At 32.8% G+C, this 57671-nt stretch carries 60 protein-coding genes, 1 tRNA gene and 1 pseudogene (1 of these 62 running past the window's edge); 32 read left to right on the plus strand and 30 right to left on the minus strand.

Going from position 1 to position 57671, the window contains the following annotated elements; translation table 11 throughout:
- The first annotated feature begins 828 nt into the window (after positions 1-828).
- Both OS188_RS11345 and mddA read left to right on the plus strand, forming a co-directional pair.
- A complete protein-coding gene (locus tag OS188_RS11345; RefSeq protein WP_267148962.1) occupies positions 829-2016 on the plus strand; it encodes an alpha/beta fold hydrolase in 1188 nt (395 codons plus the stop codon).
- Positions 2017-2114: 98 nt separating this feature from the next.
- Positions 2115-2852 (plus strand): methanethiol S-methyltransferase, encoded by a 738-nt coding sequence (mddA, locus tag OS188_RS11350; protein ID WP_267148963.1) that lies wholly within the window; start codon positions 2115-2117, stop codon positions 2850-2852.
- Positions 2853-3189: 337 nt separating this feature from the next.
- Here the strand turns inward: mddA and OS188_RS11355 are convergent, their stop codons facing one another.
- Positions 3190-4728, minus strand: coding sequence for a Fic family protein (locus OS188_RS11355; protein ID WP_267148964.1), 1539 nt, complete (start codon positions 4726-4728; stop codon positions 3190-3192).
- A 220-nt stretch (positions 4729-4948) separates the two neighbouring features.
- Between OS188_RS11355 and OS188_RS11360 the strand changes: the two genes are divergently transcribed.
- Together OS188_RS11360 and OS188_RS11365 are read left to right on the plus strand one after the other, a co-directional pair.
- Entirely contained in the window at positions 4949-5269 is a 321-nt protein-coding gene (locus OS188_RS11360; protein WP_267148965.1) for a hypothetical protein, read from the plus strand.
- A gap of 478 nt (positions 5270-5747) precedes the next feature.
- A complete protein-coding gene (locus tag OS188_RS11365) occupies positions 5748-6170 on the plus strand; it encodes a hypothetical protein (RefSeq protein WP_267148966.1) in 423 nt (140 codons plus the stop codon).
- Positions 6171-6732: 562 nt separating this feature from the next.
- Here OS188_RS11365 and OS188_RS11370 read toward each other — a convergent pair.
- The 10 genes and pseudogenes from OS188_RS11370 to OS188_RS11415 form a co-directional block, all read right to left on the minus strand.
- The gene (locus OS188_RS11370) at positions 6733-6894 is read right to left on the minus strand and encodes a hypothetical protein (RefSeq protein WP_267148967.1); all 162 of its coding nucleotides are present in this window, start codon (positions 6892-6894) and stop codon (positions 6733-6735) included.
- 154 nt (positions 6895-7048) lie between these two features.
- Complete coding sequence (locus tag OS188_RS11375) at positions 7049-8188, minus strand: erythromycin esterase family protein (RefSeq protein ID WP_267148968.1); 1140 nt, start codon at positions 8186-8188, stop codon at positions 7049-7051.
- A gap of 99 nt (positions 8189-8287) precedes the next feature.
- Complete coding sequence (locus OS188_RS11380) at positions 8288-8740, minus strand: hypothetical protein (protein WP_267148969.1); 453 nt, start codon at positions 8738-8740, stop codon at positions 8288-8290.
- Between the two features lie 121 nt (positions 8741-8861).
- Positions 8862-8996, minus strand: a pseudogene (locus OS188_RS11385) (ATPase); the annotation flags it as partial.
- Between the two features lie 484 nt (positions 8997-9480).
- Positions 9481-10431 (minus strand): HipA domain-containing protein, encoded by a 951-nt coding sequence (locus OS188_RS11390; protein ID WP_267148970.1) that lies wholly within the window; start codon positions 10429-10431, stop codon positions 9481-9483.
- The gene (locus tag OS188_RS11395; protein ID WP_267148971.1) at positions 10428-10745 is read right to left on the minus strand and encodes a HipA N-terminal domain-containing protein; all 318 of its coding nucleotides are present in this window, start codon (positions 10743-10745) and stop codon (positions 10428-10430) included. Before OS188_RS11395 ends, OS188_RS11390 begins: the two co-directional genes overlap by 4 nt.
- Complete coding sequence (locus OS188_RS11400; RefSeq protein WP_267148972.1) at positions 10717-10956, minus strand: helix-turn-helix transcriptional regulator; 240 nt, start codon at positions 10954-10956, stop codon at positions 10717-10719. Before OS188_RS11400 ends, OS188_RS11395 begins: the two co-directional genes overlap by 29 nt.
- A gap of 187 nt (positions 10957-11143) precedes the next feature.
- A complete protein-coding gene (locus tag OS188_RS11405) occupies positions 11144-11365 on the minus strand; it encodes a hypothetical protein (RefSeq protein WP_267148973.1) in 222 nt (73 codons plus the stop codon).
- A 17-nt stretch (positions 11366-11382) separates the two neighbouring features.
- Positions 11383-11589: a hypothetical protein gene (locus tag OS188_RS11410; protein WP_267148974.1), complete on the minus strand. Its 207-nt coding sequence runs from the start codon at positions 11587-11589 to the stop codon at positions 11383-11385.
- Positions 11590-11821: 232 nt separating this feature from the next.
- A tRNA-Met gene (locus OS188_RS11415) sits at positions 11822-11895 on the minus strand.
- 493 nt (positions 11896-12388) lie between these two features.
- Between OS188_RS11415 and OS188_RS11420 the strand changes: the two genes are divergently transcribed.
- A complete protein-coding gene (locus OS188_RS11420) occupies positions 12389-12775 on the plus strand; it encodes an START-like domain-containing protein (RefSeq protein ID WP_267148975.1) in 387 nt (128 codons plus the stop codon).
- Between the two features lie 69 nt (positions 12776-12844).
- A complete protein-coding gene (locus OS188_RS11425; RefSeq protein ID WP_267149078.1) occupies positions 12845-13690 on the plus strand; it encodes an aminotransferase class IV in 846 nt (281 codons plus the stop codon).
- 4 nt (positions 13691-13694) lie between these two features.
- Here OS188_RS11425 and OS188_RS11430 read toward each other — a convergent pair whose 3' ends face one another.
- The 5 genes from OS188_RS11430 to OS188_RS11450 form a co-directional block, all read right to left on the minus strand.
- On the minus strand, positions 13695-14255 hold the full coding sequence (locus OS188_RS11430; RefSeq protein ID WP_267148976.1) for a YqgE/AlgH family protein: 561 nt from the start codon (positions 14253-14255) through the stop codon (positions 13695-13697).
- 114 nt (positions 14256-14369) lie between these two features.
- Positions 14370-14642: an HU family DNA-binding protein gene (locus OS188_RS11435; RefSeq protein WP_267148977.1), complete on the minus strand. Its 273-nt coding sequence runs from the start codon at positions 14640-14642 to the stop codon at positions 14370-14372.
- A gap of 197 nt (positions 14643-14839) precedes the next feature.
- On the minus strand, positions 14840-15787 hold the full coding sequence (gene fmt / locus OS188_RS11440; RefSeq protein ID WP_267148978.1) for a methionyl-tRNA formyltransferase: 948 nt from the start codon (positions 15785-15787) through the stop codon (positions 14840-14842).
- Between the two features lie 2 nt (positions 15788-15789).
- Entirely contained in the window at positions 15790-17685 is a 1896-nt protein-coding gene (locus OS188_RS11445; protein ID WP_267148979.1) for a RecQ family ATP-dependent DNA helicase, read from the minus strand.
- A gap of 16 nt (positions 17686-17701) precedes the next feature.
- A complete protein-coding gene (locus OS188_RS11450) occupies positions 17702-18244 on the minus strand; it encodes an AAA family ATPase (protein ID WP_267148980.1) in 543 nt (180 codons plus the stop codon).
- A gap of 158 nt (positions 18245-18402) precedes the next feature.
- On the opposite strand from OS188_RS11450, the gene OS188_RS11455 reads away from it, so the two are divergent.
- The 3 genes from OS188_RS11455 to murA all read left to right on the plus strand — a co-directional run bounded on the left by OS188_RS11455 (position 18403) and on the right by murA (position 20730).
- Positions 18403-18696, plus strand: a complete 294-nt coding sequence (locus OS188_RS11455) for a DUF493 family protein (protein ID WP_267149079.1) — start codon at positions 18403-18405, stop codon at positions 18694-18696.
- A 66-nt stretch (positions 18697-18762) separates the two neighbouring features.
- Entirely contained in the window at positions 18763-19410 is a 648-nt protein-coding gene (locus OS188_RS11460) for a DUF4290 domain-containing protein (protein WP_267148981.1), read from the plus strand.
- A gap of 9 nt (positions 19411-19419) precedes the next feature.
- Complete coding sequence (gene murA, locus OS188_RS11465) at positions 19420-20730, plus strand: UDP-N-acetylglucosamine 1-carboxyvinyltransferase (protein ID WP_267148982.1); 1311 nt, start codon at positions 19420-19422, stop codon at positions 20728-20730.
- A 157-nt stretch (positions 20731-20887) separates the two neighbouring features.
- Here murA and OS188_RS11470 read toward each other — a convergent pair whose 3' ends face one another.
- The 3 genes from OS188_RS11470 to OS188_RS11480 form a co-directional block, all read right to left on the minus strand.
- Positions 20888-21112: a hypothetical protein gene (locus OS188_RS11470; RefSeq protein ID WP_267149080.1), complete on the minus strand. Its 225-nt coding sequence runs from the start codon at positions 21110-21112 to the stop codon at positions 20888-20890.
- 254 nt (positions 21113-21366) lie between these two features.
- Positions 21367-22680 carry an ABC1 kinase family protein gene (locus OS188_RS11475; protein ID WP_267148983.1) on the minus strand — a complete coding sequence of 438 codons (1314 nt, stop codon included), beginning with the start codon at positions 22678-22680 and terminating at the stop codon, positions 21367-21369.
- Positions 22677-23336 (minus strand): TetR family transcriptional regulator C-terminal domain-containing protein, encoded by a 660-nt coding sequence (locus OS188_RS11480; protein WP_267148984.1) that lies wholly within the window; start codon positions 23334-23336, stop codon positions 22677-22679. Before OS188_RS11480 ends, OS188_RS11475 begins: the two co-directional genes overlap by 4 nt.
- Before the next feature lie 151 nt (positions 23337-23487).
- Between OS188_RS11480 and OS188_RS11485 the strand changes: the two genes are divergently transcribed.
- The 3 genes from OS188_RS11485 (at position 23488) to OS188_RS11495 (ending at position 25341) form a co-directional block, all read left to right on the plus strand.
- Positions 23488-23916 (plus strand): hypothetical protein, encoded by a 429-nt coding sequence (locus OS188_RS11485; protein WP_267148985.1) that lies wholly within the window; start codon positions 23488-23490, stop codon positions 23914-23916.
- Between the two features lie 73 nt (positions 23917-23989).
- Positions 23990-24418 carry a hypothetical protein gene (locus tag OS188_RS11490; protein ID WP_267148986.1) on the plus strand — a complete coding sequence of 143 codons (429 nt, stop codon included), beginning with the start codon at positions 23990-23992 and terminating at the stop codon, positions 24416-24418.
- Between the two features lie 77 nt (positions 24419-24495).
- A complete protein-coding gene (locus OS188_RS11495; protein WP_267148987.1) occupies positions 24496-25341 on the plus strand; it encodes a DUF2911 domain-containing protein in 846 nt (281 codons plus the stop codon).
- 378 nt (positions 25342-25719) lie between these two features.
- On the opposite strand, the gene OS188_RS11500 is transcribed toward OS188_RS11495, so the two are convergent.
- The 9 genes from OS188_RS11500 to OS188_RS11540 form a co-directional block, all read right to left on the minus strand.
- On the minus strand, positions 25720-27399 hold the full coding sequence (locus OS188_RS11500; RefSeq protein WP_267148988.1) for a sodium:solute symporter family protein: 1680 nt from the start codon (positions 27397-27399) through the stop codon (positions 25720-25722).
- A gap of 145 nt (positions 27400-27544) precedes the next feature.
- Entirely contained in the window at positions 27545-30061 is a 2517-nt protein-coding gene (locus OS188_RS11505) for a PIG-L family deacetylase (RefSeq protein WP_267148989.1), read from the minus strand.
- Between the two features lie 190 nt (positions 30062-30251).
- A complete protein-coding gene (gene corA / locus OS188_RS11510) occupies positions 30252-31319 on the minus strand; it encodes a magnesium/cobalt transporter CorA (RefSeq protein ID WP_267148990.1) in 1068 nt (355 codons plus the stop codon).
- Between the two features lie 32 nt (positions 31320-31351).
- Entirely contained in the window at positions 31352-31885 is a 534-nt protein-coding gene (locus OS188_RS11515) for a mechanosensitive ion channel domain-containing protein (protein ID WP_267148991.1), read from the minus strand.
- Positions 31886-31954: 69 nt separating this feature from the next.
- On the minus strand, positions 31955-32545 hold the full coding sequence (locus OS188_RS11520) for a Maf-like protein (protein ID WP_267148992.1): 591 nt from the start codon (positions 32543-32545) through the stop codon (positions 31955-31957).
- A complete protein-coding gene (locus tag OS188_RS11525) occupies positions 32545-33471 on the minus strand; it encodes a geranylgeranylglycerol-phosphate geranylgeranyltransferase (protein WP_267148993.1) in 927 nt (308 codons plus the stop codon). Before OS188_RS11525 ends, OS188_RS11520 begins: the two co-directional genes overlap by 1 nt.
- Before the next feature lie 81 nt (positions 33472-33552).
- Positions 33553-34083: a KdsC family phosphatase gene (locus OS188_RS11530; RefSeq protein WP_267148994.1), complete on the minus strand. Its 531-nt coding sequence runs from the start codon at positions 34081-34083 to the stop codon at positions 33553-33555.
- Complete coding sequence (locus tag OS188_RS11535) at positions 34084-34875, minus strand: Rossmann-like and DUF2520 domain-containing protein (RefSeq protein WP_267148995.1); 792 nt, start codon at positions 34873-34875, stop codon at positions 34084-34086. It lies immediately after the preceding gene.
- 18 nt (positions 34876-34893) lie between these two features.
- Positions 34894-35481, minus strand: coding sequence for a Crp/Fnr family transcriptional regulator (locus tag OS188_RS11540; RefSeq protein ID WP_267148996.1), 588 nt, complete (start codon positions 35479-35481; stop codon positions 34894-34896).
- A 77-nt stretch (positions 35482-35558) separates the two neighbouring features.
- Here OS188_RS11540 and OS188_RS11545 point away from each other — a divergent pair, with 77 nt between their 5' ends.
- From OS188_RS11545 to OS188_RS11555, 3 genes are all read left to right on the plus strand, one after another.
- A complete protein-coding gene (locus OS188_RS11545) occupies positions 35559-35852 on the plus strand; it encodes a hypothetical protein (RefSeq protein ID WP_267148997.1) in 294 nt (97 codons plus the stop codon).
- A gap of 32 nt (positions 35853-35884) precedes the next feature.
- Positions 35885-36286: a group III truncated hemoglobin gene (locus tag OS188_RS11550; RefSeq protein WP_267149081.1), complete on the plus strand. Its 402-nt coding sequence runs from the start codon at positions 35885-35887 to the stop codon at positions 36284-36286.
- Positions 36287-36436: 150 nt separating this feature from the next.
- Positions 36437-39637, plus strand: coding sequence for a cytochrome c biogenesis protein CcsA (locus OS188_RS11555; RefSeq protein ID WP_267148998.1), 3201 nt, complete (start codon positions 36437-36439; stop codon positions 39635-39637).
- 65 nt (positions 39638-39702) lie between these two features.
- On the opposite strand, the gene OS188_RS11560 is transcribed toward OS188_RS11555, so the two are convergent.
- Positions 39703-40074 (minus strand): hypothetical protein, encoded by a 372-nt coding sequence (locus OS188_RS11560; protein WP_267148999.1) that lies wholly within the window; start codon positions 40072-40074, stop codon positions 39703-39705.
- A gap of 179 nt (positions 40075-40253) precedes the next feature.
- Between OS188_RS11560 and OS188_RS11565 the strand changes: the two genes are divergently transcribed.
- The 8 genes from OS188_RS11565 (at position 40254) to OS188_RS11600 (ending at position 45378) form a co-directional block, all read left to right on the plus strand.
- Positions 40254-40886, plus strand: coding sequence for a Crp/Fnr family transcriptional regulator (locus tag OS188_RS11565; RefSeq protein WP_267149000.1), 633 nt, complete (start codon positions 40254-40256; stop codon positions 40884-40886).
- Positions 40887-40914: 28 nt separating this feature from the next.
- A complete protein-coding gene (locus OS188_RS11570) occupies positions 40915-41715 on the plus strand; it encodes a sulfite exporter TauE/SafE family protein (protein ID WP_267149001.1) in 801 nt (266 codons plus the stop codon).
- Positions 41716-41792: 77 nt separating this feature from the next.
- Positions 41793-43208, plus strand: a complete 1416-nt coding sequence (locus tag OS188_RS11575; protein WP_267149002.1) for an MBL fold metallo-hydrolase — start codon at positions 41793-41795, stop codon at positions 43206-43208.
- 121 nt (positions 43209-43329) lie between these two features.
- A complete protein-coding gene (locus tag OS188_RS11580; protein ID WP_267149003.1) occupies positions 43330-43704 on the plus strand; it encodes a rhodanese-like domain-containing protein in 375 nt (124 codons plus the stop codon).
- 52 nt (positions 43705-43756) lie between these two features.
- Positions 43757-44020, plus strand: coding sequence for a heavy-metal-associated domain-containing protein (locus OS188_RS11585; protein WP_267149004.1), 264 nt, complete (start codon positions 43757-43759; stop codon positions 44018-44020).
- A gap of 92 nt (positions 44021-44112) precedes the next feature.
- Positions 44113-44712, plus strand: a complete 600-nt coding sequence (locus OS188_RS11590) for a Tll0287-like domain-containing protein (protein ID WP_267149005.1) — start codon at positions 44113-44115, stop codon at positions 44710-44712.
- A gap of 1 nt (position 44713) precedes the next feature.
- Positions 44714-45010, plus strand: a complete 297-nt coding sequence (trxA, locus tag OS188_RS11595) for a thioredoxin (RefSeq protein WP_267149006.1) — start codon at positions 44714-44716, stop codon at positions 45008-45010.
- Between the two features lie 215 nt (positions 45011-45225).
- The gene (locus tag OS188_RS11600) at positions 45226-45378 is read left to right on the plus strand and encodes a hypothetical protein (protein WP_267149007.1); all 153 of its coding nucleotides are present in this window, start codon (positions 45226-45228) and stop codon (positions 45376-45378) included.
- A gap of 61 nt (positions 45379-45439) precedes the next feature.
- On the opposite strand, the gene OS188_RS11605 is transcribed toward OS188_RS11600, so the two are convergent.
- On the minus strand, positions 45440-46438 hold the full coding sequence (locus OS188_RS11605; RefSeq protein ID WP_267149008.1) for a metal-dependent hydrolase: 999 nt from the start codon (positions 46436-46438) through the stop codon (positions 45440-45442).
- Between the two features lie 239 nt (positions 46439-46677).
- Between OS188_RS11605 and OS188_RS11610 the strand changes: the two genes are divergently transcribed.
- From OS188_RS11610 to OS188_RS11650, 9 genes are all read left to right on the plus strand, one after another.
- The gene (locus tag OS188_RS11610; RefSeq protein ID WP_267149009.1) at positions 46678-47406 is read left to right on the plus strand and encodes a peroxiredoxin; all 729 of its coding nucleotides are present in this window, start codon (positions 46678-46680) and stop codon (positions 47404-47406) included.
- Positions 47407-47516: 110 nt separating this feature from the next.
- Entirely contained in the window at positions 47517-48104 is a 588-nt protein-coding gene (locus OS188_RS11615) for a class I SAM-dependent methyltransferase (RefSeq protein WP_267149010.1), read from the plus strand.
- 126 nt (positions 48105-48230) lie between these two features.
- Positions 48231-49565, plus strand: coding sequence for a cytochrome ubiquinol oxidase subunit I (locus OS188_RS11620; RefSeq protein WP_267149011.1), 1335 nt, complete (start codon positions 48231-48233; stop codon positions 49563-49565).
- 2 nt (positions 49566-49567) lie between these two features.
- Positions 49568-50644 carry a cytochrome d ubiquinol oxidase subunit II gene (gene cydB / locus OS188_RS11625; RefSeq protein WP_267149012.1) on the plus strand — a complete coding sequence of 359 codons (1077 nt, stop codon included), beginning with the start codon at positions 49568-49570 and terminating at the stop codon, positions 50642-50644.
- A 21-nt stretch (positions 50645-50665) separates the two neighbouring features.
- Entirely contained in the window at positions 50666-50968 is a 303-nt protein-coding gene (locus OS188_RS11630; RefSeq protein WP_267149013.1) for a hypothetical protein, read from the plus strand.
- Positions 50969-51049: 81 nt separating this feature from the next.
- On the plus strand, positions 51050-52507 hold the full coding sequence (locus OS188_RS11635) for an NAD(P)/FAD-dependent oxidoreductase (RefSeq protein WP_267149014.1): 1458 nt from the start codon (positions 51050-51052) through the stop codon (positions 52505-52507).
- Positions 52508-52836: 329 nt separating this feature from the next.
- The gene (locus tag OS188_RS11640; RefSeq protein WP_267149015.1) at positions 52837-54147 is read left to right on the plus strand and encodes a TolC family protein; all 1311 of its coding nucleotides are present in this window, start codon (positions 52837-52839) and stop codon (positions 54145-54147) included.
- Positions 54148-54265: 118 nt separating this feature from the next.
- Complete coding sequence (locus OS188_RS11645) at positions 54266-55345, plus strand: efflux RND transporter periplasmic adaptor subunit (RefSeq protein ID WP_267149016.1); 1080 nt, start codon at positions 54266-54268, stop codon at positions 55343-55345.
- Positions 55346-55451: 106 nt separating this feature from the next.
- Positions 55452-57671: the 5' portion of an efflux RND transporter permease subunit gene (locus OS188_RS11650; protein WP_267149017.1), read on the plus strand. It continues 975 nt past the right edge of the window; 2220 of the gene's 3195 nt are visible here — the first part of the coding sequence; it begins with the start codon at positions 55452-55454; its stop codon lies beyond the right edge, outside the window.

The raw sequence follows: 57671 nt of genomic DNA on the forward strand, positions 1-57671 counted from the left end.
AATAGATTTCAGCGAAAATGCTAATGTAAGAAAATTAGACCTATCCAATAATAAAACCTATTCAGGTGAAACTTCTGGAGAGTTTAAAACATCCGAACCATTCAATTTTATTGGATTTTGAATGATAGCCCTGCAAAAAAAAACATGAAGAGATCGTTTTCTATATTTTTTGGCAATTGTAGGTATGTCCATTGTTGTTTAGCTAGTAGAACCCGTCTGTCAATTTGGTAAAGTGTTATGAATAACACCACAACTCACTAACTGCCTTCGCGAGAATAGACAGTACTGGTTTAACGTGTTCATAGCAGTAGAGTTGATTGATACTGCCCAGTCCTGAATAAAGGCTACATAATTATAAACAGGATGTGTAAAAACGACAAAGTAATTAGATGTTACAGCTAACCTTTCAAATTAAAATTCTTATCAAAACTTAGTATTGAAAAGCACATGAAGCGTAGACTTTGTACCCTCTATTCTATTGCACCAATAACAGTGACTGCATGGATTAGAAAGTAGAATGACATAGACTTAATGAACAGCAGAGTACAATTGGAAACAAAAGAGGAATATTATATCGACCAAACCTTTGACAGCGTAATCCGCACAAAATGAGACGTATAAAACGCAATTAATTTACATAATATAGGGAAATTACTTTTATCTTTAGATTATAAAACACCTAATATGGTATTCCTGCCTTACCGGCAGACGGATAAATTAACAGCTTGATCCCGATAGCTATCGGGACATTTTTAACCTGTAGCCATATTTTAGGGCTAAACATTCTGAAAGCCCTTATAAATTTTAAAATTGTATTAGTAAATTTATATGAAACCTAAAACTAATTACACGAAAAGCGGAGATTTTAATATTGCCTATCAAGTAGTAGGAGAAGGATCAATCGACATTTTATATATTCCAGGTTGGGTTTCAAATATTGATATGATGTGGGCAGAACCAAGACTCGCTGCCTTTCTAACCAGGCTTTCCTTATTTGCTAGATTAATTATTTTCGATAAAAGAGGTACAGGACTATCAGATCGTTCTGATGCATATTCTACTATGGAAGAGCGCATGGATGATATTAATGCGGTATTGGATGCTGCAAATTCCAAAAAGGCATTTTTATTTAGTCATTCTGAAGGAGGATCTGTTAGTCTTTTGTACTCTTTAAAGTATCCTCAAATAACTTTAGGAGTTATCGGCTTTGGGATATTTGCAAAACGCAGGTATTCCAAAGATTACCCTTGGGCTCCTACAGATGAAGCACGTGAAATTTCTAATAAAGCCATTGAAGAAAATTGGGCACACGGAAATCTGGATGAGCTAAAGTCATTAGTTCCTTCATTAGCACATGACCATGTGTTTTTAGACTGGCTGGCTAGCTATTTACGTGCAGGAGGGAGCCCAAAGGCTGCATTATTATTACACAAGCAATGTGTAAAAATTGATGTAACCGGAATCTTAGGTTCAATTAAAGTTCCAACACTTCTTTTATTCAGGAAAGGGGATTTAGAGATCCTGGTGGAAGAAGGGAGATATCTGGCAGAACGCATAACTAATTCCAAACTTGTTGAATTTAATGGTCGAGACCATCTTTTTTGGACAGGTGACACCTATCCAATTCTTGCAGAAATAGAAGAATTTGTTACCGGGATTCGTCCAAATAAATCAGACTTTAAAAAATATAAAAAAACAGGAATAGATCTAGAAACTGTCATGTTAGAAAGTTTTTTATATAATTTGAAGGTTGAAGAGTTTGCTAAATTATGTGGTCGAAGTTTATCTTCGTTCAAAAGAGATTTTAAAAATACATTTAATACAACGCCTTCAAGGTGGATAAAATCGAAACGCCTTAATCATGCTAAAGCACTACTTAAGGAAAGTAATTTAAACATTAACCAAATTAGTTATGACTGTGGATATATAAATTCATCGCACTTTATAAAATCTTTTAAAGAAAAATACAATATCCCACCTAACAAGTACAGATTAAATAATAGTAATAGAGCATAATTTGGTTTTTGGACGTTTTAGAATGTTTTTTGAACGTATTGGAAAGCTTCATAACTTTTGTTTTTATGAATTTTGTAACATAATCAAAAACAAAAGTCATGAAAAAATCAATTATTTTTATTTACGGTATAGTAGCCTATTGTATTTTTCTAGTTGCTTTTTTATACGCCATAGGCTTTGTTGGTAATCTTTTTGTTCCAAAAACAATTGATTCTGGCGTCGAACCAACTTTATTAAAAGCTATTCTAACCAATACAATTTTATTAAGTGTATTTGCTTTACAACATAGCATTATGGCGAGACCAAAATTTAAAGAATGGTTTACGTCTATCTTTAGTCCAGCTATGGAAAGAAGCACTTATGTTCTACTTTCTAGTTTGGCATTATTATTAGTTTATTGGCAATGGCAACCTATAACAACTATTGTATGGGAAGCAGAGAATAAAATAGTTGTATATTTTCTATATGGTATGTTCTTTTTAGGTTGGTTGATTGTTTTTCTTTCTACATTTATGATTAGTCATTTTGAACTTTTTGGCTTAGCACAGATTTTTAATAATTTAAAAAACAGACAAACACCAAACCCAAAGTTTCAGACTAATTATTTTTATAAAATTGTAAGACACCCCATCATGTTAGGTTTCTTAATCGCTTTTTGGGCAACACCTACTATGACTGTTGGTCATTTATTGTTTACTCTAGTAACTACAATATATATATTTGTAGCTGTTAAGTATTTAGAAGAAAAAGACTTAAAAAATTTCATTGGGGAAAAATATGAAAATTACCAAGAAGAGGTGCCTATGATAATTCCGTTTACAAAAGTTAAAAAATAAAACTATGCCTAATAAAGTACTGTACTAAAAAAACATGTAAATCTTCGTTACTTTTTTACCAATGTCCTCTTGTATTTATTATCACATATTCGTCCTGATTTTGCAATAGCAAAAGCTGTTTTAATAGTTTTGGCCCTTCCTGAATAAAGGATATATAGTTTTAAACAGGATGTATAACATGATGAGATTGCCACGACTTTTTATCAAAAGTCTCGCAATGACATTCTTGAGCTCTTGCACAGATGTTTTATGGAACAACATGGAACGACTGACGAACACCTTATTATCTGCCTTCCTGAATTTTATAGTTGGACGTAAGGAGTTATAAACTGGCAGGTTAGAATACTTCAGTAAACTTTTCTTCAATTTTTATTATAACATCTTCTGGAAGCTCAACAAAGAATTTGTCTTTTTTGGCTTGCGATAATTTGCCGTTATTTTGCATTAGAAATTTAATTAATAAATCGATGTCTGTATCTGGAAGTGTTATTAAGGCATTGATGGCCATAACCATTTTGTCATGTTGCTCAAGAAATTTTATTTCATTAGGTATTATTTCCTCTATGGTTTCTTCAACACATTCATATAAAAATTCGGCTTGAAGTGTGAGGTCTGCATAGCGATATAAATCGATGGTTTTGTTTAAAACTTCAACATTGTAATCTGTTGTTGGTACCCAATCAATCCATTCTAGTCTTGGTTCTGAAAAGGCTTCTAAAACGTCCTGATATTTGCTGATATTATTTAGAATAGCAGCAGAAATTGGAAAAATCATGTCTCTGCTGGTGTAGTTTTTTCTTATTAAAATATGATGTATGAGGTACCTATGTAAACGACCATTTCCATCGGAAAAAGGATGAATGAATACAAAGCCGAAGGCGATACTTGTAGCCATTAGAACCGGGTCCAATTGACTGTTGTTTAATAATTTATTGGTTTCAATAAGTCCATTAATGAGTAGGGGCAAGTCTTCTGCCTTGGCAGAAATATGATCTGGGATAGGTGCAAAGTTTTCTCGGTCATGTAAACCAATAAAACCTTCTTCCGTTCTTAGCCCCATTTGTTTGAGCTTGTTTTTACCAATTACAATGTGTTGTAAGCGTTCTAACTCTTCAAGTGTTAGTTCTTTTTTTCCTGCTTGGCCAATGGCTTTTCCCCAATTTCTTGCTCTTAAGTTTTCAGGTTTCTCTCCTTCAATGGCAAAAGAAGCTTTGGAGTCTTTTAATAATAAAAATGCTGCTGTTCTTCTAATTAAATCTTTGTCTTTATCCTTTAAATCAAACAACATTTTATTCGAAAAATCTTTTTCTTGATAGGCTTCAATTTTACGTGTTCTATTAATCATGGGGCAAAAGTCTTTTGTCCCTGGTAAGTTGTTTTTTATGCGATGTCTGGTTGAATTTACTGTTGGCCCTGGGTATTGTAGTTTTGCATTTACCACCTCCACATAAGACCCTGTTTTTAGATCTGGGATATCTATTGTTTTTTCTAACAACCATTCATATAAAAACCATATGCGTCTTGCATACTGGCCTGTTGGTTCTGTTAGTATGTATTCTTTTATATTTTTTTCGCTTAAATTGAGGAATACTTGTTTTAAAATAAATAGGTTTAAGCCTTCGTACTTAAGAGCAAAAATAATATGACTTATAATATCATTATTTGGTTTATGGCGTTTTGTAAAGACTTGCCATTGATCTGTATCATATCTTTGATGTTTGTCTGTTACTATGGCTAATTTACTAGGCATAGGGGCTGTTTTGTTTGTTTCTTGGATTAGAAATTCTATCAGCAAAGCATATCCAACTAAGGCTCCTGGTTCTGGTGTCTTTCTATTGTGAAAAACAGTTATTTGTTGTGAAAAATAGTTACTCATGCTATTTGTGTATGAATTTTATTTACAAATATACCATGAAATACACTTATATGGTGTGAAAAGTGATTATAATTTTCTTGTTAGCGTGAAAAGCGGTTATAATTTACCGTGTTTTTATTTTGAAACAGTCTCTATTATTTGGCTATGCGAAGATTTTTAGAGGGTAGGCGGGTAGCATTTTTTTATAAGATTAGCTACGCTGAATCTTAGATTTCCTGTCTTGGCAAGGATTGTTTCTTCCCAAACAGTTACAGAGTCGGATTATAAAATACCCAATCGTTTTTACACAGATAATGATTTAGATTTTGTATTTGATTATTTGGAAGATACCATTTCAGAAGTAAATCTTGGAGATACTGATAACGATGGTAACGCAAACTACTTAGATGTTGACGACGACGGAGATACTTGGTTAACTGTGGACGAAGGTACAGGTGATGATGATAAGGATGGGGTGCCAAATTACCTGGACATTCCACTGTTTATACCTAACCCTAGTGTAGTCTTCCTCTTTTTACCAAAAGCAAATAAGATATTATGAAAGGAATTGAATTAAGTATTAATGATTTGGAATTTTATTTTTCTAAAAACTCTTAAGTTTATGCAACCATAATTGGTTGCCTTGTTGATCAAGAATTTGAATTATCTGGAAAACAACAAAAAACATTAAGAAAAATTTAGAGAAAAAGATTAATAATTGTTAATTTGAAAAAGATTATTTTTTTATTAAAAAAAGAAGTTTAAGTAAAGATAAAGTTTAAAGAAATAATTTATAATTTGAACATAAGCATTTGTATTTTTACAATCTAGTTTTTATTTACAATGCATTTTACGAGTCAGCGATTGATAATAAATCGAAATTAATTTTTAAATAATGGACAGCTTCGCTGTTCAATTGTACAACTACCTTTAAAAAGTTGTAGTTGTTTAACGAATAGGATATTAAATAGAAATCTATTACAATAATATATAACTTTCACACAAAAAATAACCCCAAAAACCAATTATAACATTAAAAAATGAGAAGATTAAAATATTTAAGCCTACTATTAAGTATAGTATTATTAACAAGTTGTAGTAGTAGTGATGATGATAGTGCAGAAGAACCAATAGCAACAGAAGGTAATGCGTTAATTTTAAATAAGTGGTGGTACGATAGCAATGGCTTTACAGCAGATTTATACTTTGATAGTGATGGGAGTTACGAGCAACGACTAGATTTTTCAGGAAGTATTCTTACAACCACTGGCACATGGTTATGGTTAGATGTGGAAAATAGTATAGTAAAAATAGAAAACTTATCTCAAATACCAGGACAATTAAATACGGAGTTATGGTTAAAGCTAACTAACATAGAGCAAACGACTATGACTGTACAACAATCAAGCTCAGGTGAGAGCTATTCAGCCGAAGTTTCTTATCAAGACGTAGACCCAGAATAAGAAAAGATGAGGATACAGAGGATTTATTTTAAAACAGAACAACTATATATTTAGATTACGAACAGTTCTAAATGGAGAAGCCTACAATCTAATGCCCATTTAACTGAAAGCATTCTTTCGTTAAGCGAGGTTGTTTCAAATGTTAATGGACCAAAAGATTGTATTAACTATGATAATAATTTATATATAGCTGAATATAATGGGAATAAAATTTCTGTTATAGACAATTTTAATCTGAGTGTAGAAACATTTGACATTAATAGTCAAATTAAAATTTCTCCAAATCCAGCTAATGATTACATACAACTCTCCAACAATACAAATACCTACGAATACAAAATTGTAAATTCATTTGGTAGTCCATTTGTTAATGACATCTGATGACGTATGTACTTCTGAATGGTTTTCAATAATTGCATTTATGTCTTGGATTACTGGAAGATTTTCAAAAAGTATTAAAAACTGATTACCTTTTCGTGGTGAGAACAATTTTGTTCAACTATTTTTTCTATAATGAGATAATATTCAGTTTCACCGTAGTGATACTTTAATGTTTTTGTAATTATTCAATATTTATGTCAATTTGTGAGTTTAAATCTTGAGCAAGTTCTTTTAAGTTACTGGTATTTAGATTGTGATTTCCAATTAGTGAAATATCGTGTTCCATCTGTTTTTTTAATTTATGTATGGTAGTTGTTTCTGAAACCTTGCGTGGTTTAGGCATGTAATTTAGCAAACCCGAGTGCCGGACGGGCAGGTAAAAACCGAATAGAAAATCCCTGTCTGCCGATAGGAAGGCGCGAGTACTGGTAGTTATCGGGATTGGTAAGTAGGCGAGAAGTGGCCATTAATTACACACCTTGTTTGCAACAGGATTTTTATTCAGGATATTTTACTTTTTCTCCTTTTGATATAAAAACTAAAGCATCAAAATGTTTAAACCAATTAGTGTTTTTTTCCTCAAGATTAAACATTCCCTCATATTTCATTTCAGAATATTCTGGGTTCTCATTGATTATTTTTTTCGAGTCAACAAAGTAATTTTTTTCTGTCGAGGGTAAAAAATGAAGTAAATTTTCTTTGTCATTTCTAAGTTTTTCAATCCATTTCGGTTTTCTGTAAGGCATATTTATTGGCGAAATTGCAATATGGTATGAAATATTGGGATTTAATTTTACAAATTGACCTCCCATTGTTTCCCCACGCATAAAATCATATTCATATTTTGCCATATGTGCATTTGCTAACCAAACAATAAACTTTTTTTCAGGCATAGTTTTTACTAAAAAGTCAAGATTTCTTGCCATTTGGCTATCTCTAATCGGAATACCTTTTTTTCGGTCTTTATCAGTTGTGCATATAAGGATATCACTTTTATAGTTTTCAAGAATTTGAAACCATAGTTTATTTTTAATGATATGCTCGTTCGCTAAAAGTTCATCTACTTTGTTGATCAAATATTCAACTTCTACATTTTTTAAAACTTTCGTTGCTTTTCTTCTATTTTTTATAAAAGCTTCTGTTAAACGTGTAAAATCCTCATCATATTTAATTGCATTCTTATTAAGAAAGTCAGTTAATTTAATTGTGAAATTAGTATAAGTAAAACCTGAACCCATTTGATTGTCAAAACCCCAAATCGTTATATTGTGTTGTTCTAAAAATTCAAATAATTCTTTGCATTGAACTGAATGAGACCAGAACGAATATAAATTTGTTTTATCGTGGTCAAAATAAAGTGCGAAAAAATCCGCCTCAAATGCAATATCTTTATATCCTTTTTCTAAAACTAAATATTTTATAAATTCAGTTTTCGCTAAAAAATCAGAACCTATATGATGTTCAGATTCTCCCAAAAACACAACTTTTTTGTCCGATAAATTTGCATCTAAAATTCCTTTAACTTCATTGGTCAAAAGATTTTCGATTGAATTCAATTCGTAAATATTCTTTTCGACTTGAGCCAAAATAGTATTTAAACCGAAAATTATAAATAGTAGTACTGTCGTTTTTTTCATATTGTTGCCAACGTGATTGTGTATGAAAGCAAACACGCACTTTCCTTTGGTTAAGCACTAAGCTACGCATTTTTTATATACGGTGTTGTGTGGCGTTATTTATCTTTTTTCAGCATATTTAAACTTGTCAAATTTTTTCGGAAACTCATTGGTTAATTCTAATTTATTTGACGTAATAGTGGGTTTGATTTTAATAACTTTAGTTTCATTATCAATTTCAACTTCGTGTTCACTTCTTATATTTACAATGTCAATATGCAATAATTTAAAATGATGTTTTCCATTTTTAAGGTTTATAATGACATATTCGCCTGGTCTAATTTGTCCAAGAGGTTTATTGTCAAGCCAAATATTCAATCCAGCTGTATTGTCCATTTTGTGCAAAATATTAGCACCATTATAAATCAGAACATTTCCATTTCCCAAATCATTCAGTTCAAAATTTTCAATGTCAGTTTTTACAAATTTATATTCAGATGTAATTGGTTTTAATGCGCAAGAGGTCAACAATATAAAACTTAATGATACGATGATTATTCTGTTGTTTTTCATTTTAATTTGTTTGGCTTTAATGACACACAGCGTGATTTATGTGCACTAATATAATCGTTTTTGGATAAAATTAAAGGGATATCGAAAAGATTGGATACTACCAAACACAGGTTGTTCGTGGTTATAGACGTTTATCTTGAGAAGATTTGTCGAATGCCATGAGATTAAACATGGAGCGCATTCGAGAACGCACACGATTGCCATAGCGTTCTTCTATTTCTATGGCGTTGAGGTTTGTGGTGGCGTAGGTAAGGATGAGGTTTTATAAATTACTTTCCTGTTGTAATATTTTTACGCACTTTGAGGTGATTGGTTTAAAGTTGATATTTTTAATTGTGTAACTAAATTGTATTTTTACGTAAGCAATCACAAGAATTGACGTGCACTAATTCCGTTGTGAAAACAATTAAACCGGCAACTTCGGTTGTCGTTTTCTTTTTCTTTCAATTGATTTTTTTAGTAATTTTAGAGTAAGATATTTTGTGTTTAATATAGTTTAAAACTCAAAGCATCCTTCTAGAATAAACTTCTTTAATAGGGCATCCACTTTGATACTCACTACGTATTGTGGTATTTTTTCAACTGTTATTTCTTTAATGTAGGCTTTTGCTTAATTAACTGTATCCTTGAGCTCCGAGAACCTACCTTACTCGTTTATGTTTTTTGCATACATGACCATTCCATCCATCATGGTGTCATGCTAATCTTAAAGAAATGTGTACCGACAAATTATCAATTTATTAATTATTTAATTCTAATTGCTTTGCTCTCTTTTCTATTAATGTTACTAGAGTGTTTTTATTTTCATGACTTAAAAAGCTACAGTCAATTAGCTCGTGCCACTGTTGCATACCTTTTTCTATACGATTCCAGAGGTTTTCAATGGCTTTTTTAGGTATTTGTGCTTTGGTCATTGCTTCGTTAAAATCTAAGCGTTTGATTTTTCGCTTTTTTCCGTTGAGGTTTAGTGCTAATTCTTCTTGATCTTCCGGAATTAATAATTTAACAGCTACCATATCATAAGCTGGTGCCAATGCATAGTGTTTACTGTCTTTTGCTATGAGTGAAAAGTTTTTTAAATGCATATCGTTATTACCAATTAGGAAAGATACAATTACTTGCTCATAAAACTTTACGGTATCCAGTAATGGGTTTTGAACATAGGTTAAAATGCCTTTTGCTATCTGCTCGTAGGAACCACGGTATTTATGCTCTGTAAGTCGTTCTGTGAATTGGCATGCGTCTTCCATTGGGTGCTTGTCGTTATTGGTTGTACGGTCTATACGTTTGGTTAAATAGGCTAAAGCGCCACCTTTTAATGGGATTAATAAAAAGGGCACCGTTTTTATACCACAGGCTTGTGCTAATAACATGGATAGCGCCTCAATTTCTGGCATTTGTGGATATACATGAAATGGTGGTTTTAAAATATATCTACCATTTAATGCGCCAACCATGGTTAACCTATTTTGAGTATTCTCTTGTGTGAACCCTAATGACAATTTTGGTTGAACGCCGGTAACAATGATGCGTTGTGCTATATTTTCTTTTGCCAAGGCTTCAATTTGAGAAGTTTTAAACTCTAGTTTTTGTATAGGTGTGTCTTCTTGCCAAAATGCAGTTAGACAGGTTTGATGGTAATTTACCTGGCCATCTTCTAATTTTTTATGACATGCTAAACAGTGGTTCATGTTTTCTCTATAATGCTAATATTACCAATACAATCTCTACAGGTGGTTAATAATAATCCCATGCGATCTCTTGGATCTATTTTCCAATTTTTATGTGCGATATCTAATAGCCAACCTTCGGGAATTAAACCATCGAAGAAAGGAAATAGGTATTGGGCACTAAAAGGTTCTTCTTGCAAGGGCAAGGTTAAACTGACAGATAATGCCTTTTTATTTTCAAGGTATGCTTTGTTATACTTGAAATGATAGCCATTATCGTCTTCGGTTAATATGCCAGCCAAGGTTTTATTTACCCAGATTTCTCCTTGTCTCATCACTTATAGGTGTTGGTGTTAGTGTATGTCCAAAAAATAACAGAACCTGATTTACTTTATCGGTCATTAGATTTGGTTTTCCTTGTTCGAGTTCGCGTACAAAACGTAAGCCTACACCTGTGAGGTCGGATAGCTCTACTTGTGTTAGATAAGCCTTTTTGCGTCTATCTCTTAAAAATTGGGCTATTGTATTTTCTCTGTCCCATTTCATTGTATTATACCTTTAAGGGTACAATTTAGGGAAATATTTTGTAATTATACCTTAAAGGGTGTAAATTGTTTATAATGGGGAGTGTTTATACCTATTAGGGTGTAGGGAGTAAAATTGGATGAAAGCAAATATCTGTTTTTTTATTAATTACGCATTAGCTACATTTTTTTTTAGCTTAATTGTTTTTTCATAATATATCACTAAAATCATCTGTCATACTTAAAGGATATTCTTTTAACTGTAAGAATTCCTTTTGATATTTTTTATCGGTCAAGAATTTTGGAATGTCAAGCAGTAAGTTGCCTGTTTTTTCAATTACAAATTTATTGAGTTCTTTCCAAGATAATTCATATTCAGCACCTTGACCAACACCTTCTAAAACATAGCTTTGGTCGTCAAGATACAGCATTTGATTATCTCCTAATTTTAAAGATTAGCATAAATTGGAGTTTGGCGTTTTAGCTTTCCAGTTTTAGGTTCGCGATAAGAAAAATAGACATACCATCGTTTAGAAAGATTGCCGTTGGCAGAGTAGATTTTGGGAGTAGAATAGTTTTTTTTCAAAGTTAAATCGTATTCACTTTCGTATTCATTTTGCAATTCTTGTGCAAGATAATCAAAAACAGTATGCATAAAAAAACGGTTTAGCGAAAGCCAAACCGTTGTTTTTCAATTCATTCAAATTTGTAGCGAGATCGGTGATTAGCTTCGCTGATTCCTTTAAGGGGGACGCTTTATAATAGTAAAAGAGTCAACGCTATCGCGTTTCTTGACTTTTTTTTTATGCCTTTTCGCTATTGTGCGAGCACAAGCTTAAGGCATAAAAAAAAAGCCCAGCACCTTTGTGCTGAACTTTTTACTATTGTAGCGAGATCGGGAATTGAACCCGAGACCTCCGGGTTATGAATCCGACGCTCTAACCGACTGAGCTACCTCGCCATTTGATTTTTAGCTACCCTGTCCGAACATACTTCTAAAAGAGTGTGGGCGGGCTCGCCATTCTTTGTTTTAAAGCTGTTAGAATTACTTCCAACATGGCTTTTTAACGGCTGCAAATATAAAAACAAAATAGTAGAGAGCAAACATAAGTTGTAATTATTATTAAATATTAATTTATTAAAATGCTTAAGGCTTGAAATACTAAGAGTTATAGCTAATATTTATTAGTTTATTTTATTAGAATAATACGATCTTTTGTTCCTTGTATATAATAAGGTGAAATTTTAAACTCCCTTGTATGGCAGCTTTTGATGGTATTAATAGTATGTTCTTTAATATTATAAAGATGTTTAAAGGAAAGAGAGATCAGGTTTTTATTGTTTTTAAAAATTATAGGAAGTTCTTGTAAGAAAAGATTGTTAATTATTTTTAAAAATAGTTTTCGAACTTATTAATTAATGTATATATTGAGCGCTAATAATACAATCTTAAAATGGACGAAAAAATTAAATTTGAAATGGAGTTTCCTATTCAAGCTTCACCTCAATTACTCTATCAATATATATCTACTCCTTCTGGTTTATCTGAATGGTTTGCTGAAAACGTAAACTCTCGTGGTGAGCTTTTTAAGTTTATTTGGGATGGTGTTGAAGAACAGGCTAAATTAGTTAGTAAAAAAAGCGGCGAACGTATTAAATTTAAATGGTTGGCAGACGAAGAGCCAGCCTATTATTTTGAAATTAAAATCCAAGTAGATGAAATTACTAAGGATGTGAGTATTATTGTTACAGATTTTTCTGAGCATGATGAAGTGGAGGAAACTAAAATGCTTTGGGAGAATCAGATTTCAGATTTAAAACAGGTCTTAGGCTCGGCTTAATGAATTTTTTAGGTTAAAAACTTATATTTGTCCCATCCCGATATTCATCGGGATTATGGGATTTTTTTTATGGTCAATTTCAACGGTACACTTACAGAGTCAAATCAGATTATTTCTACAACTAACAGAGGTTTTAATTATGGCGACGCGCTTTTTGAAACAATAAAAGTCTCACATGGAAAAGTCCTTTTTTGGGAAGATCATTACTTTCGATTCATGGCTTCTATGCGAATTCTTAGGATGGAAATTCCTATGAATTTTACCATGGAGTTTCTACAAGATGAGATTTTGAAACTTATAACTGCTAAAAAGCTCAAGGAGCAAACTGCCAGAGTTAAACTGTTTGTTAATAGAAAGGAGGGTGGTTTGTATTTACCTACAACTAATAATGTAGATTATATTATAACTGCAACACCATTAGAGTCGGACTTTTATCTTTTAAATGAAGAGGAATACCGATTAGACTTATTTAAAGATTTTTATGTAGCTCCTGGTTTGCTATCTACTTTAAAAACAAATAATAAAGTATTGCATGTAGTTGGAAGTGTTTATGCACAAGAGAACAAACTACAAAACTGCTTTTTGTTAAATACCAACAAGCAAGTTGTGGAGGCTTTAAATGGAAATGTATTTTTGGTAAAAGGAAACAGTATAAAAACCCCTCCACTTTTAGATGGTTGTTTAAAGGGTATTATGCGAAAGCAGATTATAGATATTATAAATAAAATCCCAGAATATACGTTAGAAGAAGCTTCAATCTCTCCTTTCGAAATACAAAAAGCAGACGAAATATTTATAACAAATGTAATTACAGGTATTCAACCAGTAACAAATTACAGGAAAAAGACATTTACAAACGAAATAGCTAAAAATTTACTAGCTAAGTTAAATGTAAAGATGAGACTGTTGGCTTAACGTATTAATTTGCACTTGGATTTTCGGGCGCATTGCACCAAATACTATATTCTCCACCTAATTCTACCATTTTTTCTTTCCAGAAAAATTGGTAATCTTTTTCTATTATAGATTTCTTATAGATATTTTCGGTAACAACCCAAGAATTAGTTTTCAATTCATCGTCCAGCTGATTTGTGTTCCAACCAGAATAACCTAGAAAGAAGCGAATGTTATTTTCGCTTAATTCGTTTTTAGCAATTAGTTCTGCCACTTTATCAAAATCGCCACCCCAATAAATTCCTAAAGAAATTTCTATACTATTAGGTATCAAATCTGGAACTTTGTGGATAAAATATAAATTATCCTGTTCTACGGGTCCGCCATTGTAAATTTTAAATTTGGCTTTTATCTCTGGAATTAAGTCTTGAATAGTGTATTCCAAGGGTTTGTTTAAGATAAAACCTATGGAGCCTTCTTGTGTGTGATCTGCCAACAACACGATGGAACGATTAAAAGAAGAATCTCCTATTATGGATGGTTCTGCTATTAACAAATCACCTTTTTTGGGTTTGATTGTAATCATAGCTTAAGAGGATTAATATTTAAATGTAATAATTTTTTTTTTAACAACAAATAGATATAAATAAAAAAAAGCCTTCGCAAATGGAAGGCTTTCGTAAATCTTAACTAATAATTTTTAGTTTACAGCAGAAGATAAATCTGATCCCGCTTTAAATTTAACTACATTTTTAGCTTTAATTTGTATAGTTTTTCCTGTTTGAGGGTTTCTTCCTTCTCTTGCAGCTCTTTTAGAAACTGACCAAGATCCAAATCCAACTAAAGAAACTCTGTTACCTTTTTGTAAAGCTCCTTCAATTTCAATTAACGCACATTCTAATGCTTTTTTTGCAGCTGCTTTAGTAATTCCTGCGTGTTCTGCCATAGCATCGATTAAATCTGATTTGTTCATAATTTAAATTTTAATTATTAATAAATAGTTTTGGTTAAACATTATTTGTTGTTAAATCCAATACAAATTTATACGGATTCTTCAACCATGCAAGTAATGACAAGGGAAATACGCCATATTGTTAATAACTTATAACATTTGTTAATAAAGAGAGTGCATTTCATCGGATTTTTTACAATATCAGCAAGAATGAGGGTTTAGAGCACTTTCGAAGAGTCTTCAAATGAAAATCCATTTAAAAGTGATTTTGCATCCATTTTTCGCTTTCCTGGAAGCTTTAATTCTTTTATATTTATAAAGCCTTCATTTACTGCTACTTTAATTTCTTTTTTACTTATTATAAGTTCTCCTATAGCCAATTGGTGGTTTTCTTTTTCTATTTCCGACGAATAGATTTTTACATCTAAAGTGTCTTCACCAGTTTTTAAATAGGTCCATGCTGCCGGATATGGGCTCAGGCCTCGAATTTTATTATAAATACGCACTATATTATCTGACCAATCTATTTTACAGTTATCTCTATTCAGTTTATAAGCCGTTTTAGCGCCTTCGGTTTCAGGTTGAGCTTGAGTATGAACCTTTTTACTTTCTATAAGGGCTACAGTTTCTAAAACGAGTTCACTTCCCAGATGCATCAGTTTATCATGTAAACTGCCAGCATTCTCTGTGGGCTCAATAGCTATTTCCTTTTGAAGGATAATTTCACCTGTATCAATTTTTTCATCTATAAAGAAAGTAGAAACCCCTGTTTTTGTTTCTCCATTTATAATAGCCCAATTAATAGGTGCAGCACCTCGGTAATCTGGTAATAGAGATGCGTGTAGGTTAAAAGTACCGTATTCTGGAATTTCCCAAACAACTTTTGGAAGCATTCTAAAGGCCACAACAATTTGTAGATTGGCGTTTAAGGCTTTTAATTCTTTTAGAAAGTCTTCGTTTTTTAAGTTGGTAGGCTGCATTATATGTAAACCTTCCGATTTAGCATAAACCTTTACCGCACTTTCATTAAGTTTTCTTCCTCGTCCTGCTGGTTTATCTGGTGCCGTAATAACTCCAACAACTTGATGTTTTTTTTCTACTAATGATTTTAAAATGGAAACTGCAAAATCAGGAGTTCCCATAAATACAATTCTTAAATCGTTCATGATTAATGTAATTTGTAGGTGTTTTTATTAGTTATGCTAATTAATTGATGTTCTAATAACAATTTTAGCACCTTCTTTAAATCTGTTTCAGAACAGGAAATCTGTTCCATTAATTCTCTCGAACTTAAATCCTTTACAGTTAAAGCTTGTAAAACTTCCGTTTGAATTTGTTTTGGATCTGCTCTATTTTGCTTCTTGTTTTTCTTGATGCACACCGAACAAATACCGCAATCTTCTACATTTTTTTCACCAAAATAGGAGAGGAGCTGTACGCTTTTACACGTCTCATTATTTTCTACATAATCTATGACTGAATGTACTTGATTATACTTTAGCTTATTTTGGTTTTCTATATAGTGGGAGATTCTGTTAATAGCCATATCGTCTTCCCTAGGTTGCAGATAGGTAACTTCAGAATCTGTAGTAGAAAGGCTTAAGGTAATTATTTCGTCTTTCTCTAATTGCTTTAAAGATTTAAATAAGTAATCTTCGGAAACAGCTGCCTTTTCTGAAACTAACAAACTATTTATTTTTGTATCGTGTTCAAATATTCCTCCATAAGTTCTAAGGATTGTTTTAACAATTACGCTTAACTCCGGATGGGTTTCTAAATATGAAAACAAGGACTTATTAGTGATAATAAACTGAAGACTTGTTTTCTTATTAAACTGTTTAGATAATGTTATAAGACTGGTTCTATCTAATAGTTGCAAGGCATTATAGGTAATTAAACCAGGCAACTGATAGGTTTTGCAAAAGTCGTTAAAGTTGAAGTTATACAAGGTGTTTTGCCCTTCGCCATAAGATATTTGAAAATAGTTACTAAGTTTTCTATAAATATGTTTGACATCCTTAATGCTTGGTAAGGTTTTTAAAAACTGATTTTTAACTAAGAGCAGATCGCTTTTATTTTTTAAAATAACAGCAAAAGCTTTTTCGCCATTTCTGCCTGCCCGTCCAGCTTCTTGAAAATAACTCTCAATACTTTCGGGTAAATTAATATGAATAACCGTTTTAACATCCGGTTTATCGATTCCCATTCCAAAAGCATTAGTAGCGACCATTACTTGTTTTTGGTTGTTTATCCACTCGTGTTGATGTGTGTCTTTTACCTTATTAGATAAGCCGCCATGATAGGCTGTGGCCGAAATACCTTTTTTGTTTAAAAAATTGGATATCTCTATAGTTAGGCGTCTACTTCTTACATATACTATGGCCGATTGTGGATTTTTTTTTAAAATAGTTTCCAGTCTGTAATGCTTGTCGTCTTCATCAAAAGTCATATAAGCCAGATTAGACCGTTTAAACGACTGTTTAAATATTTTAGGTTGAATAAAATCTAGTTCTTCCACTATATCTTCCACCACTGTAGGCGTAGCAGAAGCAGTTAGAGCAATGCAGTTTACCGAAGGTTTTATCTGACGCAGTAATTCAATATTTTTATAAGCAGGTCTGAAATCATTTCCCCATTGAGAGATACAATGAGCCTCATCTACAGCTATTAAATTTACAGGCATTTGTTTAATTCTATCCTGTACTAATTCTTGTTGAAGTCTTTCTGGAGATAAATAGAGAAACTTATAATTACCGTAAATACAATTGTCTAATAAAGTGTCCAGTTCGCCATAAGAGATACCACTTGTAATGCATAAAGCTTTAATCCCTTTTTGCTGTAACGCGTTAACCTGGTCTTTCATTAAAGCAATTAGTGGCGATACAACAATACAAATACCATCTTTAGCTAGAGCAGGAATTTGAAAACATAAAGATTTTCCTCCTCCAGTTGGCAATAGAGCAAAGACATCTTCCCCTTGTAAAACAGCTTCAATTATTTCTTCTTGAAGAGGTCTGAACGAGGTAAAGTTCCAATACCGCTCTAAAATATTTATAGGGTGCATTTATTTATAAGGTGCATTACAGCTCTTTTAAGGTTTCTAAAAGGTAATCTACTCGATTCTCAACCGTATCAAAGGGAATATTTATTAAGTTGTAGTGATATTTTTTATAAGTATTGAGTAATTGTTCGTGTATTTCTACAGCCTGGTCAAAGTTTTCATAACGCTCACTATCACTAATAAAAATCTCTTGCCATGGTTCTAATACATATACTTGAGTGTATTTACAGGATTTACAGGCCGATATAAACTCTTCTGGATATGTTTCTTCGGCAAAATCCATATATGCCAAAACGTCTGGTACACCTCTGTCTAAAAAAACCAGTTTATTTTCTAAGTTTAATGCGGTTTTATATTGCTGCACTCGACCTTCTAATAATCTTTGGCTAAATAAAAAGGGGTCACTTAAAAAAAGTTGTTCCACTCCTTCTTTTCTAGCGTCCAGAGTTATTTGCCTAGAAATTTCTTCCAAACAGGTATATCCTCTTTTAGTTAATTCGTTAATTAAAGATGTTTTTCCAGTTCCTGGTCCCCCAGTAATTACAATTCTATTTAAACTCAAAATTGGCAAGGTTTTGGCTGTAAAATTCGTGATTTAAATCTTAAATAAAAAATACTAGGGAAATAGTATCTCAACAAATTTGAAAAATTATAATAAAAAGCCTTATTTTTTAATATAAATTAAGGATATTGAATAAAAATAACGATAAGAAACAACCTATGGATAGTAATAATAAAACAGAAGAGTTTTACACAAAATTAAAATCGCAGCTATACGATACTTCCTCGTGGCCAGCAGAATATTTATACAAGTTTATTGTTAAATCTGAATTAGATAAGGTGGCAGAGCTTGAGGTGATTTTTGATAATTTGGGTGCTGTTATTCGCACTAAAGAGTCTAAAAACGGAAAATATACCAGTATTTCGGTCAGTGTTAAAATGAAAGACCCGGAACAAGTTATCGAAAAATATAAGGAAGTAGCAGAAAAAGTTGAAGGCGTTATTAGTCTTTAATTATTTTTCGTACTTTGCGCATGCATAATTAACTTCGTGCAAAACTTATAATACCACACATTTATTTTGATAGATAGTTTAGAATACAACACCGAGCGTGAGCATTTAATCATTCCAGAATATGGTCGTCATATGCAGAAAATGATTACTTATGCAAAAACGCGTGAAACAAAAGAAGAACGCAATAAAGTAGCTAAGGCCATTATCTCTGTTATGGGAAATCTACAACCGCATTTACGCGATGTCCCAGATTTTCAACATAAACTTTGGGATCAATTGTTTATTATGGCCGATTTTGACATTGATGTCGATTCGCCATATCCCAAACCTTCCAAAGAGGAGTTATATGCAAGTCCGGAACCTTTAGAGTACCCTCAAAATCACCCCAAATATAGATTCTACGGAAATAATATTAAAACCATGATTGATGTAGCATGTACTTGGGAGGATGGAGAATTAAAGGATGCTTTAATTTACACGATTGCCAATCATATGAAAAAGTGTTTCTTAAACTGGAATAAAGATACGGTAGAAGACGAAGTTATTTTTGGTCATTTATTCGAATTGTCCAATGGGAGAATAAACCTTAAAAATGCAGACGAGGATTTAACGGATGCATCGAGTTTAATGAGAAGTAAGAAAAAGCATTCTTCCAGTTCCAAAAAATCGCATCACAAAAAAAGTACTACAAACAGAACAAGGAAACGTTATTAACCTAGACGTATGGGAATTTTTAAAATTGAAGGAGGTCACCAATTAAAAGGAAAAATACAACCTCAAGGAGCAAAAAACGAAGCTCTACAAATATTATGTGCCGTCTTACTGACTCCAGAATTAGTTACAATTAACAATATTCCAGATATTGTTGATGTTAATAAACTAATAGATTTACTTAAAAAACTAGGGGTTAAAGTAACTAAGATAGATTCAGGTTCTTATACTTTTAAGGCAGATGAATTACATTTAGAATATTTAGAATCCGAAGCGTTTAAAGAAGACGGAAAAGGGTTACGAGGATCCATTATGATTGTTGGACCACTTTTAGCCCGTTTTGGAAGAGGATATATTCCAAAACCAGGTGGAGATAAAATTGGACGAAGAAGATTAGATACTCATTTTGAAGGCTTTATTAAGCTAGGAGCCACATTTAGATATAATAGAGAAGAACACTTTTACGGTGTTGAAGCTAAGAGGTTAAAAGGCGCTTATATGCTTCTTGATGAAGCTTCTGTAACTGGAACAGCCAATATTGTAATGGCTGCTGTTTTAGCTGAAGGAAGGACAACTATTTACAATGCAGCTTGCGAACCTTATTTGCAACAGCTTTGCAAAATGCTTAATCGCATGGGCGCAAAAATTAGTGGTATTGGTTCCAATATGTTAGTTATTGATGGCGTTGACTCGTTAGGTGGTACAGAACACCGCATGCTTCCAGATATGATTGAAATTGGGAGTTGGATTGGTTTAGCAGCTATGACTAAAAGCGAATTGACTATAACGAATGTTAGTTGGGACGATTTAGGGCAAATTCCGGATGTTTTTAGAAAATTAGGGATTACTGTTGAACGTAAAGGAGACGACATTTATATTCCAAAACATACAGACGGTTACGAAATTCAGAATTATATTGATGGTTCTATTTTAACTATTTCTGATGCGCCTTGGCCTGGATTTACACCAGATCTACTAAGTATTATTTTAGTAGTTGCCACACAAGCAAGAGGTAGTGTTTTAATACATCAAAAAATGTTTGAAAGTCGTTTGTTCTTTGTAGATAAGTTAATTGATATGGGCGCAAAAATTATTCTTTGCGATCCACACCGGGCGGTTGTAATTGGACACGATTTTAAATCGCAATTAAAAGCTACTACAATGACTTCTCCAGACATTAGAGCAGGAGTGTCTTTATTAATTGCAGCACTGTCTGCAAAAGGGATATCTACCATTCATAATATTGAACAAATAGATAGAGGTTATGAAAATATTGATACGCGTCTTCGCGCTATTGGATCAAAAATAGAAAGAATTTCATAAGGAGAAGTTCGAAGAAAACCTTTTTATCACAAATACATATGGGAACTCAGCATGATTACCTTTTCAGGTTTCATTAGAGTTCCCATTATTATTTTAAATGCGATGTTCGTTTAAATCAAAAAGCTAGTTTTAATTTAAACACGCAGATTTTTATTTGTTAAGCAGTTAAAGGTCTTCCTTTTAACCTTTTTTCAACCTTTTGCTTCATAGCAGTTAGACGTTTCATAAGTTCCATGATTTTTTCGTCTTTCTTAGTTTTGTATATTTCGTTTAAACCAAGAATTAAAGATTTTGCCTCTCTTGAAATTTCAATGCGATCGCTTGTAGATAGAGATCTTAAACTTGTTTTTTCAAATTCTAAAGCTTTGTCTATAAGTTCCATATTATTATTGTTTAATTGTTTTCCTTTGCACATAGTACAATTGTTTTTGTTAATATCCAAATTCTTTAATTTATAAATACTAGAAATTGAGAATATTAGCCCAAAAAAATTGATGGTGGTAATAAAGAGAATATTTCTTGAGAAGACAAATCTTTAACCAAACTTTAGCAAATAAGTTGTCTTTAAAATTTTTATTTCTCTTGTCTCAAATACATCTTTAGTATGTTTATTATTAGTCTTAATGCTTAGACCGACTATATGAACTGTTTAAAATTATTTATTTTTATATCTTTTGCTTTTAAATCGAACATTAAATTATATAGACCAAAGAATGTTCTATTCATATAGATAAAGTGCTTAGAACCTCTGTTGGCATTGTATTTTCTTATTTCTGAATTTTTAGAATAATGCTCACCCAATTGTGCTATTTTTAAAAAGAAATCGGCATCAGAAAAATCGAAGGTTTCATCTTGCAACGGAAGAGAAAACAAGCTTAACATATTATAAAACATTTTAGAGAAGAACGCTTTCTCTTCTTCGGTGTCTTCTGTTTTTAATATTTCTAATTCGTATAATTTAGAGATAAATATGTCTTTATTTTCAATATTTTCTTTTTTTGCTAATTCAAAATAGGGAAGATAAAAATCTTCTGGAATGGTTTTAACACAGCCAAAATCTAGAGCAATTAATTTGCTGTCTTTTGATATTAAAAAATTCCCAGGATGAGGATCTGCGTGGACTTTTTTAAGAGAATGAATTTGAAACATATAGAAATCCCATAAGGCTTGCCCTATAACACTCGCTTTTTCTGTGTCTGTATTGTGCTTTGTAAATTCAGATAAATGCTCTCCTTCCATAAAGTCCATAGTAATTATTCTGTCGGACGACAAGCTGGCATAATACTCTGGAAATTTTAAATTTGGAATATGTGTACAAGCTTTTGCAATTTCTTGACTTTGCTTGACTTCTAAAATATAGTTGGTTTCTTCAATAAGTTTGGTTTCAACTTCTTTAAAGTATTTTTCAGAATCTTTCGCTTTAATATTAAACATATTCATAGCGACGGGTTTTACCATAGCTAAATCGGTAGCAATACTTTCTGCCACTCCTGGATATTGTATTTTAACAGCTAGTTTTTTGCCATCCTTTTCAGCTAAATGAACTTGACCAATACTGGCTGCATTTATAGAGGTGGCATTAAATTTGTCGTAGAGTTCTTCAGGTGTTTTACCAAAGTATTTTTTAAAGGTTTTTAGCACTAAAGGAGGAGATAATGGCGGAACCGAGAATTGCGCTAAGGAAAACTTTTCAACATAAGCTTGAGGTAATATAGTTTTCTCCATACTTAACATTTGCGCCATCTTTAAAGCACTTCCTTTAAGTTGTTTTAGACTGTTATAAATGTCGTTAGCATTGCTCTTGTCCAATCGGTTTTTGGCATCCTCTTTATTTGTAACCATCTTGTCGCCGTAATACTTTAAGTAGTTTACGCCCACTTTGGCACCCGTAGAAACTAATTTTGATGCACGTTGAATTTTGGATGTTGGAATTTTGTCTATGGTTTTCATGAGCTCATATTTGCTTTTTCTTTAAATAAAAATTTACCCAGATCGATCACGCTTTTAAGGGGCGTAGTTTGTACTAAATCGAAACTTGTATTTACAGATTTTTCTATAAAAATATCTGTTTTTTCAAAAGAAGGAGAACTATCGTCCATCCAGAACTTTATGGTAATTAGTAATTGTATCCAAGCTGATTCTCGCAAGCCTTTTTCTTGTAATTTATTGATTTGTTTATGTTGTAAATCAAGTATTTCTATATCGAGACTATCAATGTAGGCTATATAACTTTTTCTAAGTTCAGATAGCTTTGAAAGTTTCTTTAAACTGTGTTTGTCTTGTTCTAAAACATAGATAACAAAGCTCCTGTTTGCAGTTAGATTTTCGAAAAATGTAAAGTAGAAACTCAGGAGCTTGTTTCGGGCATCGAAAGACTTATAGTCATCACTTTTTTCTAATAGTGCTGTGGTATTTTCAAAAAATGTTTTAAAAACCTGTTTTTCTAACACTTCGAAAGACGCAAAATACTTATAGAAATCTTGTTCGTTTAATTTGTTGTCTTTTGTAAATAAATATACTGTATGCTCAGTTTTGCCTTTTTCTAGCACATAGTTCATATACAAAGCGATTAGTTCTGCTTTAGAAATTGTTTTCTTTTTTGCCATAATTTCTCTAATTTTAAGTAAAGATAATAAACGTCTAACTTTTTAAGTGTTAAATTAGACAATTTTAACATTTAAAATTATCTAATAAAAAACCAACACATAATTATTTTTGATAAAGTTGTATATTTGAAAAAACTATGACATAAATAATATGAAGAATACTAAATTTTTATTCACTTTTTTATTCGCTATAATAGCCAACAGTTTAATTGCTCAAAATGGTATGTCCGATAAGCAAATTAGACGTCAAGCAGCAAAAGTAGACACTGTTTATACGGTACAAGAAAGAGCTAATATAGAGCAGTGGTTCAACAACAGGATAGATGAGATGAACCTTTCTGCAGAAAAGAGAGAAGAGTATGACACTGTAGTGTATTCTTATATCTACCAAATGAGTCGCTTAAACGATAAAGATAAAGGGTATAGCATTGATGAAATTCATGTAAGATTTGATGAGATTGTTGATACTATGAATGCTGAATTGAAGACTTTTTTATCAAATGAGCAATATATCAATCACCTAGAAAATTTTGGTAAGATTGTTAGAAGTATCTATCATAAGTATGGTTGGGAAGACTAAGTATCGTTTTCTAAATGATGCGACAATTTAAAAGTTGTTTTTATATTTTTTTTAACTAACTAATCTTCTCAAAATGAATTATATTTTAACCGTTTTCATAGCTGTATTTTTTATAGGAACTAATTTTTCATTCGCTCAGAACGAGATGTCTGGCAAGCAAATGAAAAGACAAGCAACCAAAGTTGATACTGTTTTTACTGTTGAAGAAAGATCTAAGATTGACATTTGGTTTAATAACCGTGTTAACGAGATGAATTTGTCCGATGAGGTGAGAGAGGAATATGATACCACTGTTTTTACTTACGTATACGAAATGAGTCGTTTAAACGACAAGGACAAAAACTACAGTGTGGATGAGATGCATGTCGAGTTTGATAAGCTTGTTGACAAAATGAATGCAGACGTAAAGCAGATTTTAACAAAAGATCAATATATTAACTTTTTAGAAAATTTTGGAAAAATAGCCAGAATAATCTATCAGCGATTTGGCTGGGAAGATTAAGTTTTTATTAACAAGCTTTTAGCAGCTTTAAAGCTATTTTTACCTTTTTAATTTAATTATTTTAAAACAAAACAAACATGAAAAAAATATTACTGTTTATTGCGGTTGGAGTTTTTACCTTCCAAATGAATGCTCAAGTTACAACCCCTCAACCAAGTCCTTCTTGTAAATTAGAACAGAAAGTTGGTTTAACCGATTTCACCCTAGAATACTCACGTCCTGGAGTAAAAGGGCGTACTATTTTTGGAGACTTAGTTCCTTATGGTAAAGTTTGGAGAACAGGTGCAAATAAGAATAGTATCATAACTTTTACTGATGATGTTACTATTATGGGGCAGCTTTTAAAAGCGGGATCTTATGCTATTTATGCCATTCCAGGTAAAGAGAAGTGGGAAGTTCTTTTTTATAAAGATACTAATAACTGGGGGTTACCTGAAAAATGGGATGATGGAAAAGTAGGAGCTAGACTATTTTCAGAAGTAATGCCTATTCCATTTAATGTTGAAAATTTTACAATAGATATTAATAATATCAGCAATTCTGGAGCAACTTTAGAAATCTTATGGGAAAAAACGTATATAGCTGTGCCTTTTACAGTTCCAACAGACGATAAAGTATTAGCTTCTATTAACGATGCTTTAAATGGTACGCCAACAGCAAGCGATTACTATGCAGCAGCAGTTTATTATGCTGAAGAAGGAAAAGATTTAAAACAAGCCAAAGAATGGATGGATAAATCTATGAAAATGAACGATAAGCCTATGTTCTATCAATTGAGACAACAGTCTTTAATTTATGCGAGAACTGGAGATAAAAAAGGCGCTATTGAAATTGCTAAAAAATCTATGGAAGGTGCGAAAGCTGCCGGAAATGAAGATTATGTAAAAATGAATACAGAGTCTATTGCAGAGTGGGAAAAATAAGTTCACTTTAAATTAATATTTTAAAAGGCCTTTCAATCTTAATTGTCAGGCCTTTTTTTATGAGCCTTACTCTCTGAGAAGTTAGAATTACTGTTTATCTATCGAATAGATTTGTATAAAAAGTTAAAAATAAAGTCAGCACTAAGCTATCGGGTATAACTATGTCTTGAGAAATACTAGAAACAAGTCTGGAAATACTTTAGAAGGTATATGCTATTATGAGAAATAGTTGTGGACTTCTATAACTTAAAAGAACCTTTTACTAATTTAACTCATATGGCTTAAAAAAACCTTTCAGACATTAATAATCTGAAAGGTTTTTTAGTAATACTTTTATAATTAAATATCAGGCTTTATACAGGCTTTTAGGCACCCTTCTTAGTTGGAATTCGAACTTAACTTTTGAATAATAAAAGCTAGAACAATTACCAAGATACAGCCAAACAAATTCAGCCATAAATACGGCATCCAATCAAACCACCATCCTATAATTACAATAGCTTGCGTAATTAGAGCGGCTATAAAAACAGCATTTCCACGTACGTACTTAAAGAAAAAGGCCAAGAGGAAAATACCAAGCACATTTCCATAGAATATAGAACCTATAATATTTACTAACTGAATTAAATTATCGGCCAAATAAGCAATACTAGCAATTATAATAGCTAATATTCCCCAACCAAACGTAAACCATTTTGTTGCTTTTAAATAGTGGTTTTCACTCTTGCCTGGAACCATACTTCGTTTATACAAATCTAAAGAAGTTGTTGAAGCTAATGCATTTAATTCGCTTGCTGTACTTGACATGGCAGCACTTAAAATAACGGCCAATAGCAAACCTATTAATCCACGTGGTAGATTGTTTAGAATAAAATGAATAAACACATAATCTTTATCATTAGTTTCTACACGGACCAGCTTTTTATCTGCAGCTTCTTTTATTAATAGTTTAGCAGCCTCTCTATTTGCTCTGTCAGCCTCGTTAGACAGGGCAATCTCATTAGCATATTTAGTTTCGCCTGTAGTCACAAAGTTGTTAATCTGATCTTGTTTGGAGTTAAAAATAGCCAATTGTTCATCTTCCAAATTTTGATAAGCTTCAGAATATTCTGAGTCTAATATAACTTGTTCTGCAGCAGGATTAAAGTTAATAGGAGATTGGTTAAACTGATAAAAGACAAATACCATGACTCCAACTAATAGAATAAAGAACTGCATGGGTACTTTTAATAAGCCATTAAAAATGAGTCCCATTTGCATTTCTTTAACCGATTTTCCAGAGAGATAACGTTGCACCTGACTTTGGTCTGTACCAAAATAGGAAAGCGCTAAAAAAGTACCTCCAATTAATCCACTCCAAACGGTATAGCGGTTTTCCAGATTAAACGAAAAATCCAGGATATCCATTTTCCCACTGGCTCCAGCAACTTCCAGAGCTTTTGTAAAGGTGATGTTTTCCGGTAAATAACTGAGAATTAAAAAGAAGGCAATAAACATACCTGTAAATATGACAGCCATTTGATGTTTTTGCGTCATGCTTACTGCTTTTGTGCCTCCGGAAACCGTATAAATAATTACTAAAATACCAATAACAATATTTAAGTAAGTCAGATTCCAACCTAAGACGGCCGATAAGATAATAGCAGGCGCATAAATAGTAATTCCAGCTGCTAAACCACGTTGAATAAGAAATAAGATGGCTGTAAGACTTCTGGTTTTTAAATCGAAACGATTTTCTAAAAACTCATAAGCGGTGTACACTTTTAATTTATGGTATAAGGGAATGAATACCATACAAATAATAATCATGGCTATGGGAAGTCCGAAATAAAACTGCACAAAACCCATTCCTGAATGGAAGGCTTGTCCTGGGGTAGACAAAAAGGTAATTGCACTTGCTTGAGTGGCCATTACAGATAGACCAATAGTCCACCATTTAGATTGACTTCCTCCACGTACATAATCTTCTACATTTTTACTTCCTCTAGTTTTCCAAGTTCCATAGCCCACAATAGTGGCAAGAGTTCCAATTAAAACAATCCAGTCTAATGTTTGCATAGTTTAAAAAGCTTTGGAAATAAAATAAAAAATGACAATGTAAATAGCATTTGCTACTAACACCAAAGTGTACATATTACTCCATTTGTATTTTTTCATACGTTTAAATTTATTGGCTTTTTTAAAAGACTGGTTGAATTAAACATTATCTTTTTTCTCCAAGTAACATAGTTTCTTTTCCAATACTCAACATATTGGCAAATAATCTATATGCTCCAGAAACTCCTTCAGGAAATTCTCTAAAGAAACTCAAACCGGTATAAATATAATAGCCTTTTCCGTATTTTGCCACTAAGAGACTTCCTTTTTTAGCAGATTCGCCTTTGTCATGCATAGATAGAATAGGCGTAAACTCTTTGCCCCATTTATTTGGAAAATACAAACCTCTCTCTTGAGTCCAACCTTTAAAATCTTCCTGGGTTATTTTGTTCGGTGTATTTAAAATTGGATGTTTAGGCTCTAGAAATTTTACCTCGGCATACTCATCAGTTACACGATCTTTAGAAAGTTCTAATTTATATGGCGCTAAGTTTTCTACTTTTAATTGGTGACTGGTATTGTATTGAACAATTATATTTCCACCATTTGAAACAAAATCGAATAACAATTGTTGTTTAAATTTAATAGTCTCCAGGATGTTATAAGCTCTAATTCCAACGACTACAGCATCGAATTCTTGTAGAGTTTCAGGGGTAATATCGTCAGGTTTTAAAAGTGTTACTTTATAACCAATCTGCTCTAAGCTCTCTGGAACTACATCTCCAGCGCCAACAATATATCCAATATTTTCACCTTTTTTCTGAATATCTAAACGCACAATTTTGCTTTCTGCAGGCAGCAAAACGGTTTGATACGGAATGTGTTCGTAATCTATTTCTATCAGCTCTTTGGAATAATTTTTTCCGTTTACAGTCATTACAGGAACTACATGTCCTTCATGCTGGTTTTTTGGTGGACTTACTCGGAAAACAACTGTTTTTTCTTCGCCTTTATTAGGGATTTTTACCTCTTGTTTTTCGGGTGTTACCTGCCATTCCTTAGGATAATTTAAACTTAAAGTTCCTGTTAAATCATCGCGTCCAGCTTTTACAATAACAGGGATGTCTTTGGCCAGGCCATTTTCAAAAATAATTACCTTTTCTGAAATTTTTACAGAAGCTTCAGGGATAATTTCAAAAGGCTTGTAAACTTCTCCCTTAACAGGATCGTTAGTTTTGTAAATGACAGCTTTACTAAATGTTATAGGTGTATTGTTAAAAATCAATTCAAAAGAAACTTTAAAAACTCTTGGAGTTTCTGGTTTTCCTATTAAAGACTCGTCGGACACTTGATACATTCCTAAAGTTCCTTTTTTGGTTAACCAATAAGGCGTTGTAGGCTCTTGATTGCTTGGAATGTCTAAAACTTCATGAAAATCGAAGCCTATATTTTCTGTTAAAGCTAATTGCTTTGAAATATGTGTATTGTTACATGTAATGGATTTTAATGTAATAGGAAACGGACTTCTATTAATGGTTTCAATATTTAATTTTACAGTCTCACCCGGAGTAGCTTGACTGCTCATAGAAGCTGCTTCTAAATACAAGCCAGCGCAGGCATAAATAATATCTTTAATTTCATCGGTTTTATAAACTCTCCAATGAGAATCTTCTAATTCCTGAATTAGCTGGTAGGCTTTAAGCAATTCTGGAATGGAAGCTGATGGATTGGTAAAGTCATAATTTTCTTCAACCTGTTGTAGTATAGTTCCAATAGCTTGCCCGCCTTTAACACGATTCCAGGTCGTATCAATGCCTTCAAAAAGATTGGTTTGATCTTGTGGCATTTCTCCTTTAATTAACTCTACATATTCCATTTCAGAACCACGAGTTCCGGTATTTCCAAAACCTTGAGACTTATGTTGACTTCTACTTAGAGCAGCAATTTCTGGATTGCTAAAGCCAAAAGAAGGATAGAAAACCCCTAAATCAATTTCTAACAAATTGCTTTTATCGGCTTTTTTAAATTTTTCTTGGCTTCCATAAAACCACCAAGAGGTATTAAAGAATAATCGTTTAGGTTGCCACAGATCCGTATTTTTTAATTGGTTTGGATAAGCTGTTTTATCGTTTGTGATATCGAAAGCTTCTATGCTTAACATGGCAGAACTCGTGTGATGTCCATGTGTTCTACCCGGGCTTCTATGGTCAAATCTATTGATAATAATATCTGGTTGAAATTGACGTATAGCCAAAACAACATCACTTAAAACTTTCTCTTTATTCCATATTTCAAGAGTTTCGTCTGGATGTTTAGAATACCCAAAATCGTTGGCACGAGTAAACAGTTGCTCACCGCCATCAATTTGCCTAGCAGTTAATAGTTCTTGAGTTCTTATAACGCCCAAAAGTTCTCTAATTTCTGGGCCTATTAAGTTTTGTCCGCCATCGCCACGTGTTAAAGACAGATATGCAGTTCTAGCTTTAAGGTGATTAGACATATAAGATATAAGTCTGGTGTTTTCGTCATCTGGATGTGCGGCAACATATAATACCGAACCTAAAAAATTAAGCTTTTTAATAGACTCGTAAATTTCTGAGGCATTGGGTTTTTGTGGTGCTTGAGAGCATATATTTAAGCTTGAAAATAGCGTTATAATTACAACAAGTAATAATCTTTGCATGATGATTTTTTTAGAAAGCGATAAATATAAAAATAAAACCAGCAGCTTGCCGGTTTTTAAGTTTCTTTAACGTTTTAAAGTGCTATCTGATGCTCTAAAAGCTCCAGAGTTTGAAGGTTGATTTGTTTAACAGTGTTATTGTTTTAAAATAAATACTTAGAAATCTTGTAACACAGGGATTGATTCTATTTTAAATCCATTTTTTCTTTTTAAAATAATACATCATTCCAAAGAAAATTATAATCATAACGCCCCATAGAATATAATAGCTGTATTTATAGTGAAGTTCAGGAATATTGTCGAAATTCATACCGTAAATACCAGCTATAAAAGTTAATGGAATAAAAATGGTAGACATAATAGTAAGAACTTTCATGACTTCGTTCATTTTATTATTAATGGTGGTCATATACATATCCATTAAACTCCAGATCATTTCTCGATAAATTTCTATGGAATCAGATAGTTGTATAATATGATCGGAGATATCTCCATAATATTGTACGGAATTTGGTTTTATTAGGGTGTTTTCGTTTTTTTCTAAGCGCCCAATAATTTCCCGAATAGGAAAGATGGCACGACGTACTTTTAAGACTTCTTTTTTAAGTTTTAAGACTTGCAGACCTAAGTCGTCTGTACTTTCACCATTAAATAGTAGGTCTTCTAAGTCTTCAACTTTATTACCCATAGTTTCGTTTACTATGTAGTAATGATCTACAATGGCATCAATTAGCGCGTATAGTAAATAGTCTGCTTCATGAGTTCTAAGTCTTCCACTTGATACGTGAAGGCGTTCTCTAACATTGTCGAAAACATCTCCTTCTACTTCTTGGAAGGTTAATACATAATTGGTACCTAAAATGAAACTTATCTGCTCTATTTTAATGTTTTCATTTTCATCATAATACAGCATTTTTAGGATGATAAAAATATAATCGTCGTAGACGTCAATTTTTGGTCTTTGCGAGGTGTTAGCAATATCTGCAATAACTAAGGGGTGCAAATTGTAATGTTTACCCAGACTTTCAATTTCTTGAATATGATTAAGGCCGTTCAGATTAATCCAGGAAACAGATTTTGTATTTTTAAAATTAAAAGAGTCTTTAACGGATTTAAGCTCAAATTTGTTTATAAAATCTGGACCGTAATCATAAACATTTATAAAAAGTTGATCTGTAGGGTTCTCGCCGGTATAAATAATAGAACCAGGAGATTGTTTAATGTGTTTTTTGTATTTGTTGGTTCTTTTTTTAGCCATAACATATATATTACTCTAAATATATGGATAATTTATATAGTATCTGAACCGTCATCTATAGCATCTTTCTTTATAAGGGTTACAGCTTTTTGTAACATTAAATTGTTTGGGTAAGTTACTAAGTTGCCATTATCTAGTCTTAAATGAAGCTGAAAGGCTCTAATATCTTCAATAATACCTTCTAGGGGAGAGTCTTTATCGTGTATTTCAATTTTGTCTCCTACTTTGTATGGAAAGGAGAAAAACATGATTACTCCAGAGGTGATATTGCTTAGAATGGACCAAATGGCAAAAAGAGCAATTCCTATAACAGCAAAAACTGAAGAAAAAACTAATGCTAAATCTTTTAATTGAGCTCCAAAAATAAAGGTTTCGATTAAAAGAGCAAGAAGCACTAGGGTTACAGTAGCATATCTACTAATTAAATGAATTCGAGCATCGTTAATACCTGTCTTTTTTCCTAGTTTATAAATTAATTTTTTAGCAATAGCTCTAACAATTAACAGAAATAAAAGTATAAATATACTGGCTATAATTTGAGGTTGATATGTTTGAAAAAATGTCATTTCTATAGTTATATTAATGCCGTAAAGATATATTAGAATTAGATACCTACACAGGTTCTTAAGTAATATTTAAGAAGAAATTAAACTATTTAAAGTTCGGTATACAAGATGAGTTGGCAAACCTACTACATTAAAATAAGATCCCTCAATTTTGGAAATTCCTATTTGTCCTATCCACTCTTGAATACCATAAGATCCGGCTTTATCGAAAGGTTTATAGGTTTCAATATAAAAATTTATTTCGGCATCAGTTAATTCTTTAAAAGTAACTTTTGTTATGGCGTTAACTGTTTTTTCAAGCTTGGTAGTTGTAAAGCAAACCGACGTAATGACCTCGTGGGTGGTATGGCTCAAAGATTTAATCATTTTAAAAGCTTCGGCCTTATCTTTAGGTTTGCCAAGCGCTTGATTGTTATGCCAGACTATGGTATCGCTAGTTATTAAGATGTCTTTTTCTTTTAGTTCATCTTTAAAAGGAAGCGCCTTTAATTGTGCTAAATAATCGCTTATTTCAAAATGTTTTAATCTCTCTGGGTAATCCTCCTGTACTGGTTTTAAACGAATTTCAAAATCCAATCCTAATTCAGTAAAAAACTGTTGCCTTCTAGAGGAACCTGAAGCCAAAATAAGGTGGTGATTTTTTAGTTTTTCGTTTAACATTATCCGAGTAAAACAAATTGATAAAGTGAAAGTGAAAGCATACCAATAAGCATGACTAATTTAAGTAAATTACTAATAAAGCGTAGTTCTTTTTTTGTTTTTGCATTATAAGATTTGATACAGATGTAAATTAGAGGGCCCATGATAAAGATTAAAAAGTAGGCAACCACTAATAATTGAGAGTACAAAAAAGTAATTATATAAAACATAACACCAAAAAGGAGTAGGAGAGAGAGTGCAAAAACCACTTTTATGGCTCGATCTCTACCAAAGACAATTGGTAAGGTGTTAAATCCAGCTTTGTATTCACCTTCAACATCTTCTATATCTTTTACTATTTCTCTAATAAGATTGATGACAAAGGCAAAAATGGCATAGTCTAAAATTATTTTAAAAAAGGTGATTTGCGTCTCTTGGTTTTCTGGTGTCATGACAGGAAGTAAATCGAATAGACCAACAATGATAAGACTTAAAGCCACTAAAAGAGACACCACAATATTGCCAATTAATAAAAGCTGTTTTAAGTAGGACGCATAGATATACAGCAATGCGGAAATAATAACAAATATGGCAAAAAAACCATTTTTACCCACCATATTGGAAAGGTAAAAACCAAGTAGAACACCAATTACATTAAAAATGATAAAATAGGTGTGAGCTGTTTTTTCTGAAATACTTTGCCCAACAATAACTCTTTCAGGTCTATTTACTCTGTCTACTTCAACATCGTAAATATCGTTGATAATATATCCGGCAGCCGCTATACAAACAGTTGCCAAAACCAAAATTATAAACCCAAATAAGTTTAAGGTAATACTTAAGTTAGTTAGGTTTAAAAAAGGCTCTAAAAGCATATATTTTATTAAAAACTGGACGAATGCAATTAAGAGGATGTTTTTATAGCGAATAAGGTTTAAAAAATTCAAAGTTTTAGATTTGTTTTTAAAAGTTGGTTAGTTGTCTTTAGTTTCTGTTAAAATTTCCTAATAGAGTGAAATTAGTAGGAATTAATCATATTTGGCATTAAAATTACTTTGCCATTTATCTTGAACTTTTAAAACCTGTTCAATAACATCTCTAGCAGCACCACTTCCTCCAGTTTTATGAGATACATATTTAGAAATAGCTTTAATTTCTTGCACAGCGTCTTGGGGGCAACAAGGTAGTCCAACCAGTTTCATCACTGGATAGTCTGGAATATCATCGCCCATATAAAGTACATTCTTTAAATCTATTCCATGTTTCTCTATATAATGATTTAGCTGGTCAATTTTATTATGAGCTCCAAGAAAAACATCTCTAACCCCTAGACCTTCTAATCTCAGTTTAACACCTTCATTTGTACCCCCAGAAATAACACATACATTGAAACCTCTGTCCACAGCTGTTTTTAGAGCATAACCATCTTTAATATTCATGCTTCTCAACATTTCTCCTGTGGTAGTTACAGTTATGGTGCTATCTGTTAATACACCATCTACATCAAAAATTAGCGTAGTAATATGTTCTAAATACTCTTTATAGCTTTTATCTTCCATTTATTGTTTTTTAGATTTAGTCGCAGCTTTAATAGGCACGCCATGTGTGTTTTTTATTGATTTGGTTAAGAGTGAATAAATAGCTTTATGCTCTTCGTTTTCTAACTGCTTTAAGTGTCTTTTAATAGTTTTTTTGTCATTGCGTTTTGCAGGACCTGTTTGAGCCATATAAGGCGACAGATTTTGTACTTTTTTTGAAGTCTCTAATATTAATGGTTTTAAAATGTCAAACTCAACACCTTCAGATTCTGTTATTTCATGTGCCACACGATACAATTGATTGCTAAAGTTATTTACAAAAACGGCTGCTAAATGCAGTGCTTTTCTTTGGTCGCTATTCACTTTATAATAATTACTGCCAATAGCTTGGGCAAGAGATTTTAAAAGTGGATAATCTTTTTTACCAATGGTTTCAATACAAATTGGAACATTAGTAAAGTCTAATTTAGCCTCTTTAGAAAATGTCTGAAGCGGATAAAATACGCCACGTCTGTTCTTTTTGTCTAAATCGTAAATACTAACACTTCCTGAGGTATGTGCTACCAACCTGTTTTCAAAAGGTAGCGCCTTAGAAAGATCAGAAATGGCATCGTCGCTTACCGCTATAATATATATGTCTGCTTCTTTTAATTCTGACAGTTTATCCGTAATGGCTACTTTATTTTGATAAGAGCTTATCTTGCTAAGGTCTCTATTATACCATTGATTAACAGAAACCGATTTGGTTTTTGAGAAAACTTGATATAGGTGAGAGGCCACATTTCCTGCTCCAATTATGCTTACTGAAATCATACTGTAAAATAAAGATATTTAAATATAAACTTTGCGTTGTTTTAGAATTAATTTTTTAGTTTTTTCCAAATGCTTTACGGCTCTAATAACAGTTTCTACACGTAAACCTGTTAAATCTGAAATCTGCTGTCTGGTTAATTGCACTTCATATAAGCCTTCTGTTTTAGAGGTTTCTTTTAAATGATGCAATAAGGTTAAAATGCGATGTTCTGGCGGATGAATAGATAATTCCTTCATAATTTTAGCCTTATACAACATTCTATTACAAAGTATTTTTGTAAATTTTAAATGGATGTCTGGGTGTTCTTTTAAGAGTTTTAAAAAGACTTTCTTTTTTAGAACATAGACTTCACATTCCGTTAAGCACATGGCACTAGCCGGATAATCAAAAGTGCCAAGAAGAGGAGGCTCGCCAAAAGAAGTGTTTTTTTCAAAAAAACCTTGGGTAAATTCTTTGCCTTCTTCGGTCAGATTGAACATTTTTACTTTCCCAGTTTTTAACTGATAATAGAATTTAGGAATATCTTCCTCATTAAATATAATTTCGTCTTTATAATACGTTTTTATAGAGGGATTATATTTTTCTAAGATGTTTACTGGTATCATTTGTATATGATTTGAATCATAAAATAACAAAGATAAGTTTTAGAATTTTGTAAGAAGAATTTTAAACACTAAGAAACATGAATTTTTTAAATCAATATCGTCACGATTTCAAAGAGAACTATATTTTATACATTCCCTTAACCATTATATTACAAAGTTGCTTAGGTTCTGTTGCAGCCATGCTTATTTTAATGAATAGCACATCGGGTACATTTCATTTTTTTGAACTAACTTTATGCGTTGTTTTTGCCATGGGTTATAATGCGGTTGTTTATGCCCAATTAAAAAACAAAGTGATATTTAATATTTTAATAGCCACCTTGTTGGTACACATATCGCTAATAATTATTAATTTGATACGTTTTATTTAAATTTTAAAATCTCATTAGCGTAAGACATGAATATGATGAAAGAAGATATAGGCACTCGTGAAGATGTCCATTTATTAGTATCCACTTTTTATGCAAAAGTTAGAAAAGACCCGTTTTTAGGGCCTTTTTTTAATCGGGTCATTAAAGATTGGAATGAGCATATTGAAAAACTAACCACATTCTGGGAAACCAGCTTGTTTACAACAAGACGTTTGGAGAACAGATACTATGGCAATCCTTTAGCTGTTCATGTGGAAGTAGATCAAGATAATAACCAAGGTGTTACACAAGAACATTTTGGTAGATGGTTAAACTTATGGTTTGAAACTATCGATGAACTTTACGAAGGCGAATACGCCATGAAAGCCAAGCAAAAAGCTAGAAAAATGAGCACTTTTTTGTTTTTGAAAATTTTTGAAGCTAGACAAAACTAGTTATTCAATTAGTTTTTTTAACAAACAAAATCAGTCGTAGTTTGCGTTTGTTATTCCAATCAATTGTTTAGACTTCTTTTTATGCTTTTAACATATTAAATGAACTAAAAACCCTAAATTTGCTCGACCAAATTTTAGAGTCCTAATACAATGCAAAATAAAATCACTAAATTCTTATTTTCGACCAGATTAACCTCCGTTTTGTTTATAGTTTTTGCAGCAGCCATGGCTATTGGAACATTTATGGATGCTGGACAAGACACTTCTCCAACCCCTTATACCAGGAATCTTATTTACAACACATGGTGGTTTGAAGCCATTCTAGTTGTTTTTATGATTAATTTTATTGGTAATATTCCTAAATACAGATTGTGGCGTAGGGATCAATGGGCAACCTTAATGCTTCATTTATCTTTTATCCTCATTATTATTGGAGCTGGAATTACCAGATATATCAGTTTTGAAGGGATGATGACCATTCGTGAAGGAGAAACGGAACACGCTATTCTTTCTCATAAAACATATGTAACCGCATATATTGATGGCGATTATATGGTTAATGGGCAAGCACAAAGAAAGATTGTTCAGGAGGAAGTAGATTTCTCTCCTCGTTTAAATAATAAATTCCATTATTCAACAGATTACAACAACCAAGACGTTACTTTCGAATTAGAAAAGTTTATCGGGAGTGCGGAAAAAGATGTTGTTCCAGACGAAAACGGGAAAGAATATCTTAAAATTGTTGAAGCCGGAGGAGATGGTTCTCCACATAATCACTTCTTAGAGGCCGGAAAAGTTCAGAGCATTCACAATGTTTTGTTTTCCCTAAATAACGAGGTTGATGGTGCCGTTAATATAACTTCAAATGAAAATGGTATAACCATAAAATCGCCGTTTGAAGGCGATTATATGACCATGGCTACAGGTGCAACAGGAGCTTTAGCAAAAGATAGTCTCCAGCCGCTTGTTTTACGATCCATGTATAAATTTGCCGGAATGCAAATGGTATTTCCAAAGCCGGTTGTTAAAGGAAACTTTGATATTGTAAAAAAATCTGAAATGCTTGCCGGAGATGAAGATGGGCTAGTATTAAAAGTTACCTCTAATGGCGAAACGAAACGTGTAAATTTACTGGGCGGACAAGGATACAGTAAGCCTTTTGAGAAAGTGGAAATTGCTGGATTGGATATAGCCCTTAAATACGGCTCGAAAATAATTGAACTACCATTTAGTATTAAGTTAAACGATTTTATTGCCGATAAATATCCAGGAACAGAAAAGAGTTATTCCTCTTTTGCCAGTGAGGTAACAGTTATAGATGAAGAAACAGGTAATTATGATTACCGTATTTATATGAACCATATTTTAGATCACGGAGGGTTTAGATTTTTCCAAGCCGGATTTGATCCGGATGAGTTAGGAACCAGACTCTCTGTAAACCATGATTTCTATGGAACCTGGGTGACCTATATTGGTTATTTCTTTTTGTATTTTGGAATGATTGCTATTTTATTTGATGGTAGAACGCGTTTTGGAGATTTAAAACGAAAACTTAAAAGAGTTAAATATAGAAAGTCTAAAACTTTATTGGTATTATTTTTATTTGCCGGTTTACAAGGGTTTTCACAAGATCAGTCGCAAAACGATACGCATCAACACAAGAGTTTGTCTCCTTCTAAAACGCAAATAGACTCTATTCTGGCTGCTAATATTACGCCTAAATCTCATGCCGATAAATTTGCGCATTTGGTTATTCAGGATGCTGGAGGACGTATGATGCCTATAAACACCTATGCCTCAGAAATGCTTCGTAAATTAAGTAAACATAATACTTACGAAGACTTTGATGCCAATCAGGTATTTTTATCTATACAAGAAAGTCCGTTGTTATGGTACAACGTGCCAATTATTTATTTGAAACCTCAAAAAGGAGATTCTATTCGTAAGTTAATAGGCGTAGAGGAAGGGCAGAAATATGTGTCTTTAGTAAATTTCTTTACGGAAAACGGAGCATATAAATTAGCTCCTTATTTAGAGGAAGCATATAAAGCTCAAATACCAAACGGATTTCAAAAGGAGTTTAAAGAAACCGATCAACGTGTTAATCTTTTGTATAACACAATAGAAGGTTATGCTTTGAGAATTTTTCCTATTCCGGACGATTATAATAATAAATGGATTTCTTCCGTAGAATTTAGAAGAGATAATTATCGTGATCAAATTAAAGATTCTCTGTATGCTAATTTTATAAATAATGGGTTTAGCGCCTATTTATTAACTTTAAATTCTGCAAAGAAATCTGGAGACTTTTCTAAAGCTGAAGATTTACTAGAATCCTTTAAAAAGACCCAGCATAAATTTGGTAGCGAGGTCATGCTGTCTGACAGGAAAGTACAAACAGAGATAAGTTATAATAAATACGATATTTTTAAGAACTTGTACAGTTGGTATATGTATGCATCAGCTTTGATGTTTATTCTAATAATTGTACAAATTTTTAGAGAAAAGAGTAAGGCCTTAAATCTTAGTATTGTCACCTTTAAATATATCATTTTAGGACTCTTTGTTTTACATACCCTTGGTCTTATTGCACGTTGGTATATTTCTGGGCATGCCCCATGGAGTGACGCTTACGAATCTATGATTTATGTAGCTTGGGCTACCATGTTATTTGGTTTAATTTTTGGTCGAAAAAGTGATTTAACTGTAGCTTCCACAGCCTTTGTAACCTCCATGATTTTAATGGTGGCACACTGGAACTGGATGGACCCTGCTATCGCCAATCTACAACCTGTATTAGATAGTTATTGGTTAATGGTTCACGTGTCGATAATTGTGGCTAGTTACGGTCCTTTTACTTTAGCAATGATGCTAGGTCTGGTAGCTTTATTTTTGATGATTTTTACAACTAAGAATAACAAAAAGAAAATGTTGCTAAACATTCAAGAGATAACCATCATAAACGAGATGGCATTAACTGTTGGTTTAGTTCTATTAACTATTGGAAACTTCTTAGGAGGTATGTGGGCTAACGAAAGTTGGGGAAGATACTGGGGATGGGATCCAAAAGAAACTTGGGCTTTAATTAGCATCATGATTTACGCCTTTGTTATCCATATGAGATTAGTGCCAGGATTACGTGGTCGCTTTATCTTTAATTTATCGTCTGTAATTGCTTTCTCAAGTATTATGATGACTTATTTTGGCGTAAACTTCTATTTAGCAGGATTGCATAGTTATGCAAGTGGAGATCAGATAGTAAGTGTGAAATTCATTCTAATAGCCTTTGGAATCGTAGCCGTAATAGGATTATTAGCTTATAGAAAATATGCTAAATTCTATAAGAAATAGAACTATAGAATAAGAAACAAAAAAAGACTGCAATTTGCAGTCTTTTTTGTTTCATTAATAAAAATTTAAAGCTTTATTGGATTTTTATCCATGTTTAATTCGTCTAACATATCTTGTGTAAACTTGTAATGTCCACGACGAGTAATAATTTTAAACCTGTCGTCTTTCATTCTTGTTAAAACATCTAGAAAACGCCATTTTGATTTAAGTAATTTGGGTTTTTCAGATTTTAAGCTAATTTCAAAATAATGTTTCCTACCACCTTTTTCAGCTACAATATCTGGAGTAATTGTAATATCACTACCTTTTTTAAGGTAAGATTTTGGTGTTTCATAACCCTCAACATCTGCTTTGATGTTGCTAAATCCCGAGTTCTCTAAATACGTTAGAGTCTCTTTCAAAAATACTTCGTTTTCTAATTTGTCCTGTGCTATCATGCTATAAAGATATAAAATTTAAATGGATTAATCGGTTAAGAACTTGTTAAACATAGTTTTAGTAATTCATTTTCAGTGAGTTATAGAGTTGTGAATCTCTTATTTATAAATAGCTTAATATTAATTTCCTTTCATAGTTAAACCGTAAATTTGTATTATTGAATTTTAGACTAACCAATATGATAGAACATTTAAAGATTAATTACGGTTATTTATTTGAAGATGAATTACTTCAGGAGATTAACCAGGTTGGCGTTTTTAGGAAGATTTCTGAAGGCAGCAAGCTTATAGAAATTGGAGACTATATAAAATCCATGCCATTATTAATAAGTGGAGCGGTAAAAATACTTAGAGAAGACGATCATGGCGATGAACTTGTACTATATTTTATTGAAAAGGGAGATACCTGCGCCATGACTTTATCTTGTTGTATGGGACAAAAAAGAAGTGAAATTAGAGCAATTGCCGAAACTGATACAACTCTAATTATGATTCCCGTTGAGCATATGAGTATGTGGATGGGAAAATATAAAAGTTGGCAAAATTTTATACTTCAAAGCTATAATGAACGTATGTCTGAACTTTTAGAAGCCATAGATACCATTGCTTTTTTAAAAATGGACGAACGGATTTTAAAGTATTTACGCGATAAAGCCATGGTTAATCATAACGACGAAATTATTGCAACTCATCAAGAAATAGCAAACGATCTTTATACGTCTAGGGTGGTTGTTTCAAGAATTTTAAAGGCTTTGGAAAGAAACCATCAGATAAAAATTAATAGAAATAGAATTACCTTATTAGATCTCTAAGATTGAATTACTGGAATACGCATTTTTTATGGATTTAAATACCATTTTTGGATATTTTGGAGCACTTTTAATTGGAGTTGTTCTGGGCTTAATTGGGGGAGGAGGCTCAATTCTTACAGTCCCTGTATTCGTGTATCTTTTTTCCTTAAATCCAATTACAGCTACAGCATATTCCCTTTTTGTAGTGGGAGTATCTTCGGCTTTTGGAACTATCAAAAACATTCAAAAGCATCTTGTTAACTTTAAAGTAGCTCTTGTTTTTACTGTTCCTGCTTTTACAGCAGTCTATCTTACCAGACGATTTATTTTACCCGCTATTCCAGAAAACTTATTTGTTATCAACAATTATGTGGTAACTAAAGACATGGCAATTATGACGCTTTTTGCAATCATGATGCTTTTGGCGGCAGGAACTATGTTAAAAAAGAAGAAAGTTTCAGACGTCACTCAAGAACCAGTCAAACTAAATTACTTTTTAATTTTTAATCAAGCCATTATTATAGGTTTGTTTACTGGTTTAGTAGGAGCAGGAGGAGGTTTCATTATTATTCCAGCATTAATAGCTTTGGCAAATTTACCTATGAAAGAAGCTGTAGGAACTTCACTTTTAATTATTGCCATTAATTCGCTAATAGGTTTTACCGGAGATTTTGGGCATTTAGATGTAGATTGGTTATTTTTACTTGGTTTTACAGCCCTGGCAGTCATAGGAATTTTTATAGGCACATATATGTCTAATTTTATTGATGGAAAGAAATTAAAAAAAGGATTTGGTTGGTTTGTATTATTTATGGGTATTTATATCCTATATAAAGAATTAACCGTTTAATTTATATTGTAACCTATGTTACAACGAATAAAGAATAACATAAGTAATTTTGCATAATAGATAAATAATTGAATAACATGAAGATTGAACAAATTTACACGGGATGTTTAGCACATGCTGCTTATTATATTGAAAGCAACGGAGAAGCTGCTATAATCGATCCATTGAGAGAAGTACAGCCATATATAAAAAGAGCTCAGTTAGATGATGCGAAAATTAAATATATTTTTGAAACTCATTTTCATGCCGATTTTGTTAGTGGTCATCTAGATTTACAAAGGAAAACAGGAGCAGATATTGTTTTTGGCCCAACGGCAAAACCATCATATGAAGCAATTATAGCTGAAGACGGGCAAGTTTTTGAAATAGGAAACTATAAAATAAAAGCCATTCATACGCCTGGTCATACTATGGAAAGTACGACCTACTTACTAATTGATGAAAATGGAAAAGAGCACGGAATAGTAACTGGGGACACTTTATTTATTGGAGATGTTGGAAGACCAGATTTAGCGCAAAAAATAGCATCAGACTTAACTCAAGAAAAGTTAGCAGGATTTCTTTTCGATTCTTTAAGAAATAAAATCATGCCTTTAAGCGACGATTTAATAGTTTACCCTAATCATGGGGCAGGGTCGGCTTGTGGAAAAAACATGAGTAAAGAGACCACAGATACGCTTGGAAACCAGAAAAAAACCAATTATGCCTTAAGAGCAGATATGACCAGAGAGGAATTTATTTCTGAGTTATTAGATGGTTTAAGTGCACCTCCAGGATATTTTCCTCAAAACGTGATGATGAATATTCAAGGTTATGAAAGTTTTGATGATGTGATGATAAAATCTCAAAAACCTCTAGCTTCTCAAGAATTTGAAGCTGTTGCCAACGAAACGGAAGCTATTGTTTTAGATGTTCGTCACCAAAACGATTTTGTAAAAGGCCATATTCCTCGTTCTATTTTTATAGGGATCGATGGAGGCTTTGCTCCTTGGGTTGGCGCATTAATAGTTGATGTAAGTCAGCCCATACTAATTGTAGCTCCTGAAGGAAGAGAAGAAGAAGTTATTACCAGATTATCTCGAGTAGGTTTTGATAATGTACTTGGGTATTTAGAGGGTAGTTTTGAGGCTTGGAAAAAAGAGGGATTAGAATACGATACTATTTCTTCAATTTCTGCTCAAGAATTTAAAGATAGATACGAAGAAGTAAAAGAAGAAGTATTCGATGTTAGAAAAGAAGGCGAATACAATTCAGAGCATATAGAAGATGCACATTTTACACCACTTGGTGCTCTAAACCAACATTTAGCGGAGTTTCCTGATAAAAAACCTTTTTATATACACTGCGCTGGAGGTTACAGATCTGTAATTGCAGCATCTATTTTAAAAAGTAGAGGTATTCATAATATAGTTGATGTAGCTGGGGGGTTTTCAGAAATTAAATCTTCTGGAATTCCAACAACAAACTTTGTTTGCCCATCAACAGTAAAATAATAATAGGTTCATTTTAATAATTTAAAAAGCGGCTTTTAGCCGCTTTTTTTATGTAACTTATGTTACTAAATAAATGATTTATATAGCCTAATTTTATACTTTCAAAAAACCAAAAATCATCATGAATAAAATCCTAATATTTTTACTACTAATTACATCAACTTTTAATGTAAATGCACAAGAGAAGGATGGTATTGAGCTTCTTAGTTTAGCCGATTTTAAAACTCAAACAGAAAATAAAGATGTTCAACTAATAGATGTTAGAACCCCAGAAGAGTTTGAAGAAGGTCATATTGAAGATGCAATAAACATTGATTACTATTCTGAAGATTTTGCAGAGGAATTCAATAAGTTAGATAAAGACAAACCAGTTTATTTGTATTGTAGAAGTGGCTTTAGAAGTAATGAGTCTGCTTTAAAACTGTCAGAAATGGGTTTTAAGGACATATACGATTTAGAAGGTGGCATCTTAAATTATAATAAAAAACAAGAATAAATCGAGCCAATGGCTAAATCATTTTACCAAAATATAAAGTAGAAAAGAAAAAATGAAAACATCAGTAATAGTTCAAAATTTAAAGTGTGGTGGCTGTGCAAATACCATTAGCAATAAGTTATCTGAAATTGAAAATATTTCAGATATACATGTCGATATTGAAGAAAGTAAAATTTCGTTTAAATATATAGACGAAGAAGATGCCTTTCTAGTTAAAGCTAAGCTTAAAAATATAGGTTACCCTTCAGTAGAAGAAGAGAACTCAATGATATCTAAAACAAAATCCTTTATTAGTTGCGCTACGGGTAAATTTTAATAAGTCAAAAATAAATTTTACTATTCGTATTATATTTAAGTCAAAATATCAATTAAAGAACAAGTACATCGTTCTTATAAAATTCTAAATAGATGAAAAAATTTATAATAGTTGCCGTATCGCTCGGATTGTTTTTAGTGGGTTGTAAACAGACCGAGAAAGACACTAAAGACACAGAAAGTTCTGTTGTAGAAATAGATTCTATTAACTACGAGGAACTAGGAATGGAATATGCTTTTGCAACCAAAGCTGTACTTGGTAAAAATCTTATGGGAACTATTAAGGACAAAGGTGTTAATGCAGCTGTAGAGTTCTGTAATATTCAGGCGTATCCCTTAACAGATAGTATGTCTGTTGTCTATAATGCACAAATTAAACGTGTTTCAGATAAACCTAGAAACCCAGATAATCAAGCAAGTTCCAAGGAACTGGAGTATATAGCAAGTTTTAAAAATACCATTGCCAATAACGAAGAAGTAAAACCAATTTTGGAAAAAAACAAAGAGGATGTAAACTTTTACTATCCAATTACGACTAACACCATGTGCTTGCAATGTCATGGTTCGCCATATAAAGAGTTAGATGAAGAAGCATATAAAACCATAAAGGCACTTTATCCAAAAGATTTAGCCATAGGCTATAATGATAATGAAGTAAGAGGTATTTGGAGAGTCAATTTTAAAAAAGAATAAAATGAGTCAATTTTCAGAACTAATAAATCAAGATAAACCAGTTTTAGTCGATTTTCATGCAGAGTGGTGTGGACCTTGTAAGATGATGTCTCCCATTTTAAAAGACGTTAAAGATAATTTGGGTGAGTCCGTTTCCATTATAAAAATTGATGTGGATAAAAACCAGGCTCTAGCAGCAAAGTATCAAGTTAGAGGTGTACCAACTTTAATACTGTTTAAACAAGGTAAACAGTTATGGAGACAATCTGGTGTGGTGCAAAAAGAAGATTTAATAAACTTAATAAATAATAATAATTAAGTACAGGAAATAGAATTACTAAGGTAATTCTTAAAGTAAACTGACAAATCTTTGTCAGTGATTTTTGGTTGGTTTGAAAAGGCACTTTTAGAAATAAAAGTGCCTTTTTGTTACTAATTTAAAAACTATGTTATATTTACTGACTAAAGTCATATTTAATATTACTTATATCAGATATTTTTACAATTAATTATAAACCATAAAACTCCTCGATTATGATTACTCAAAACTTTGCTTTATACAATTGGAATAATGGCGTTATTATGATTGCTATTTTCGCATTAGTATGTATCACCTTAGTTGCAATTCTTATCAACTTTATGATGAGTGGTAAAAAGGAAGAAGGTACAGAAGAGGAAGAACAATAGTTCTTCTATTGAGCATTGTTAGGTTTTGTTTCTTGTAAACTTTAACTACACGATTTAGTCTTTAATTTCCTTTTATACGCAACCAAAGATCGTTTAAGAGCTGTTTAGCATCTTCGCGATCTTTAACTGTTTCTGTAAAGGCAACTTCTCCTAGCTTATCGGTTTTTATTTCATATTGAAATGCGAAATTTTGGGCTTTAGGTTTTAAACTTAATAGACCAAACCGTAGATCGTTGAATAATAAAGTATCGTCTTTTTTAGAAATGGCATACCAGCCTTTAGAAATATGAATCATTCGCTTTACTTTCTCATTATTGACTAGCTCTCCCAACAACTCATGATTTTTTGGATATGCCTCAAAATGAATGGGTTTTTTATCGAAAAACGAATAATATCCAATTAGGTAATAGTCTTTTGTATCTACATTTGCCGACCATAATATGGTGTTTAATGGCGATGGTTTTGTTTCAAGCTGCGAATAATCTATACCTTGATTTTTTAGCGCTTTTTCAAATTGATTATAAGCCAAACCTTTTAATCCGAAGGTTAATAACAGATAAGTACTACTAATTATAAGTCCCATATTATTATAAAACCTTCTTTTTGGAGCCTCGCGTTTTTGACATGCAGCTAATATTAAAAAGGTTAGAAAAGGTAAGGTATAGAGCGGGTCTATAACAAATATCGTTTTAAAGGCAATGGGGTAATCTATTGGCCAGAAAAGTTGAGTTCCCCAAGTGGTGTGTGCATCTAAAATAGGATGTGTTATAAATGCCCAGAAAAACAACCAAGACCAACCCTTAACATTTTTGTAGGCTTCGTATCTGGAAACCAGCCACCCAAAAATGGGTGCAAATAAAACAGAAAAGAAAATAGAATGTGTAAATCCTCTATGTATTTCAAGTGCAGTTACAGTGTCAGTAAAATAAGAAGAAAAAATATCTAAATCTGGTATAGTTCCTGCAATAGCGCCATAAAACATGGCTCTATTACCAACTTTCTTTCCAAGAACAGCTTCTCCAACGGCAGCACCTAAAACAATTTGAGTTAACGAATCCATTTAAAATAAAAAATATGCTTTCTAGTTTGGTGCAAACTAAGGTATTTATTAAGAACTTTAAAAGCGAATACGTATAATTATCCTTCGGTTTTAATTTTTATTCTGAATGTGTTTTTAGTAAACTGATAGTCCCTGATATTATAGTTATTTAATCAGCTTGTGTAACCTAGGTTGCTGTACAACTTGTAGGTATGGCTTAGTTTTATAGATAATTATAAATCAAATAAAACGAATAAAAAATGGAAGCAACACAATTGGAAGAAACTCAGATTCAAGAAAGTTTTTCAATGCCTAAAATTGGGGATAAAGCACCGGAATTTACAGCTATAACAACACAAGGAGAGATTAATTTCCCATCGGATTATAAAGGAGAATGGTCTATTTTATTTAGTCATCCAGCAGATTTTACACCTGTTTGCACTTCGGAATTTATGACTTTTGCTCATTTAGAAGAAAAATTTAAAAAAGCAAATTGCAACTTAATAGGGTTGTCTATTGATGGTTTGTATAGTCATATTGCATGGTTAAGAACTATTAAAGAGAAAATTAAGTTTAACGGTATGGAAAACATAGAAGTTAAATTCCCTTTAATTGAAGACATTTCTATGAATGTGGCCAAAAAATACGGAATGATTCAGCCAGGCGAAAGTAAAACACAAGCCGTTAGAGCCGTCTTTTTTGTTGATCCCGAGGGTATCGTGCGAGCACTTATTTATTATCCTTTAAGTTTAGGGCGTAATTTTGACGAGCTATATAGAGCATTAATTGCTATGCAAACTTCAGATAAATTTAATGTAGCTACTCCAGCAGATTGGAACCCGGGAGACGATGTTATTGTTTCTCCAGCAGGTTCTTGTGGTGTGGCTTCAGAACGGATGACTGCTGAAGAGTTGGAATGTGAAGATTGGTTTTTCTGCACGAAAAAACTTGATAAAGATTTAGTGCTAAATGACATACTAAAAAAATAACCTCTAGAAGCACATAGAAAGGAGCTCTTTTATTGAAATTCTTTTTTATGTGCTTTTGTTATACATGGGAGTTTTAATATCTTGAAAAACAAATCACTAAAAAATCAGTCATGCTTTTAGACGAAACCTTTTGGGAAAATAAATACAAAACAAATAGTACTGGGTGGGATTTAGGCCAGGTCTCCCCACCATTAAAAGCCTATATCGATCAATTAACAAATAAGGACTTAAAAATATTGGTTCCGGGAGGAGGAAACTCTTATGAAGCCGCTTATCTTTTTAACAATGGATTTAAGAATGCTTTTGTTGTCGACCTCTCGCAAGTGCCTTTGCAAAATTTACAAAAGAGAGTTCCAGATTTTCCTTCGGAACAATTAATTCACGGAAATTTTTTCGATTTAGAGATGACCTTCGATTTAATTCTAGAGCAAACATTCTTTTGTGCTATAAACCCAGAATTGAGACCAAAATATGTTTTAAAAATGACAAACTTACTTCATGAAAATGCTAAGTTGGCAGGTTTACTTTTCGATGCTAAATTAAACGATGATCGCCCACCTTTTGGAGGTTCTAAAGAAGAGTATCTCAGTTATTTTAAACCACATTTTAAAATCCGTACTATGTCTAATTCTTATAACTCTATTGACAGTAGAAAAGGACAAGAACTTTTTTTTATAGCCCAGAAAGAAAGCAGTTGAAATTATTTGTAATCAGCAGTTTGTATAGCGTATTTAATTACATAATTTAGAAATTAGATGGCATGTAATAATTGTTACAAATTAAAATATTAATATCTTTTACTTTTGAAAAACTAAAAATTAGAGATGGAAGACATGCTATTTTATGATAGAATGCAATTTGCATTTACTATCACATTCCACTATTTATTTCCACAGCTTACTATGGGACTTTCTTTAATGATTGTCTATTTTAAATGGAAATTCCTTAGAACTAAAATTGATACATACAACGATGCTGCCAAATTCTGGATGAAAATCTTTGCCTTAAATTTTGCTATGGGAGTTGTAACCGGAATACCCATGGAATTTCAGTTTGGAACCAATTGGGCCAAATTTTCAGAATTAACAGGGGGAATTATCGGTCAAACCTTAGCCATGGAAGGGATGTTTTCCTTTTTTCTGGAATCCTCTTTTTTAGGACTCTTTTTGTTTGGAGAGAAACTCCTGGGTCAAAAACTACATTTCCTAACCGGGTTTTTAGTTTTTTTAGGTTCCTGGGCAAGTGGTTATTTAATTATAGCCACCCATTCCTGGATGCAATATCCGGTAGGTTACGAAATTCTAGAAAACGGAAGATATGTTCTTACTAATTTTAGCGCCTTATTTTCTAACCCATGGTTGATGCCTGCGTTCTTGCACAATCAAATGGGATCTGTGGTTACATCATCATTTGTGGTTGCGGGTATAGGTGCTTTTTATCTGTTGAATGATAAACATAGTAATTTTGGTAAACTCTTTGTAAAAACAGGTGTTATTTTTGGTTTAATCTCAAGTGTGTTATTAGCTTTTCCTACAGGAGATTGGATGGCTAAAAATGTAGCAGAACATCAGCCTGTAACCTTTGCGGCTATGGAAGGGATTTTTGAAACAGAAGAGGGCGGAGCAGAAATTATTCTTATTGGTCAGCCGGATATGGAAAACAAAAAGCTAGATAATAAAATAGCTGTTCCAAACGTGCTTAGTTTTTTAACTTATCAACGTTGGGATGCGCAAGTTAAAGGTTTAAACGAGTTTGATGAAAGTGTGCATCCAACTAATGTTCCTGGCTTGTATTATGCATATCATATTATGGTTGGTTTAGGAACTATATTTATAGGACTTATGCTTCTTGCGAGCATTCAGTTATACCGTAAAAAGCTCTATACTACAAAATGGATTTTATGGATCTTACTTTTTATGTTGCCTTTTCCATATATAGCAAATACAACCGGTTGGTACACGGCCGAGTTAGGCAGACAGCCATGGTTGGTATATGATCTCTTACGAACGGCAGATGGTATCTCGCCAACCGTTTCTTCAGGAAACACCTTGTTTACATTACTTGGTTTTATAGGCTTATATCTGTTGTTGGGATTATTGTTTTTAATGCTAGCTGGAAAAATAATTAATAAAGGACCTGAAACTTCAAAACTCAACTAATTATGGAATTATTCTGGTATATTGTTTTAATGACTATGTTGACCATTTATGTTATTCTAGATGGTTACGATTTTGGAGCAGGTATTATTCATCTCTTTTTTGCAAAAACAGAAAAAGATAAAAAAGCCATTACAAATGCTATTGGTCCTTTCTGGGATGCCAATGAAGTTTGGTTAATTGCGGTAGGCGGTGTCCTTTTTTTCGCATTTCCAACCTTATATGCATCATCCTTTAGTGGGTTTTATTTGCCTTTAATGTTAATTTTATGGTTGCTTATTTTTAGAGCTATTGGTTTAGAATTGCGCGGACAAATTAAAAATAAGATGTGGGAAGCTATCTGGGACAAAGCCTTTGGAATTGCTAGTCTGTTATTGGCCTTGTTTTTTGGTGTTGCTTTAGGAAATGTTGTTAGAGGTGTTAATTTAGGTATGGTAACCGATGGCGTTTCTGCCCACGAAGCACATTATTTCTTTCTACCCCTATGGAACCCAAGCTTTAGTCCGACAGCTGAACATTTAGGAGTTATTGATTGGTTTACTTTATTGCTGGGCGTTGTTGGAGTAGTGGCTTTAGCTATTCATGGTGCCAATTGGATTATTTTTAAAACCCATTCAGATTTAAACCAAAAACTTAAAAAAGTAGTTTTCAACTTGAATATTATTTTAGTTGTACTTGTAATTATATCTCTATTGGTTTGGCATGTTATTGAACCAAAACCATTTCATAACTTCATGGAAAACCCATGGATGTGGATTTTTCCAATAATTGCATTTACAGGATTATTTGGTTTGTTTAAGGTAAAAACATTCAAAAAGGATGGTTTAGGATTCTTATTTTCATCTTTATTCCTTTTTGGAGGATTAACATCTACGGTCGCATCTATATTTCCGAAAGTATTACCATCTACAAATTCCGTAAATCCATCGTTAACCTTGTATAATGTTGCTGCTCATGAATATGGATTAACTGTAGGTGTGTATTGGTTTGTAATTGCTGCAATTCTAGTTGGAGTTTATATGTTTGTTCAATATCGTGTGTTTAGAGGAAAAATGGACGATGTAGGTTATGGAGATCATTAATAGGGCTGAAACATTTTTGTTATGACAGATACATTAATCGCCATTATAAGTATTTTTTCAGGTATTCTTGGCGCAAACCTTTTTGCTTTAGTATATAAAAAGTATTCTGTTGGTTTTACAGGAAATACCATTACAGGGATTTTTGGGAGTATTTTTTTAATTAAATCTTTTGGAAGACTTGGTTTTGGACCAAAAGCCATTATGCAATCTGGCCAAGTAAATTCGTTATTATTTACAGTTAATTTTATGGTGTCATTTCTTGGAGGCGTTTTAGGTCTTTGTTTTATAAAATGGCTAATTAATAAGATGAACGCAAAAAATTAGTCTTCTTCTATTTTATACTTATGTAACATAAGTTACTGTACAGCAGTTAAAAGGAGCCTATCTTTAATAAAAATAAAAGTCATGGCTAGAATTGTTGTTTTAGGTGCTGGTATCTCAGGTCACGTTGCTGCATCTCATTTAAGAAGAAAACTTTCAAAAGAACACGAAGTAGTCGTGGTGTCACCAAACAGTAATTACCAATGGATTCCTTCGAATATTTGGGTGGGAATTGGTAGAATGAAATCTAAGCAGATTCTCTTTCCGTTAGCTCCTTTATATAAAAAGAAAAATATTGGTTTCAAGCAGGCTAAAGCGATGACCTTTCATCCGGAAGGTGATCAAACTGAAAACAGACCTTATGTTTTAGTTGAGTATGTTGTGGGTGATAAAAAAGGCCAGCAAGAAAAAGTAACTTACGACTATTTGATAAATGGTACAGGACCCAAATTAAATTTTGAAGCAACTGAGGGATTAATTCCTGGACAAAACAAAGCCTATTCTGTTTGTACCTACACCCATGCAGAACATGCCTGGGAAAACTTGGAAGCGTTGATTAAAGAAATGAAGCAGGGTAAAAAGGCTAAGATTCTTATTGGAACGGGTCATGCTAAATCCACTTGTCAAGGGGCAGCTTTCGAGTATATATTAAATGTAGAACAAGAGTTGCGCAAACACAAAGTCCGTGATATGGCAGATATTACGTGGATTTCTAATGAATATCAACTAGGAGATTTTGGAATGGACGGCATGCTTTTAAGCTATAAAGGGATGACTATGAAGTCTCATGAAATGATAGAAATGGTTTTTGAAGACAGAGGGATTAAATGGATTCTTGGTTCGGCAGTTAATAAAATAGAAGACGGATTGGCTCATTACGAAAACTTAGACGGCGAATTTAAAACAGAAACTTACGATTTTGCCATGCTTATTCCGTCGTTTTCAGGTCATGGTTTTAAAGCATACGACAAAAACGATCAGGATATTACAGAAAAACTCTTTAAAGGTTTTATGATTGTCGATGCAGATTATACACCAAGACCTTACGAAGAGTGGTCGGTTCAGGATTGGCCAGAAACGTATCAGAATCCTTCATACAATAATATTTTTGCTCCAGGAATTGCTTTTGCACCTCCACATGCTATTTCTAAACCCAGAAAAAGTAAAAATGGAACAGATATTACTCCTGCACCACCTAGAACAGGAATGCCATCTGGGATTACAGCTAAAATTGTAGCCGATAATATTATAGATAGTATTAAAAACGGTAAAGAATCCTTAAGTCATAAAGGGTCTATGGGAAATATGGGAGCCGCTTGTATTGCTTCGGCAGGTTATGGGCTAACTTCGGGAAGCGGTGTAAGTATTACAACTTTTCCAATTGTTCCAGATTATAATAAGTATCCAAAAACTCAAGGCAGACAATTAGGTAAAACCTTTGGCGAAATTGGTTTGGCAGGACATTGGTTAAAACTAACCCTACATTACGCCTTTATTTATAAAGCAAAAATGAAACCTTTTTGGTGGTTGCTTCCTGAGTAGGTAGTAGGTAGTGGGTAGTGGGTAGTGGGTAGTGAAAATAACTTAAAAAGAAACAACATGACAGAACGTATTTCAAAATATCAACGCTTTAAGATGATGAATCCCATTATCCAGTTCTTCAAATACATATACTTGAGTATAAAAGTTTTAGTAATTGTAGCTGGAGGGCATGGCGGTACAAGAGAGGTAAACTGATAAAAATATTATCAGTGATTTTTGGTTGGTTGAAAGGCATTTTTAGTGGTAAGAATGCCTTTCTCTTTGGTAACCTATGTTACTTTCCAACCGTCTTTATAATCTTAAATTTGCATTAATAAACAATTTGATACATGAAAAAACAGATATATATATTCAGCATTGGGTTTTTACTGGCATCGTTTGCAGTTCAAGCGCAGCAAGTGTTGCCAATAACTAAAGCTGAAGTATTGACAAAAGTTTCAGAAGAAAACAGAGCTATTAAAATTTCTGAACAAGAATACCTGGAAGCTAAAGCAGACTATAAACAAACCAATGGGGTGTTTTTACCTAATATTACTGCGTCGCATACAGGGATGGCTACAACAAATCCCTTAATGGCTTTTGGTTCTAAACTAAATCAAGAGATATTAACAGCCTCAGATTTTAATCCAGATTTATTAAACAATCCTGGCCAGGTAGAAAATTTCGCCACCCGTTTTGAAATTCAGCAACCATTAATTAATATGGATGGTATTTATCAACGTAAGGCTGCAAAATCAAAAATGGAAGCTCAGGCTTTAAAAATTGAACGCACTTCAGACTACTATGCTTTTGAGGTAGAAAAGGCCTATATGCAATTACAATTGGCTTATAAAGGTGTTGATGTACTTGAAAAAGCTTTAGAGACTGCAAATGCAAATAAGAGATTGGCAGATAATAGTTTTAAGCAGGGATATCTGCAAAGAGCAGATGTATTATCGGTTGAGGTTCGTGTAAACGAAGTTAAAAATCAGTTACAGTCTGCTAAGAGTAATGTGGAAAATGCCTCCAATTATTTATCGTTTCTAATGAGTGAGTCTAGCGATGTTATTTATAAGCCATCAGATAGTTTACAAGTTGTAAGTTTTAACACTGTAAATTCGGAAATTATTTCTGAAGAACGTTCAGATATAAAAGCTATGAAGTTAGCTTCCAAAGCTTATGAAACTATGAACAAAGCAGATAATATGTCGTTTTTACCAAGACTAAATGCTTTTGGAAGTTATGAATTATACGACGATCAAATTTTTCAAGGAGATGCTAATGGCTATATTTTTGGAGCCCAATTAAGCTGGACCATTTTAGATGGAACCAAACGTTTTGGAAAAGCACAAAAAAGTAAAGCGGAGTTTGAAAAATCTAAATTACAATACGATCAGTATGTTTCTCAAAACCAATTAGAATTGAATAAAGCAAGACGTATGCTAACAGATGCAGAAAACAGGTTGAATTTAACGAAACTGGCTTTAGAGCAATCTGAAGAATCTTTTAGAATTAGAACCAACAGATATGAAGAAGGTTTAGAGAAAACAACCGATTTGTTATTATCTGAAACACAATATTCACAAAAACAATTGGAGTATTATCAAACTATTTTCGAATATAATTATGCGCAAGCGTATCTACAATTTTTGACTAAATAATAAGATATTCCAAAGGAAAGTACCCTGCAAGATTTTACTCCTGTAGGTATAAAAGCAAAGTAAAATTAAAACAATCAAGAGATTCCTTCTTTCGAAGGAATGTGTAAATACAGAATCAATGAAAAAATATACGTACATAGTAACAATAATAGCAGCATCACTTTTTATGGCAAGCTGTGGAGGTGAAGACAAAAAGGTAGCCGTAGATAATTCTCCTGCAATTAAGGTAGAAGTGAGCCAGATTGCCGAGGCAAACAAAAGTCCGTTTTTAGCTGTTAGTGGTACAATTCAATCTGTTAATAGTGCCGATTTAAGCACCAGAATGATGGGATATGTAACTAAAGTGCATGTAAATGTTGGCGATAAAGTAACTAAAGGACAATTATTAGTTGCTATTAACAACACCGATTTACAAGCCAAACGTGCTCAGGTAGATGCAGGAATAACAGAAGCTACTGCTGCTTTTAACAATGCACAAAAAGACTATAAACGTTTTGAAAGTTTGTTTGCAAGTAATTCTGCTTCACAAAAGGAGTTGGATGATATTACAGCCAATTTTGAAATGGCAAAAGCGCGTTTAGAGGCTGCCAAACAAATGAAAAACGAAGTGAATGCACAATTTGCATATTCTAATATTACAGCGCCATTTGCTGGAGTTGTTACCTCTAAAAATGTGAGAGAAGGAGATATGGCAAATCCGGGACAACCATTAATTTCAGTAGAGTCTCCGGGGAATTTTGAAGTTATGGCAATGGTTCCAGAAACTGAAATTTCTCAAATAAAGAATGGTATTGAAGTTACTGTTTTGGTTAAGTCGATCAATCAAACTTTAAAAGGAAAAGTGACAGAAGTAAGTAGTTCAGCAAAAAATACCGGAGGACAGTATTTGGTAAAAATAGCTTTGGATAAAACGGATGCTAACATTTTATCAGGCATGTTTGTAACGGTTCAATTTCCTATAGAGAAAAAATCAACTACCAATATTGTTTTAATCCCTACAGATGCTATTATAACTAATGGTCAGCTATCAGGTGTTTACACAGTTAGTCAGAGTAATACAGCTTTATTGCGTTGGTTGCGTTTAGGTAGAACCTATGGCAATCAGGTTGAGGTTTTATCTGGCTTATCGGCAGATGAAGCTTATATCGTCTCAGCCGAAGGAAAATTGTTTAACGGAGCAAAAATAAGTGTTCAGTAAAACAAAGTTGTTTTTAGTTTGAGATAATATCTCAAACAATAAAATAAGTATTAATTAAAAAAACCACCCATTAAAGTTCTATCATTTGGGACTAAGGGGCAAATATATGAAAGAAGGTATCGCAGGGAAAATCGCAAAAATCTTTATACAGTCTAAGCTTACAGTGCTTTTAATGATTGTATTTATGGTTGTTGGTGTGTACAGTTCATTTTTAATTCCACGAGAAGAAGAACCACAAATTGATGTGCCAATGGCAGATATTTTTGTTGGGTATCCAGGAGCAAGTCCTACAGAAGTGGAATCTCGTGTTATCAAACCTTTAGAGAAATTAATCTCTAATATTAAAGGAGTAGAGTATGTGTATTCTACTTCTATGAAGGAACAAGGTATGGTCATTGTTCAATTTTATGTAGGTGAAGATATTGAGCGTTCATTTGTAAAACTGTACAACGAAATCAATAAGCACATGGATCAAATGCCTCAAGGGGTTACGTTTCCATTAGTAAAAACACGTGCAATTGACGATGTACCCATGTTGGGGCTCACCTTGTGGAGTGAAAATTACGACGATTACCAATTGGGCCAAATGGCTGAAGAGTTAGAAAACGAAATTAAAAAAGTGAATGATGTGTCTATGACGCATAAAATTGGAGGCAGAGACCGCCAATTGCGTGTGGTTTTAGATAAAGATAAATTGGCTGCATCTAGTTTGGATTTCCTATCGGTTTCTGAAATGATTAAAGCTAATAACAGTCAGTTAAGCTCTGGAAGTTTTGATAAGAACGATACCGAATTCCTTGTAAACACTGGAAAGTTTTTAGAAACAGTTACAGATGTTGAGAATCTGGTAGTGGGTGTACATAAAAATCAGCCTATCTATTTAAAACAAGTAGCAACTATTCTTGATGGTCCGGAAGTTCCACAAAACTATGTAAGTTTAGGATTTGGAAAAGGAAGTGTAAAATCGGCTGATTATAAATCGGAGTATCCTGCTGTAACTATCTCTGTTGCAAAACGGAAAGGTGCCGATGCCATGAAAATTTCGGAAGTGATTATAGATAAAGTGGAACATTTACGTAGCTCTTTAATTCCAGACGATGTACATGTAGAAATAACCAGAAACTATGGCGAAACGGCATCGCAAAAAGTATCTGAGCTTTTATGGCATCTTATAGGTTCTATCTTTGCTGTAACACTTGTTGTTATGCTAGCCATGGGTTGGCGAGGTGGTTTGGTTGTGTTTTTATCCGTGCCAATTACTTTTGCCCTGACCTTGTTGAGCTATTATATGATGGATTATACGCTAAACCGAATTACTTTATTCGCATTGGTATTTGTAACAGGTATTGTAGTTGACGACTCCATTATTATTGCCGAAAATATGCATAGGCATTTTAAAATGAAACGCTTGCCTTTTAAACAGGCTGCTTTATATGCTATTAATGAAGTTGGAAACCCAACTATTTTAGCAACATTTACGGTTATTGCTTCAGTATTACCAATGGCTTTCGTGTCTGGTTTAATGGGACCTTATATGGCTCCAATGCCGATTGGTGCATCCATTGCAATGATTCTTTCTTTATTTGTAGCCTTAACTATAACACCATATTTAGGATATATTTTCTTAAGAGAAAAAGATAAAAAAGGTCAGCCAGAAAAAGTTGAAAAACCCTTAGAGGAGACGTTTATCTATCGTATTTACAATAAGTTTGAACGTCCATTAATGGAAAATAAAGCAAAACGCTGGGTATTTTTAGGAGCAACCTTTGCAATCCTGATGGGAACAATGGCATTGTTTTTTACCAATTCGGTTGCCGTAAAAATGCTGCCTTTCGATAATAAAAATGAATTTCAAGTTGTGATAGATATGCCGGAAGGCACCACCTTAGAGCGAACAGGGGTAGTAGCACAAGAAATTGCTCAATATTTAACTACGCGTCCAGAAGTGGTCAACTATCAGAACTATGTGGGGACTTCAGCACCTATTACTTTTAATGGATTGGTTCGTCATTACGATTTACGTGGAGGAAGCAATATGGCAGATATTCAAGTAAATTTAATAGGTAAGGGAGAGCGTTCTGCTCAAAGTCATGATATTGCTAAATTATTACGTCCGGATATTCAAAAGATTGCAGCCAAATACAATGCCAACGTAAAATTAGTTGAGGTGCCACCAGGACCTCCGGTATTATCGACCATTGTTGCAGAAGTGTATGGCCCAGATTATAATGAGCAGATTAAGATTGCAGATCAAATTCAAAACATTCTTAGGCATACAGACGATGTGGTGGATATTGATTGGATGGTTGAAGACGATCAAACAGAA

This window comes from Xanthomarina sp. F1114, from assembly GCF_026410255.1.
In the GTDB taxonomy this organism is placed as follows: domain Bacteria; phylum Bacteroidota; class Bacteroidia; order Flavobacteriales; family Flavobacteriaceae; genus Xanthomarina.

Bases quoted from the DNA above. Each gene is read 5' to 3' on its own strand.
- OS188_RS11345 (WP_267148962.1), top strand. From the start codon at position 829: ATGAAACCTAAAACTAATTACACGAAAAGCGGAGATTTTAATATTGCC.
- mddA (WP_267148963.1), top strand. From the start codon at position 2,115: ATGAAAAAATCAATTATTTTTATTTACGGTATAGTAGCCTATTGTATT.
- OS188_RS11355 (WP_267148964.1), bottom strand. From the start codon at position 4,728: ATGAGTAACTATTTTTCACAACAAATAACTGTTTTTCACAATAGAAAG.
- OS188_RS11365 (WP_267148966.1), top strand. From the start codon at position 5,748: ATGAGAAGATTAAAATATTTAAGCCTACTATTAAGTATAGTATTATTA.
- OS188_RS11370 (WP_267148967.1), bottom strand. From the start codon at position 6,894: ATGCCTAAACCACGCAAGGTTTCAGAAACAACTACCATACATAAATTA.
- OS188_RS11375 (WP_267148968.1), bottom strand. From the start codon at position 8,188: ATGAAAAAAACGACAGTACTACTATTTATAATTTTCGGTTTAAATACT.
- OS188_RS11380 (WP_267148969.1), bottom strand. From the start codon at position 8,740: ATGAAAAACAACAGAATAATCATCGTATCATTAAGTTTTATATTGTTG.
- OS188_RS11390 (WP_267148970.1), bottom strand. From the start codon at position 10,431: ATGAACCACTGTTTAGCATGTCATAAAAAATTAGAAGATGGCCAGGTA.
- OS188_RS11395 (WP_267148971.1), bottom strand. From the start codon at position 10,745: ATGAGACAAGGAGAAATCTGGGTAAATAAAACCTTGGCTGGCATATTA.
- OS188_RS11400 (WP_267148972.1), bottom strand. From the start codon at position 10,956: ATGAAATGGGACAGAGAAAATACAATAGCCCAATTTTTAAGAGATAGA.
- OS188_RS11405 (WP_267148973.1), bottom strand. From the start codon at position 11,365: ATGCTGTATCTTGACGACCAAAGCTATGTTTTAGAAGGTGTTGGTCAA.
- OS188_RS11410 (WP_267148974.1), bottom strand. From the start codon at position 11,589: ATGCATACTGTTTTTGATTATCTTGCACAAGAATTGCAAAATGAATAC.
- OS188_RS11420 (WP_267148975.1), top strand. From the start codon at position 12,389: ATGGACGAAAAAATTAAATTTGAAATGGAGTTTCCTATTCAAGCTTCA.
- OS188_RS11425 (WP_267149078.1), top strand. From the start codon at position 12,845: ATGGTCAATTTCAACGGTACACTTACAGAGTCAAATCAGATTATTTCT.
- OS188_RS11430 (WP_267148976.1), bottom strand. From the start codon at position 14,255: ATGATTACAATCAAACCCAAAAAAGGTGATTTGTTAATAGCAGAACCA.
- OS188_RS11435 (WP_267148977.1), bottom strand. From the start codon at position 14,642: ATGAACAAATCAGATTTAATCGATGCTATGGCAGAACACGCAGGAATT.
- fmt (WP_267148978.1), bottom strand. From the start codon at position 15,787: ATGAACGATTTAAGAATTGTATTTATGGGAACTCCTGATTTTGCAGTT.
- OS188_RS11445 (WP_267148979.1), bottom strand. From the start codon at position 17,685: ATGCACCCTATAAATATTTTAGAGCGGTATTGGAACTTTACCTCGTTC.
- OS188_RS11455 (WP_267149079.1), top strand. From the start codon at position 18,403: ATGGATAGTAATAATAAAACAGAAGAGTTTTACACAAAATTAAAATCG.
- murA (WP_267148982.1), top strand. From the start codon at position 19,420: ATGGGAATTTTTAAAATTGAAGGAGGTCACCAATTAAAAGGAAAAATA.
- OS188_RS11470 (WP_267149080.1), bottom strand. From the start codon at position 21,112: ATGGAACTTATAGACAAAGCTTTAGAATTTGAAAAAACAAGTTTAAGA.
- OS188_RS11475 (WP_267148983.1), bottom strand. From the start codon at position 22,680: ATGAAAACCATAGACAAAATTCCAACATCCAAAATTCAACGTGCATCA.
- OS188_RS11480 (WP_267148984.1), bottom strand. From the start codon at position 23,336: ATGGCAAAAAAGAAAACAATTTCTAAAGCAGAACTAATCGCTTTGTAT.
- OS188_RS11485 (WP_267148985.1), top strand. From the start codon at position 23,488: ATGAAGAATACTAAATTTTTATTCACTTTTTTATTCGCTATAATAGCC.
- OS188_RS11490 (WP_267148986.1), top strand. From the start codon at position 23,990: ATGAATTATATTTTAACCGTTTTCATAGCTGTATTTTTTATAGGAACT.
- OS188_RS11495 (WP_267148987.1), top strand. From the start codon at position 24,496: ATGAAAAAAATATTACTGTTTATTGCGGTTGGAGTTTTTACCTTCCAA.
- OS188_RS11500 (WP_267148988.1), bottom strand. From the start codon at position 27,399: ATGCAAACATTAGACTGGATTGTTTTAATTGGAACTCTTGCCACTATT.
- OS188_RS11505 (WP_267148989.1), bottom strand. From the start codon at position 30,061: ATGCAAAGATTATTACTTGTTGTAATTATAACGCTATTTTCAAGCTTA.
- corA (WP_267148990.1), bottom strand. From the start codon at position 31,319: ATGGCTAAAAAAAGAACCAACAAATACAAAAAACACATTAAACAATCT.
- OS188_RS11515 (WP_267148991.1), bottom strand. From the start codon at position 31,885: ATGACATTTTTTCAAACATATCAACCTCAAATTATAGCCAGTATATTT.
- OS188_RS11520 (WP_267148992.1), bottom strand. From the start codon at position 32,545: ATGTTAAACGAAAAACTAAAAAATCACCACCTTATTTTGGCTTCAGGT.
- OS188_RS11530 (WP_267148994.1), bottom strand. From the start codon at position 34,083: ATGGAAGATAAAAGCTATAAAGAGTATTTAGAACATATTACTACGCTA.
- OS188_RS11535 (WP_267148995.1), bottom strand. From the start codon at position 34,875: ATGATTTCAGTAAGCATAATTGGAGCAGGAAATGTGGCCTCTCACCTA.
- OS188_RS11540 (WP_267148996.1), bottom strand. From the start codon at position 35,481: ATGATACCAGTAAACATCTTAGAAAAATATAATCCCTCTATAAAAACG.
- OS188_RS11545 (WP_267148997.1), top strand. From the start codon at position 35,559: ATGAATTTTTTAAATCAATATCGTCACGATTTCAAAGAGAACTATATT.
- OS188_RS11550 (WP_267149081.1), top strand. From the start codon at position 35,885: ATGATGAAAGAAGATATAGGCACTCGTGAAGATGTCCATTTATTAGTA.
- OS188_RS11555 (WP_267148998.1), top strand. From the start codon at position 36,437: ATGCAAAATAAAATCACTAAATTCTTATTTTCGACCAGATTAACCTCC.
- OS188_RS11560 (WP_267148999.1), bottom strand. From the start codon at position 40,074: ATGATAGCACAGGACAAATTAGAAAACGAAGTATTTTTGAAAGAGACT.
- OS188_RS11565 (WP_267149000.1), top strand. From the start codon at position 40,254: ATGATAGAACATTTAAAGATTAATTACGGTTATTTATTTGAAGATGAA.
- OS188_RS11570 (WP_267149001.1), top strand. From the start codon at position 40,915: ATGGATTTAAATACCATTTTTGGATATTTTGGAGCACTTTTAATTGGA.
- OS188_RS11575 (WP_267149002.1), top strand. From the start codon at position 41,793: ATGAAGATTGAACAAATTTACACGGGATGTTTAGCACATGCTGCTTAT.
- OS188_RS11580 (WP_267149003.1), top strand. From the start codon at position 43,330: ATGAATAAAATCCTAATATTTTTACTACTAATTACATCAACTTTTAAT.
- OS188_RS11585 (WP_267149004.1), top strand. From the start codon at position 43,757: ATGAAAACATCAGTAATAGTTCAAAATTTAAAGTGTGGTGGCTGTGCA.
- OS188_RS11590 (WP_267149005.1), top strand. From the start codon at position 44,113: ATGAAAAAATTTATAATAGTTGCCGTATCGCTCGGATTGTTTTTAGTG.
- trxA (WP_267149006.1), top strand. From the start codon at position 44,714: ATGAGTCAATTTTCAGAACTAATAAATCAAGATAAACCAGTTTTAGTC.
- OS188_RS11600 (WP_267149007.1), top strand. From the start codon at position 45,226: ATGATTACTCAAAACTTTGCTTTATACAATTGGAATAATGGCGTTATT.
- OS188_RS11605 (WP_267149008.1), bottom strand. From the start codon at position 46,438: ATGGATTCGTTAACTCAAATTGTTTTAGGTGCTGCCGTTGGAGAAGCT.
- OS188_RS11610 (WP_267149009.1), top strand. From the start codon at position 46,678: ATGGAAGCAACACAATTGGAAGAAACTCAGATTCAAGAAAGTTTTTCA.
- OS188_RS11615 (WP_267149010.1), top strand. From the start codon at position 47,517: ATGCTTTTAGACGAAACCTTTTGGGAAAATAAATACAAAACAAATAGT.
- OS188_RS11620 (WP_267149011.1), top strand. From the start codon at position 48,231: ATGGAAGACATGCTATTTTATGATAGAATGCAATTTGCATTTACTATC.
- cydB (WP_267149012.1), top strand. From the start codon at position 49,568: ATGGAATTATTCTGGTATATTGTTTTAATGACTATGTTGACCATTTAT.
- OS188_RS11630 (WP_267149013.1), top strand. From the start codon at position 50,666: ATGACAGATACATTAATCGCCATTATAAGTATTTTTTCAGGTATTCTT.
- OS188_RS11635 (WP_267149014.1), top strand. From the start codon at position 51,050: ATGGCTAGAATTGTTGTTTTAGGTGCTGGTATCTCAGGTCACGTTGCT.
- OS188_RS11640 (WP_267149015.1), top strand. From the start codon at position 52,837: ATGAAAAAACAGATATATATATTCAGCATTGGGTTTTTACTGGCATCG.
- OS188_RS11645 (WP_267149016.1), top strand. From the start codon at position 54,266: ATGAAAAAATATACGTACATAGTAACAATAATAGCAGCATCACTTTTT.